Source organism: Bifidobacterium sp. LH_389 (genome assembly GCF_056357235.1).
The window spans coordinates 1-57671 of record NZ_JBKEVR010000007.1; the positions used below are offsets into that span (position 1 = coordinate 1).

A 57671-nucleotide genomic window follows, 5' to 3' on the forward strand; every position below is an offset into this window, starting at 1 on the left:
AACCGGAAGACGACGAAACCCCGCAAGCCGACAGGGACTAGGATTTCGCGCTCACCCCAAGTGAGGCACCACTCCGGATTACGCGCTCACTTTCAAATGAGGCACCTCGCATCCCGTTTGCCTTTTCGTGAGTCTGAGGCATCCCTGCGGCCGTTCTGCACGCACGACCGGCAAGAACTACATAATTCCCCTAAAAACAGCGTAGTTTCGCCGTTCCTGCCGATCTGCCCCAAGGGTCGTCAGGCCGTTTCCTTCGGCTTGGAATCCGCCGGCTTGGGGTCCGTCGGCTTCGTCTCCGTCGGTTTGGCCTCCGGCAGCTCGATGGTGAACGTGGAGCCCTCGCCCTCGCGCGACCACACCGAAATCGTGCCGCCGCACTCCTGCACGCAGTGCTTGACGATCGAGAGCCCCAGCCCCGTGCCGCCGGTGGCCCGGGAACGCGCCGGATCCACGCGGTAGAAGCGTTCGAAGATGCGGTCGAGCGAATCCGCCGGAATGCCGATGCCCTGATCCACCACGCGGATGGTCACGCGGCCACTGTCCACGCCCACACCCACGCCCACCGCAGTATGCTCCGGCGAATAGCGTATGGCGTTCTCCACGAGGTTCTTCACCGCGGTGGTGAGCGCCTCCTCGTCCACGAAGACGGTCGCGTCCCCGCGCTCGCCCCGCATCGCGGCCTCCGACGCCGTGGAAGCCACGGACCGCCCGTTGAAGGAGATGTTCACGCCGATGTGCTTGTTCGAGGCCTGCACGCTATTCTCCTGCACGGCCTCGCGCACCACCTTGAGCACGGACACGTTGGCCGCGGACAGGTTGAGCACCTGGTTGTTCTGGGCCTTCTGCAGGTCGATCAGACGCTTGACCATCTCGGTGAGCCTCTCCGACTCCTTGCTGATGCGCCCGGAGAAGTAGCGCACCATGTCCGGATCGTCCGCCGCGTCGGTGATGGTCTCCGCCAGCAGGCTGATGGCCCCGGCCGGCGTCTTGAGCTCGTGCGAGACGTTGGTCACGAAGTCGCGGCGCATCTCCTCGAACCGCCGCTGCTCGCTCACGTCCTCGATGAGCACCGCATACAGCTGCTCGGTGATGCGCCCGGCCCGGATGCGCAAGTGCAGCGTATCGCTGGGCGCCTTGTCCCCCGCCTTGATGCCCCGGCCGCTCATCTGCGGATGCGGGCGCACGCCGGCCGGGTAGTTGATGGGGATGTCCACCTCGCGCTGGCTGATCTCGCCGCCCTCGGCAGCCTGCATGATGATGTCCTCCACCTCGCGGGAAGACAGCCACCCGCCCTGCACCACGCCGAGCTGGCGGGCGCCGGGACTGTAGTAGCGGACCATGCCATGCACGTCCGCGATCACCACGGCGCTGGGCATCACCTCGATCAGCCCGCGCTCCGCCTCGCGCACCGGAACGTCGTCGCCGAACAGGGACGATTCGCGCTCCACGCGACGCATCGCCTCGCGACCGCTCTCCTCCTCCAGCATGCGGCCGGTGCGGTACCCCCACATCCACACGCCCACCACGGCCAGCAGTACAAGGACGATCGCCACCGCCAACCGCATTCCGCCGATATCACCCATGCCGTTCGCCTCGATTCCGCGTGCCGTCACAACGTTCTCCCTCGCATCCTACGTCATAGGCGTTCCGGGCCACGCACGCCACGCGCCACGCACGACGCACCGCGCGCCTACAATCGTGCGCGTGAACATTCTGTTTGTCTGCACGGGCAACATCTGCCGCTCCCCCATGGCCGAGCTGCTGTTCCCGCGCTTCATTGCCGACCCTGCCATCACCGTGGCCTCCGCCGGCACGCACGGACTGACCGGCCATCCCATCGCCACGCGTTCCGGTGCCCTGATGCGCCATGACGGCATTGACCCGAGCGCTTTCCGCGCCCGCCGCATCACGGCACAGATCGCGCAGGACGCGGATCTCATCCTATGCTTCGACAAGACGCAGCGGTCGGACATCGTCACCACGGCACCGACCCGCAACCGCCGCACGTTCGTGCTGCCGGATTTCGCCAACGCGTGCACCTACTGCGCCAAGGCCGGCTATGTGCAGGGAGAGACGCCTGCGCAACGGCTCGAATCGGTGATCGCCAACGCGGATCTGGTACGCCCCATGCTGCCGGCCGTCCGGAATGTGGACGACCCGCAAGGCAAGGACATGCCGGCATTCGTCGAGGCACACAACGAGATCGTCGCCGCGTTCAACGCCATTGCCGTCGCCGTCCGCTAACGATCCGGCACTGCGACACGCCGAAAATCGCCCATTTGGGGGGTATCTCAACCAACAGAGGACAAGGCCATTCCCCCTACGGTTTTGCACGGTTTTGCATCCGCCGGTCACGGACAGTTCATATAGGCGTCATCTCGGGGATTTCCCATTGTCATGAAGAGTGGTATGGTTGGTATCGCGTAAGGGGGAAAGGCCTCGCCGAGGGGCGTTGCCCTCACGACTGCCAAAAGGTGAGGGCTGTAACATACCCCCCCCGCATAACTAAGGAGTGAAACCCATGAAGGGACTGAAGAAGAAGATCATGGCGGTTGTCGCCGCCGTGGCCGCGCTGTTTGCTGTCAGCGCTGGCACCACCGCTGCTTTCGCCGAGGACTATGGCGCAGCCACCGTTTCCGGCAACACCGTCACCGTGTCCTACAAGGCCGGTGCTTTTGATCCGTACGAGACCGTGAACGTCACGGTTGACACCGATTATGTGTCCAACGTCGTTCAGATTGCCGACAAGACCTACACGTTCAAGGCCGACGCTCAGGGCGCTCTGAACCTCAAGCTCACGCTCACCCAGAAGGCTCCGGAGAACGGCGGCAAGGTGACCGTCACGGCCAAGGGCGCCAACTCCGGCAAGACCTACAGCACCGCGGCCGAGGTTCCGGCCACCGGCGCTCCGAAGGCTGACGACACCGCCGCTTCCGACGGCTCCGCTCTGGCTCAGACCGGTGCTTCCGTGGCTCCGTACGCGGTTGCCGCGGTTCTGCTGCTCGCCGCCGGCGCCGCTGCCATGGCTGTCCGCAAGCAGAACAGCCGCTGAATCACAGCGCTGATCTGATCCCATAATTCAGGGTTTTGATTTTCAAATCCCGGGAATCGCAAGGTTCCCGGGATTTTTTATGCCCTGTGCCCCGTGCCCTGTCCTCTGCCCGTCGCGCCGCGTCGCTCCGCCTCTTTTTTCGCATGATCGGTCCAACCTACGCCCCGCAAAACATAGGTTGGACCGATCGGTAGAAAAATCGGCCTCAAACGGGCCCGTTTTTCGCATGATCGGTCCAACCTGCAATTTCGAGCGTACAGGTTGGACCGATCATGCGAAATAGAGGCCAACCGACCGCTACCGAATGCACCGGGCATCATACCGCTGAACCATTCAGCAGCACCGCGGACGCCTTTGCTGCCACTCCAGCGAGCTCGGCTGTCTGACATTGCATACCAATCAACGGAGCACATAACACGTTTGCCGAATGACTGCGAATGCCACTATTGCCAACGCTTTCCTTGCCGCATTTCCGCATTCTCTGCACGCATTCTCTGTTGCATTACCGCATTGCAAAACACCATGCATAGCCTGATGCATTTCCGCCGAGAATACTGTTGCAAAAAGGAATGTTATACTTGCGGTGAAAAACATCGATTCGCGTGCATGATTGAAGGAGCATTACCATGGCCGCACTGCTGCAGGGATTCAATGAAATCAGCCTTACCGTTCCGCCGCTGAAGACCGTCATGACCGTCACCGAAACCGCCATTCGTTTCAACAAGGCCACCGCTGAGGCGCTGGATTACCCGGCATACGTGAAGGTGCTCATCAACGAGCGCACCCGCCGCGTAGCCATCACGCCGTGCGAAAAGGGCGACGTGAACGCGGTGAAGTTCAGCCGTCCGGAAGGCAAGCAGACCACGTCCGTGTCCGTCAAGACCCCGATCGTGCTGGAGTCCGTGCTGCGCTATTTCCCGTTAGACAAGGCGCCCGAGGGCGAGGTGGCCTACAAGTCCGTGGAAGGTACCGATTACCCGCGCGAGAAGGCCGTGATCTTCGCCGTGGATGACGCCGTTGCCGGTACCATGAAGCACCGCGGCCGCAGGAAGGCCTCCGCCGGGTCGGATGCCGAAGCCACCACCGAGGCTCAGGAAGACTGATTCGCTACGGTCATTCCGTCGCATACGCGGCCTGATCCATCTGATTGAGCATTGATCGGGTCCGGCACGCTGCAGACCATATGGTTTCGCAGTGCACCGGATCCGATCATTTTCATATGCGTTAGAACTGCTTGAATTCCGGCTCGTCGTGCGTGCCGGTCTCCAGCCAGCGGGCAAGGTCGTCCGGGCCGGAGAACACCGTTTCCACGGCCTGCGCGATCATGAGGTTGATCGTGCTGCCTGCGGTCAGCCCTTCCAGATACCCATACACCGGAATGCCGTGGCCGTATGCGAATCCGATCTCGAACATGGTGCCCGGATCGTCGTCGATGAGGTTGGCGATGACCGCTTTCGAGGCCAGAATGCCTGCGCAGTCGTCCTCGAAGCACTTACGCGGCCCCACCTCGTCGATTTCGCTGACGAACCGAGGCTTGAACAGCTGTTTGTCGTAGCTTTCCAGCACCGCTTCGAGCCGTTCCATGCTGGCAACCTCCCGTTCGTTGAAGAACGGTCCTGCCACGTAATAGTCAACCATGCCGCGCTCCTTTCGCCTGTCACAGCCGTCAATTCCTAGCGTAATACGGCTCCTCGCAGTTGGGTGCGCAAGGGCCGTGCGGCGCCCGAGCGAGCATGGAAAAGCCGCCGTCCCGAACGGTAATCGAACGGGAGCGGCGGCTTTCCTGACTGAACGCTTACGCGCTATGCGATGGGTCGGCTAGCACCAACGCATGGCTCTGGTTCACTGAACCTGGGCGCGAGCGATCTTGCCGGTGAAGGAGTTGGCCTCATCGGCGTCCTTGGCCGGGCCGTTGTTCCAGGAGAACATGGCGCGCAGCTTCGGGCCGACGGTCTCCAGGTGCGGGTGGGAGAACTTCTCCTGCAGCTCCTTGAACTTCGGGGCGCCGGCGGCCTGATCGTCCATGAACTCCTTGGCGAAGGAGCCATCCTGAATGCGCTTGAGCTGGTACTCCATGCGCTTCTTGGTCTCCTCGTTGATCACGGTGCAGGTGTAGTCACCGTACTGGGCGGTGTCGGAGCAGGACCAACGGGCCTTGTTCAGACCGCCTTCGTTGGCCAGATCGACCAGCATCTTGAGCTCGTGGAACACCTCGAAGTAGGCGATCTCCGGCTGGTAGCCGGCCTCGGTGAGGACGTCGAAGCCCATGTCGCACAGGTGGTTGATGCCGCCCATGAGGACGTTCTGCTCGCCGAACAGATCGGTCTCGGTCTCTTCCTTGAACGTAGTCTTGATGGCGCCGGCGCGCAGGGCACCGAGGGCCTTGGCGTAAGCCAGGCACAGCGGCCAGGTCTTGCCATCCGGATCCTGCTCCACGGCCACGACGACCGGGACGCCACGGCCGGCCGCGTACTCACGACGCACGATGTGGCCCGGGCCCTTCGGGGCGACCATGAAAACCGGGTGGTCCTCGGACGGCTTGATGTAGCCGTAGTGGATGTTGAAGCCGTGGGCGAAGGCCAGAGCAGCGCCAGGCTTCAGGTTCGGCTCGACCTCGGCCTTGTAGACCTTGGCCTGATACTGGTCGGGCAGCAGGATCATGACCACGTCGGCTTCGGCGACGGCTTCGCCGACCGGCTTGACCTCGAGGCCCTGCTCCTTGGCGAACTCGACCGACTTGGAGGTCGGGCGCAGACCGACGACCACGTCGACGCCGGAATCGCGCAGGTTCAGCGCATGGGCGTGACCCTGAGAGCCGTAACCGAGGATGGCGACCTTCTTGCCGTCGAACACGGACAGGTCGGCGTCCTTCTCGTACCAGATAGTTGCTGCCATGATTGGCACTCCTTTGAGTTTGTTGGTGAAGTTATAGTTCCTGCGGTTGTTACACACGAGGATTTTGTCCTGCAAACCGTGATCAATCTAACACGAAACACCCTTGTAACAATTGGGCCGTTTCACTAAATGGGCGCGGCCGGGAAAACGTCTCGATGGGTGGACGGCTCTGCGGGGCTGGCCGGCCAGGCAGCCCGATTGACTGGACAGACCGGGCGGACGGTCAACCAACGGATCAGACCGTCCGGCCTCCTGACTTGACAAACTTTCGGGGACATTTCCGCCCTGACCGTTAAAATTCCGCCATCCGACCGGGAAATCCCCCGGAAAGTTTGTCAAAAGGAATAGACCAGACCGGGAGACGACCACCCCAATAGCCGCCCGAGCATGAAACTGTCCGTCCGGACATAAAAAGGGGCGGGCCGGACGGACACACGTTCCATCCGACACGCCCCGGGCGGGCCTACCTTACGGCAAGGCTCAGTCGCGACGGCGACGGGCCAGCGTCAGCACCGCACCGCATGCAGCGGCGATCAGCGCCAACGCGGCCACACCGGCCACGGCCACACCGGTCTGCGGCGTCGCGGCAGCCTGCTTCTTGCCGGAGTCCGTGGTCTTGCCGGCATCCGACTTCTGGTCGACCTTCTGGTCGTCGTTGACAGCAGCGCCGTCCTGACCGGGCTTGCCGTCCTGACCGTTGGCACCCGGCTGACCGTCCTGGCCATTCTGCCCCGGCTCACCCGGCTTGCCGTCCTGACCCGGCTGACCCGGCTCACCGGGCTGACCGGGCTGCGGCGTCACCGGCTTGGCCTTCACGGTGACTGTGCGCTTCGCAGTCGCCACGTTGCCGGCCTTGTCAGACACCGTGTAGACCAGCTCGTAGGGACCGGCCTTCGCGGTATCCACGGAGCCCGTCACCTTGATCGCAGCCGTCACGTCACCGTCCACGTCATCCGTGGCGGTCACCCCGGCCAGCGGGTCGAACTTGGCACCGAACTCCACCGTCACGTCAGCCACACCGGCAAACACAGGAGCGGTCTTATCCGTGGGCTGCGGGGTCACCGGCTTGGCCTTCACGGTGACCGTGCGCTTCGCGGTCGCCGTATTGCCGGCCTTGTCGGACACCGTATAGGTCAGCGTGTAGGAACCGGCCTTCGCAGTATCCACCGTGCCGGACACCTTGATCGCAGCCGTCACGTCGCCGTCCACGTCATCCTTGGCCGAAACACCGACCAACGGATCGAACGCGGCACCGAAGTCCACCGTCACGTCAGCCACGCCGGAGAGCACCGGAGCCGTCTTGTCCGGCGCGGGCGGGGTCACCGGCTCGGCCTTGACGAGCGCCTCGCGGGCGACGGTCAGTGCGGTGAGCGCGCCGTCCACCTGGGCTTGGGTGGCGTCGGCATTCGCGGCAACCGTCTTGGCGGCAGACAGCGCCTCCGTGAACGGCTTCCAGGAGGCGGCCGTGTAGTCCGACTCCTTGAGCGTCTCGGCGTCCGCGATGGCCGCGTTCAGGGCAGTCTTGTCCACGGGCTGCGGAGTCACCGGCTTGGCCTTCACGGTGACCGTGCGCTTCGCGGTCGCCACGTTACCCGCGGCATCCGCCACCGTGTACGTCAGCTCGTACGCGTCGGCCTTGGACGTGTCCACGGCACCGGCAACCTTGATCGCAGCCGTCACGTCACCGTCCACGTCATCCGTAGCGGTCACCCCGGCCAACGGATCGAACGCGGCACCGAAGTCCACCGTCACGTCGGCCACGCCGGCAAACACCGGAGCGACCTTGTCAGCCTTCACCAGCGCCTCACGCGCGGCAGCCAGCTTCGCAAGCGCAGCATCCACCTGAGTCTGCGTGGCACCGGCATCGTTCAGCACATCCTTGGCGGCCGTCAACGCCGCGGCAAACGCAGCCCACGACTCAGCCGTGTAGTCGCTCTCCACCAAGGCGGAAGCCTCATCGACCGCATCCTGCAGGGCGGCGACGTCCGCACGCACGCGGCTGGCCCACACCAGCGCAAGGCGCGCGTTCCACCCGTCGGAACCGTTGGTGCCAAAGGTCACGTCAAGCACGGTACCGTCGGCTGGGATGGTGACCGTCTGCGTGAGGTAGCCGGGCACGCCGTTGGCGGAGCCGGACAGCCGTACAGCCGCTTCCTTGCCGTCGATCGTGTACGTCGTGTAGTACGCGGTGTTGCCGCCGGCGCGCGGGGCGTTGACGGTACCGATACGGTACTCGCCCTTGTCCAGCGTCAGATGGTAGGTGATGTAGCCTTGCTGCGCATCGTACTGAATGCCACGGTACGAGGACTGCCAGTCGTTGGCGTCACCGGTCGCATCCTGGCCGGAGCCACCGGAGTAACCCCACGTGGCGGAAGCAGCGGAGCCGTCCCACTTCTGGTCGGCCACGGCGTTGAGCAGGGTCTCGCCAGCCGCAGCCTTCACGGCCTGATAGTCGGCGCCATCGGACGTGTTGGCGCCCGCGTCGATCCAATACACGGTGTCGGCGGGAACCGTCTGCACGGTGGCGCTGACCGGCTGCCCGCCCTCGAGCGTACCGAGAACGGTCAGGCGCTCGGATACATCGGCCTTGGCGGCAAACTGACGCAGGGAAGCCGCAGACCAGGTCACCTTGACGTCCTCGCCGTTCACCTTCACGGTGGCCGGCAGCGCGTCGCCCGCCTTGACGGCGCCGAGCGAACCGACGTTGACCGTCTGCTTGGCCACGGTGAGCCAGCTGAGGATCGGGTCGGCGGCGGAATCGGCAGCACGGGTTACGGAGAACGTAACGGTTTGCGGCTCGCTGATCGTGAACGATACGGAACCGGTGGTGTCCTTCTGCTGCTTGGCGTCGGTGATCGTCACCTTATCGCCCTCGCCGATGGTCTTCCCGGACGCGTCCGCCACGGTCAGATTCACCGTGCGCTTGGACGTGTACTGCGCCCACCAATCCTTGAATCCGGCGTCGATGGTGTAGGAGCCGGCCGCCAGCGGCAGACGGTAGGAGATGGTCGGACCGTTGTTGTTGGTGTACAGACCGCTGTCGTCCTTGTCGGAGCCGTTGCGTACCACGATGTTCTCGTTCATGTAGCCCCACTGGTCGCCCGCAGGGGACGCCTGATCGGGAGCGGCATTCTTCAGTCCGGCCACGGCGGCCTTCACGGCGGCATACTCGGAGGCGGAGGCCTCGTCCTTGGCACCGGAGTCGATGAAGTACGTCAGTCCGGCGGCGATCACCTGCACGGTCACGGCATAGCGCACGCCGTCCACCTTGAACATGAGTTGCAGCGTATCGCCGGCAGCCGCGGAGGCGACCTGATCCTCGGCGCCGTCGGCCCATGTCACGGCGACGTCCTTGCCGTCCACTTTCAGCGTGGCGGGCAGGAGCGAGCCGTGCTCGAGCACCAGCGAACCGTAGTCCTTCGGCGCCACGTATAGGGAAGCGTCGAACGGATTCCAGGAAGCGCGGCCTTCGATGCGCAGCGGAGCAGACTCGTTGCCGGTCATTTCGATCGGCAGCCACACGTACTTGGAATCACCGAGCTTACTGGCGTTCCAGCGGTCGCCCATGTACACGATGCGGTTCTCGTCGAGGGCCAGCATGTAGGTGGGCTGGGAATCCCAGCCGTTCCAAGAGCTATCGCCGACGAACGGGTTGCCCATCGGCTGCCAAGTTTCCGCCTGAAGCATGCTCTTGGCGCGGTAGTAGGTCACCGGGGTGGAATTCCAGCCGTTGGTGCCGGAGGTGACCATGTAGTACCAGCCGTCGTGGTAGAACATGGCCGGCGCCTCACGGGAGTTCTCGGTGAGCACGCGGCCGCGCCACACGCCGGAGTCGAGCGGCTGCGCACCGGTCTTGATGGGGCCGGTGTAGTCGGCGTTGAGCAGCGAGATGTACATCTTCGCGTTCTGCTCGGAGGAGTACACCGCGTAGGCGTCTTCCACGCCATCCTTGTTGACGTCATGACCCTTGTCCACCCACACGGTCATGTCGCGGGACATGCCGGAGTCGCGCACGGCGATGCCGTTCGGGCGCTCCTCGGGAACGTAGGTGTTCAGACGCGTGGAGTTGACCATCTTGAAGGGGCCGAACGGCGTGCTGGCGACGGCGAAGCCGATCTGCGCACGCGAGTAGCGGGAACCGCGGTTCGAGTTGGTCTTGTCGTATTCCGTGCAGTCCACGGTACCGGTGGCCGCGCAGCCTTCGATCCACGCGTTGCGCGGTTCGTTGGTCTCCAGGGTGCCGTCGGAATGGAAGGCGATCACGAACTGCTGGGTGTGCGCGTTGTAGATCATCTTCGGGCGTTCCACCACGCTGTACGGACCGTAGAGGAATTCAAAGCCGACCCTCAGGGCATCCTCGTCGTAGGTTTCGGCCACGCCGTCAACCTTGCCGTCCTTCCACGTGTTCACGTACGGCTTGATGAACGTGCGGGACTGTTCGGCCTCGGCTTCCACGCCCTCCGCTTTGGCTTCCTCCGGCGTGAGGTTGGCGAGGCGCTTGAGCTCGGCGAGGTTCTCCTCGCTCACCACGGCGAACCGGGGCTGAGACACTTCACCCGAGTCGCCGTAGTGCTTCACGGTGCCGTCCGCGTCGGTGATGGTGTCCTTGGTGTACGTCTTGCCGTTGAAGTCCGTGTAGGACTCCTTCGTGCCCGGAGCTCCGATGGTGATGACCTTATGGGGCAGCACGTTGTGGGAGGTGACGACCGTACCCATGTTGTGCCAGTTCACCAGATCAGTGGACCAGTAGCCGTTGATGCCGGGCTTGCCGCTCAGGGCCTTGTTCTCGCCGTAGAACAGGTAGATGTCGTCCTGGGTGTCGCCATCGCCGTTTACGTCATAGTTAAAATCGGCTTCGTGTACCAGATTGGCGGATCCGCCGTGCGCCTGAAGGGTTTCACCTGCGGTGTCCTTCCAGAGTGTGCCGGGCGCAATCGAGACGTCCTGCACGACGGGCGTTCCGTCGTTCGCCGGCACATCGGCCGCCTGTGCCGTCCCGCTGACCGCGAACGGCGAGAACATGGCCACCGCGGTAGCCATGACCGCGAATCGCCTCATGCGTCCGGCGTTGAGACCGGCACCATCGCCTGTGCCTAGGCGGGATTGCTGAGGACCGCTTCGTTCCCTCATATTTCCTCGTTTCACTACCTTGTGTTTCCTATCGGACGTTTCGACATCAAGTGAACCAACCATTAAAACCGTCGTTGATGTGGGTATATGCAGTGGGATTTTTCTTGCTTGCCTTAACGTTTCGATCGAGCGCGACAGTTCGTTGTCGCTCTCGGTTCATACTTTACCTTCGAGCAACTTCAAACGCAAATGATCAGTTTTGATCATGAGTTGCGCAACTAGACCGAATCTTGCCGCCCGTCTTGGCAAACTTTCGAAGGTATTTCCGTCCCGATCGTTGAAATTCCGCCAGTCGCCCGGGAAATACCCCGGAAAGTTTGTCGGAATGGGTAGGCCCCGGTCCACCCCACGGTCTGCCCCCATCGACCATTCCGGGCATAAAAACAGGCGGCCCGGGCAGAAATTCTGCTCGGACCGCCCTAGGGAGGAGGGGCAAGCCTTACCTCATACGGCCTTCGTGCTCCGCCATCGGGAACCCGAGTCGGCCGTGCGGTCTGCGCGAACCTCGGGGATTCGCGCGACCACAGTTATACGGACCTTACGGTCAGTCGCGGCGGCGACGGGCCAGCGTCAGCACCACACCGCATGCAGCGGCGATGAGCGCCAGAGCGGCCACACCGGCCACGGCGGTACCCGTGGAGGCCAGACCCGACTGCTTCTTGCCGGACTGCTTGTCAGCGGTCTTGCCGGCGTCGGAGGCCTTGTCGCCGGACTGATCAGACTGGTTGTCCTTGCCGGTGGTGTCGACCGTCTCGTCGCCGTTCACGGTGTTGCCACCGTTGTTGCCCTCGCCCTTGTCGGTGTCGTTCTGGTCACCGTTGCCGGGCTCGGTCGGCACGTTGGTCTCGGGCTTGGCGAGCGCGCCGTAGGCCTGGAAGAGGGCCTTGCCGGCATCCGCGATCTGCTGCTGGGTCGCGTTGGCGTCGGCCAGCACGGCCTTCGCGGCGGCCAGAGCCTCGGCGAACGCCTTCCAGGAGTCGGCGGTGTAGTCCTTCTCCTGAGCGGCGGCGGCCGAGTCGACCAGGGCCTGCAGCAGGGTCTTGTCGGCCGGGGCGGGCTCCGGCGTGGCGGCGGGCTTGGTGAGCCCGGCGACCGCGTCGAACAGCGCGGACACGGCGTCCGTGACGTCCTGCTGGGTGGCCTTGTCGTTGGCCAGCACAGCCTTGGCTGCGGTCAGAGCCTCGGCGAACGGCTTCCACGAGTCGGCGGTGTAGTCCTTCTCGCTGAGCTTCGCGGCGGCATCGACCACGGCCTTGAGCGCGGTCTTGTCCACGGTGCTCGGAGTCGGCTCCGGTTCCGGCTTCGGCGCGGGCTCACCCTTGACCGGGGCCAGCGCGGCCTGCGCCTCGACGAGAGCCTTCACGGCGTTGTCCACATCGGCCTGGGTCGGAGCGGCGGCACGGGTCTTCGCGTCGGCGCCGTTGAAGGCTTCGGCGCGGGCGAGCACGTCCTTGGCAACCGTCAGCGCCTCGGAGAACGGCTTCCACGACTCGGCCGTGTAGTCCTTCTCGTCGGCCTTGGAGGCGCTCTCCACGGCGGCCTTGAGGCCGTCGATCTTGAGCAGCTTCACCAGCGCGGCCTGCGCCTTGACCAGCGCGGCAGCGGCGGCGTTCACGGTGGCCTGATCGGCGTCGGCGGGCACGGCCTTGGCGGCGGCCAGAGCCTCGGCGAACGGCTTCCAGGAGGCGGCGGTGTAGTCGGCCTCGGCGAGCTTGCCGGCGGCGGCCACGGCGGCGTCAAGCACCGTGCGGTCGGCCGGTTCCGGTTCCGGAGCGGGCTTGACCGTCAGACCGGCCTGTGCCTTGACCAGCGCCTCGAGGGCGGCGTTCACATCGTCCTGCGTGGCGGAATCGTCCGCGGCAACCTTCTCGGCGGCATCCAGCGCCTCGGAGAACGCCTTGGCGGAATCCTCGGTGTAGGCGGACAGGTCCACGCCCTTGGCGGCGGCGATCACCTTGTTGAGCGAGGTCTTGTCCACAGGGGTGGACTCCGGCTCGGGCGTCACGGGCACCAGATCATTCTGCGCCTTGACCAGTGCGGTCGCGGCGGCATCGACGGCGTCCTGCGTGGCGGAATCGTCCGCGGCAACCTTCTGGGCGGCAGCCAGCGCCTTGACGAACGGCTTCCACGACTCGGGCGTGTAGTCCTTCTCGTTGAGCTTGGCGGCACCCTCGATCACCGCGTTGAGCACGGCCTTGTTGACGGTCGGCGCGGGCTTCTCGGCCTTGACCAGCGCGGCGGCGGCTTCGAGCAGCTTAGCCGCGGCGTCGTTCACCTCTTCCTGGGTGGCATCCTCGTTGGCAAGGACGTCCTGCGCGGCGGCAAGCGCCGTAGCGAACACAGCCCAGGATTCCGGCGTGTAGTCGGCCTCTTCGTACTGCTCCGCGACAGCCACGGCGGCCTTTAGGGTCGTCGTGTCGGCAACCTGCTTGGCGGCCACGGCCACCCAGCTGATCACCGGCTTCTGACCACCGGCGCCATCGTTGGTCACCACGTATTCCACGGTGGCGGCCTTGTCGAGTTTGAAGGTCAGCGACTCGGTCAGCGGCGTGTTGGAGCCGGAGAGCGGAACGGAACCCTTGACGAGTTCCTTGTCCCCAACGTTCACCGTCTGGTACATGTTTCGAGACTGGTTCCACCATTCGGCGAAGCCGCCGGTGAGGGTGTACGTGCCGGCCTCGAGCGGCAGACGGTAGATCAGCTTGGTGCTGTCCTGATACAGGCCCGTGGAGTACTTGTCGTTGATGTCGGTGTTGGACTTGACCTTCATCTGATCGGCGACGTAGCCCCACTTGTCGGCAGCGTCGGACACCTGATCCACCTTGTCGTTGCGCAGGCCCGGAACGGCGTTCTTCACCGCAAGGTACTGCGGGGAGTCGGTGCCGTTGGTGCCGGAATCGATGTAGTAGGTCAGGCCGGCGGGAATCGGCTCAACGGTGGCGGTCACGGTCTGCGCCTTGCCGTTCACGGTGGCCTGGCCGGCGAGGGTCAGGGTCTTGTACGGCTCGGCGGCGGCGAACGCGGCCACGGCATCGGTGTTCCAGGTGACCGGAACGTCGGCGCCGTCGTAGGAGACGGTCTTCGGCAGCGAATCGCCGGTGGTAACCGCAACAACACCGAGGTTGGTCGGCTGCTTCTCCACGGCGAGCCACGAGATCACCGGATCCTTGCCGCCGTTGGACAGCACGCTGAACGTCACGGTGGCGTCGGCCTTAAGCGTGAAGGCCACGGTGCCGTCGGCGGTCTTGCCCGCAGTGCCGATGCTGGCGATCTGGGAGCCGTCAACGGTCTTGGTCTCACCGTCTTCGGTCCAGGAAGCCTGCAGCTTCATCGGACGGTTCTCGCCGCTCCACCACTCGGTGAATCCGGCAACGAGGTTGTAGGATCCGGCTTCGAGCGGCAGCGTGTACGTGAGGGTCTTGCCGTTCTGGTACAGACCGGTCGCGTACTTGTTGTTGAGGTCGGCTCCGCCCTTCACCACGGCGTTGGCGCCGTAGCCCCAGTCGCCGGCCTTCTGGTCGGCCGCCTGATTGCGCAGGCCCGGGATCGCGGCCTTCACCGCGGCGTATTCGGGCGAGGTCTGGTCGCCGGTCACGCCGGAGTCGATGAAGTACTCGATGTTGAGCGAGGGCAGCACTTCCACGGTGGCAGAAACGCGGTAGCGGTAGGTGCCGTCGATCTTGTCGTCGGTCACGCCGGTGATGGTTGCCTGAGTGTAGGCGCCCGCATTGGCCACGGCTTCGGCGGCACCCTCATCCCACGTGATCGCAGCGTCCTTGCCGTCGACCTTCACGGTCTTCGGCAGCTCGCCGCCCTTGGCCACGGCGGCGGTCAGGCCGATCTGCTTGATCTCGGGGCTGATGTACTTGTCCACTAGGTTCTTGCGAGCGTCGGTCAGACGGGCGAGCAGCGCAGCGGCGCCTTCGGCGTCCAGACCGTACGCGGCGGGGTCAGCCACGGCATCCTTGGCGACGGCAAGGCTGGCCTGGAACACGGCCCACGTGTCCGGGTTCCAATCGTCCGCATTGAGGTCGGCGTAGGAGGCGATCGCCTCGGAAAGCGCCTTGGTATCCACCTTCGCGGCGTCGTTGGCGGTGGCCTTGACCACGCCCACGGCGTCGATGGCGATCGCGTCGTCGGTGGCGGTCTCGAAGGTCACCGTGTGCTTGCCGTTCTCCAGACCGCGCAGCGAGTACGTGGTCGGCTTGCCGTTGTCGGAGGCGATGGTCGCGGCGTTCGCGGCGATCTGCGTGCCGTCCACGGTCACGTTGAGCTTGGCCTTGCCGTTGTTCGCGCCGAGCAGGTCAATGCCCGTGCCGGTGAACGTGTAGGTCAGGGTCGCGCCCTTGGCGGTGGAGTTGGAGACGGAACGCTTGTAGATGTACATGCCCTGGCCGTTGAGGTGCTGCCACTTCTCGTTGTAGGCGAGCAGCGCCGTGGCGTTGTCCTCCCAGCTGCGCTGGTGCATGTTGTCGAGCAGATCCGTGTAGTACGGGGTGGCGCCGTCGATGCGCTCCACCTTCAGGTTGTCGAACTGAACGAAGTCGAAGCTGGAGCCGAGCTGGATGCGGCCGTTGAGCTGCGGCTGGGGATCGGTGTAGGTGGCCACTTCCTCGCCATTGATGTACGCGGTGGTGACGCTGCCCAGCATCTGGACGGCGATGTTGTTCCACTGGTTCGCGCCGGTCTTGAAGTTCTCGGCCTTGCCCGACTGGAGCACCGTACCGAAGCGCATGAGGTCCCACGAGCCGTCGGGCTTGACGCGCAGCTGAGACGCGGAATCGTTCTTGCCGTTGGAGCTGTTGCCCCACTGGTGGGCGCCCACCGTCACGTTGCCGGTGCCGGCCTCAAACAGCACATCCGTGGACACCTTGTAGTTGGCCCAGCGGTAGTCGCCGATCGTGGTGACCGGATCACCGCCGTTCCAGGCTCCGCCGTTCCACGGGCCGTTGTACATGCCCGGACCCACCTGCTGACGCACCACGTGGTTGCCGTCGGCGGTCTTGACGACCTCGAAGGCGCCGTTGGTGTCGTTGGTGTAGCGCGGGGTCGCGCCGGTGTCGCCGCCGCGGGACTTGAGGTAGTCCTCGGTGACCGTCTTGCCGGTCTTCGGATCGTAGGATTCGACGGTCTTGTTCGTGTACTCGAAGTCATCCGCGTACAGCAGTCCGTTGGAGGTGTCGCCGTTCTTGTCGCCGGAGTCGTCGGTGTCGAGCACGGCGTAGTCGTTGCCTTCCACGTACTCCTTGTTGGTCGGTACCTGGGAGCCCTTGCCGTCGCGCGCGGTCAGGGTACCGTCGGCGCCCTTCTCGGCGTTGTCCAGCGTGGTGGCGGTCACGATGCTCCACGGCTTGACCTGGAACTCGTAGTAGCCGTCGGCGCCGGGCTGGAGCTCGGCGAACGGCTTGACGTAGTTGGCGTTGTAGACCTGGCCCGCGTCCGCGGCGCGGGTCTCCCACAGCTCCATGGTCGCGTCGGCGCCGAGGTTGAGGTCCTGGGCCTTGATGCGGTACGTCTTGACGTACTGGGAGTCGTTGACGATCACCGTGGAGAAGTCGGACTTGTCCGGGGCGGCCAGCGTCATGTAGCTGGTGGCGCCGCCGCGGGAGGAGTTCCACGAGCTGCCACGTCCCGGCGGGTTGCCGTCGGTGATGTCGCTGCGGGACGCCTGCGGGATGCCGCGCCAGATGTCCGCGTTGTTGTTCGCGGTGTCGTAGCCGGTCTTCGCGAAGCGGGAGACCTGCTCGAGCACGGCGAGCGCGCCGTCCCAGTTGATGGCGCCGCTCCACGGGTCATGCATGGTGATGACTTCCTTGGAGGAGTACTGGAAGCCGTCGTAGAACGCGGAGATGGCCGGCTGGTAGACGAAGTTGGTGCGGCGGGAGCTATTGAAGCCCTTCACGTACGTGTTCGCCATTTCCAGGGCGGAGTTGATGCCGCCGATGCCGGTGCCGGACGTGCCGTTGTTCTGGCCGTTGTTGGTACCGTTGCCCTCGCCGGAACCGAGGTTCATGGTGTTGTTCGGGCGGTCGGCGGTTACGGAGAACGTGGCCTGAGCCTCGGAGTTCCAGATCTCCTTGTCGTACTGGTCGGCCAAGGTCTTGAAGTTGTTGCCCTGATCGGCGGTGTTGTAGTGGTAGCCGGCGATGTCCACCGCGTTGCGCAGGGCTTCGTCCTTGAGCATGTCGTCGCCGAAGGAGCCGGTGCTCACCTCGTCGGAGATGACGGTGCGGATCTTGTGGAAGAGCTCCTTTTCGGTGTCGCTGCTCCACGCGGGCACGTTCTTGCCGTCAAGGTCCTTGACCGTTCCGGCGCCGATGAAGCCCGTCTCGTCGGTCTTCACGCGGTTGGCGAAGTCCTTGGTCCACTCGAGGTTCGGACTCGACTCGTTGATGTGCGGGTTGACGGAGTCGACCATGTAGCCGTACTGGCGGTAGACGGCCAGGATGGTGTTCTTGTACCAGTGGTAGACGTCGTCGTTGCTGCGCACCCAGGCGGGGGAACGCCAGCGCAGGATGCTCACCTTGATGTTCGGGTTGACCTTCAGGGCGTCGGCGGCCAGCTGGAAGCCGGGCTCGTGCGCCACGTTCGGGTACTCGTCCGCGGAACGCATGGTGGCGGCGTTAGGACCGGTGGAGGTGTTCTGGTCGTTGCCCATCTCGACCTTGACGGTGTTCATGATCGGGTTGTCCCCGCCGAACAGCACGTTGATCATCTGCCAGTAGGCTTCCGGGTTCTGCGACTTGTAGTCCATCAGCAGCGAGCTGGTGGAGTTGGCGCTCAGCACGCCGAAACCCTTGAAGCTCAGGCCGTTGGGCTTGTCCTTGGCGGCATCCACGTCAGCGCCGTTGACCACGACGTCGATCGGATCCTCCGGAGCCGCGTAGGCTGCGGTGCCGGAGACGACGAACGGCGCGAACATGGCCATGGCGGCCACTGCTACGGTTGCCTTCTTCGACAGCGATCGGGCGAATCCGCCTCCGCTGCGTTTACGGAAGGAGTCTGGTTGTGTACTCATGTACCCTCCCTATTCCACTACTTTGTGTTTCCTGTTTCCCTGCATCGTCGCCGATGCGTTTGCATTGACCTACGAGACCAACCATGGAATCGTCTGTCAATACCCACAATATATGCCATGAACACAAGCGCGCGCAAATGATCAGAAACGATCGCACTGTGCCGAAAGTCTGTGTTGCCGTGCATTGCCGATCGCATTGCGGCCAAGCAGAATGCCTGAAACGCTATAGAACTCCGTTGCCTACGCATTGCCGCTGTGCGACACGCCATCCACAGGCGCGGGTCATACTCCCCCGTTCCGGCAGCGATGCCCCCATACCGCCGCGGCCGTCCTCCCCTAATCGTCAGCCACCGAACGCTACCATCCAATAGCAGTCGCACAGCCACAATCGCATGATCGGTCCAACCTGCACCCTCTCAGCCGCAGGTTGGACCGATCATGCGATTTCTGACCCCAAAAAGGGTCGTTTTTTCGCGCGATCGGTCCAACCTGCGATTCAAGGCCCGCAGCTTGGACCGATCATGCGAAACGGACGTCCGACGAAGGCCCCGCGCCAAGGTCAGCCACCCGCATACCGCGCCGAAATCCGCTCAATCCTCACGCGGTCACCAGCCTCGCGCGCGATCACCAGTCTCACGCGGCCGCCAACCTCACTGCAGCCGCATCACCACAGGTCGGCGGCACGCCCCTGCAGACGCAGCACGGCTTCGAGCAGGAAGTAGTCGGCGTAGATGATCGGCACGTGGATGCGGCCGTCGTGGTACTTGTCGGAGCACAGCTGCACCACGCCGTCGCGTTCCGGGTCGAAGTCGCACGCCTTGTCCGCCACGGCCTTCAGGATCACCATCGCCCACTGGCGGTAGAACGCGCGCTCGGCGTCCGGCACCAGCTCGGCAAGCTCGATCAGCCCGTCGGCGGCCACGCAGGAGGCGATCGCGTCGAACACCTTCGGCTCGGCCGGCTGGCGGAAGTCCACGAGCGCGATGCCGCCGGTCAGCGCCACCTGCGAGCAGAAGTAGTGCGCGATCCGCTTGGCCGCGTCGAGGTAGCGCTCGTCTCCGGTGTGGCGGTAGGCGCGCGCGAAGCCGAACACGCCCCACGCCTGACCGCGGCTCCAGCTGGAACCGGCCTCGTAGCCCTGCCCGGCCGGAGCCTCCTCGAACTCGCCGGTGGCAGGGTCGAAGCACACGATGTGGTTGCACGAGCCGTCCGAACGCACCACGTTGGCCAGCATGGTGTCCGCATGCAGGCGCGCCACCTCGGCGAAGCGCGGGTCGCCGGTCTCGTCCGTGGCCCAGAACAGCAGCGGGATGTTCATCATGGAATCCACGATCGCCCATCCCTCACGCCCGGGCTCGTTCCATGCGCGGATGAACCGGCCGATCGGGTTGAAGCGACCGGCCAGCACCGTGGCCACGTGCAGGCCGCGCACGCGCGAGGCCTCGTTGCGGGTGAGCCGCCAGTCGGCCACGGCTGACAGCAGCCACAGGAAGCCCACGTCATGGTCCAGCTTCTCGTAGGCGGCGATCACGCCGTCCAGCGTGGTCTCCTCGATGGTGCGGGCGGGCGTCATGTAGCTCGGGTCGCCCGTGGCGTGGAACATCTGCCACAGAATGCCCGGCCAGAATCCGTTCGTCCACCAGCCGGGGAATGTTTCCGCCATGTTTTCCTCATAGCGGCCGTCCACGGCGATGTACGGGATGCGCGTGCCGACCCGTTCGCGTTCCGCGGCGAACTTGGCCTCCAGTTTGCTGGCGGTGACGGCGGCCCACTGCGCGTCTTCGGAGGTGAGCTGATCGCTGATGGATGCGCCCATGTCGAAACCTTTCTCACAACGTTGTCGATGGCTGTGCGACGAGCCGATCAGACGAATCGATCAATGGATACGCCCATTATGCAGCAGACCATCACTAACACACGGCACCGGGCCGGCAGCGCACAGCCCGATCAGACCCGATCAGGCCCGATCGAACGCACCGCGTACGCTGACCGTGAACGCCGCGGACACGGCCGCGAGCACGGCGGACGCGGCGAACAGCCACGCGTACGATCCGGTCGCGTCCAACACCGCCCAAGCCACGAGCGCACCGAGCACCACGCTCAGCGTGGCGGCCAGATTGAGCGTGCCCAGCATGCGGCCGGCGTCCCGCGGATCGGGCAGTACGGCGGCCACGAGCTCCTGACCCACCGCGTTGAACAGGCCGAGACCGAATCCGGCGAATCCGGCGAACAGCAGCAGACCCAGCGCAGTACCGGGCAGCGCGATCGGCAGCAGGGCGCCCACGGCTACGCATGCCACGCCGGCGAGCGACGGCCCCCATGCGCCGAACCGGTCGGCGATCGGCCCGGACGCCCACGCGGCCAGCAGGGACACGGCCAGCGTCACCAAGCCCATCCAGGCGACCAGCATCGCGGCGTCGAGGTTGCCTGCATCCCCCGCGGAAGGCGCGGAGAACACGCCGTACTTGGCCACGAAGAACGCGACTACGCTCACGCTTCCCACAGCGGACATGAGGAACAGGCGGGACCAGAACACGCGGCGGAAGCCCGGCACCTTGCCCTTGAGGCTCAGCGATGCGAACGCGTCGTCCATGCTGTTGCTCGGCAGGCGCATCTCCAGACTGGACTTCTCGCGCGGCCACACGATCACGGCCACGATTCCGGCGAGCGCCAGGGACGCGGCGCCCCACGTGAGTCCCTGATGGATTCGGCCCACGAACAGCGCACCCGCGAAGCCGCCGAGCATCTGCGCCACGGCGAGCCCGGTGCCGTACCAGGCGTCCGCGCTCGGGCGGAACTTGTCCGGCACGCGGTCGGCCATCACGCTGACGAACGGGCCGATCAGCATGCCGTAGCACGCCTGCGTCACGCACCACAGGATCACCACGAGCCGGGGCAGGATCGCGGCCCCGCCGAGCGAGGCGACCGCCCACATGGCCAGCCCGGTGATCAGCCCGCCGGCCACGATCCACAGGGTGCGACGGCCGAACTTGGAATGCGTGCCGTCGGAGGTGGAGGCGAACATGGTCTGCGAGCAGAAGGCGATGATCGCTCCGAGCGCGTTGAGCAGGCACAATGCGGGCACTGCGGACGCGGCGCCGCCGAAGCGGTCGAGCCATGCAGGCAGCAGCGTGCCGGTGGCGGCGGCCCACGGCACCGAGCACAGGAGTGCGCCGGCAACGAAGCCAAGCTTGAGGCGCAGCACCTCACCCTTGGAGGGGCGCGTACCGTCGGCGGCCACGACCGGGTCGCGCATGTCCAGATACGCGGAATCCGGGTCGGGCATGGCTGCGTCGATGGTGGCGGCGGCCACGGCGGGCGTCACCTCGGTGGCCATGCGGGTGGACTGCAAGCCGGACTGCGTGACGGACGCCTCCGCCTTGTTCTGCGGCAGGCGGATGCTCAGGCGCGCGATGGCAGCCTTGTCCGCGGCAGACAGCACCTTGTCCGGGTCCGGACGGTCGTCGATGCCGGGGCGCACGTACACGTCCCCGGGCATGACGAACTTGCGCGGGGCGGGCTGCTGCGGCTGCTTCGATTCACTCATGGCGGTTCCTCTCTATCTCGCGGTGAATAAACACTGTGTTTCTCTTCCGCGCACCAGCCTAGAAACCGATTCCGACACCACTCGCCGACCATCATTGGCCGGACTGGGCAAATCCGCTGCCACGGCCCCTCCAGTTCGTCCGGACCGCAGACCTGTTTTCCGCTAGCTCCTGTCGTAGGGCAAAAGCGTTTCAGATCGGTGGTGACAATGTGCCCACGCTGTGCCCACTGCGTGCCCACACTGTCGCCAGTCATGCAAAACGCTTTCTCGCCGGTCGCACACCTGCCGAACGGTCCCCGGGCCCACATGCTGCCGGAAACGAGGCGAGGCCCCGGCACCGACCGTCGCACGCAGCGCGGCAACGCATGCATGCGGGACGGTCGGCCACCGGGGCCTCGCGGGAGAAGGGAAGTTACAAGGGTTACAGGGTTACGAGGCTACTTCACGTTCTTGATGCGCATGATCAGGAACGCGGCCACGAGCACCAGCACGATGGCGACCGGGAAGATCCACATGTAGTTCTGGCCGGAGATCACCACCACGATGGAGCCAAGCAGCGAACCGAGCACCGTGCACAGCGTGTTCGCCAGATTCAGGATGCCCAGATCCTTGCCGGCCTCGTCCGGGTTCGGCAGGACGGACACGTTGAGCGCCTGATCGATCGCGTTGTACACGCCGTAGCCGAAGCCGGCGATCGCGGCGAACAGGTACATGCCCCACGCGTTCGGGATGAGCCACGGCATGAGCACGCCCACTGCGTACAGGCAGCTGGCGATGGCGACCGGCACCTTGCGCATGCCGATCCGGTCCGTCAGCGGACCGGCGATCAGCGCGGCGACCAGCGACACCACGAGCGTGATGGTGGCCATGACGGCGATGATGTTCGCGGCCTCGTCGGCCAGCGCCTGCTCCTTGAGTCCGGAGCCTGCGAGCGTGTAGTACTTGACGATGTACAGCTGGTACATGACGATCATGTTGTAGCCGGCCATCATCATGGTGCGGCCGAACAGCGCGTAGTAGAAGTCCGGGGCGTTGCGCGGCGGGCGGAAGCTCATGAGCAGCATCCTGGCGCTGAACGGCTCGCGCGGCAGGTCCACGCTGGACTTCTCGCGCGGCCACACGATCACGGTCACCAGGCCGATGAACCCGAAGATGCACGCGGCCATGATGAAACCGGTGGACAGGCCGGCGGCCTTGATCACCTGCGCGCCCACGAGGGAGCCGAGGGTCTGGCCGCACGCGATGCCGGCGCCGTAGAAACCGGAGACCGTACCGCGGACCTTGTCCGGCACGCGGTCGGACATGGTGGCGACGAACGGGGCGAGCATCACGTTGTAGCCGAGCTGCATGCCGCACCAGGCCACCATGATCACGGCGTGCGAGTGCGTGGCGCCGAGCAACAGCGCGCACAGGCCGGTCACCACGCCGCCGGCGATGATCCACGGGGTGCGGCGGCCGAAGCGCGAGCGCGTCAGGTCGGAGAACGTGCCGAAGATCACGTTGGCGAGCAGGGCCACCACGGATCCGGCGGCGTTCAGGGCGCCGATCATGGCATCGCGCGAGGAGGGGTCGATCTGGTCGAGCAGCTCGGGCAGGATCAGCGAGCTCAGCGCCACCCACGGGATGGCGCAGGCCACGGCGGACAGCGTGAAGCCGACGCCGAGGCGGATGATCTCCGTCTTGGTGGGGCGATGGCCGTCCGCGGAGACCATCGGGTCGCGCATGTCGTTGAACGCGGAGTTGAGGTCCGGCGCGGCGGCGTCCACGCTGGCGACGGCGGTGGCGAGGTTCGCGGCGTTGGCCTGCGCGTCCGCCACGGACGTTTCGGTCAGGCTCCCCTCGATGTTCTTGGTGTTGCCCGGTTGCATGGCCAAACGCTCCACGGCCTCCTTCTGTTCGGGGGTCAGTGCCTTGTCGAGGTCCGGACGGTCGTCGATGCCCGGACGGACGAACTTGTCGTTGTCTTCACTCATCGGTGTGCTCCTTGTGCGTTGCTGCGGTCCGGTTCAGGCGGCCACGACGGGCGGTTCGGCCAGCAGGTCGCGGGTCTCGTGCTCGCCGGCGGCGTCGGTCCACGTCAGGGATGCGACCGGGGCGGCGTTGTCCGTGCCCATGCCGGCGGACGGCTCGAACGTGAGCTCGGCGGCGGTGCCCGTGGCGGCGTTCTTCCAGCGCAGCACGATCGCCTTGTCTCCGTCCGTCAGCTCGTAGGAGAACTCGCCGTCGAATGCATCCAGCTCGTTGCGGAACTTCGCCAGGGCATTCAGGGCCTTGACCACCGGACGGGCCAGGTTCTCGTCCACCTCCGCGGTGGAGTAGTAGTGGCGGTTGATGTCGCGGCCGTTGTTGGTGCGGCGCAGCAGGTCCATGTCGTTCGAGCCGGCGAGCGCACCCACGTAGTAGACCTGCGGCACGCCGGGCAGGAAGAACTGCACGGCACGGGCGGCCAGATAGTGCTGGTCGTTGCGGCCGAGGGCCGAATAGTACGTGGAGTTGACCTGGTAGAGGTCCAGGTTGCTGGCGGCGGCGCCGGTGGCGGCCTGGGACTCGCCGTTGGTGTTGGCGTGGATGGTCTTGACCAGGTTGTCCACGTCCTCGTCGGGGATGAGGCCCTTGAGGCTGCGGTCCAGCTGGTCGGAGCCGATGTCGATCACGCCGATGCCGTCGTGCGTGTCCAGCACGGTGACGGCGTTGTTCGGGCGGATGCGCGTCCACTCGGCGAGCGGCTTCACGTCCCCGGAGAACACGGAGTGCAGCAGCAGCGGAGGCAGCGCGAAGTCGTACACGCGGTCCACCTTGGAGGCGATCTCCACCTGCTTCTTGTAGTACGAGTGCACCTCGATGAGGATTTCGAGCCCGCGCTTGACGCCCTCCTCCCTCAGGCGGGAGATGAGCTTGAAGGTCTTGGGCGTCATGAAGCAGCTGGTACCGGCCTCCTTGGCGCCGTAGCCCACCGCGTCGAGGCGGATGTAGCTCACGTGGCTGGCGGCCATCTGGTCGAAGATGGACATGAGGTACTCCCAGCCCTTGTCCGAATCGGTGTCGATGTCCACCTGCTGCGGGGTGAAGCTCACCCACACCAGACGGGTCTTGCCGGCGAACTTGTAGTGCGTGAACGGCAGGCCCGGGCGCGGGCGGTAGATGCCGGCGAGGTCCTCCTCGGTGGCGCCGTCGGGGAACACGGAGCTCATGGTGAGGAACATCGGATAGTATTCGGATTCCTCGCCGCGGGCCAGCACGTCCTGGAACTGCTTGGACTGCCAGCTCATGTGGTTCACGATCGCGTCGACCATGATGTCGTGCGTGCGGCTGAGCTCGGCCACGTCGTCCCAGGAGCCGAGGCGGGAGTCCACCTTGGTGTGGTCGATCGGGTCGAAGCCGGCGTCCGCGCCGTCGAACGGGGTGAAGAACGGCAGGATGTGGACGCCGTCGTACACGCCGTCGAAGCGGGTGCGCAGGATGTCGGTCATGGATTTGAGGGTGCCGTCGCCCAAACGGTCGGCGTAGGTGATGAGCTGCACCTTGTTCTTCATGGCATCTCCTTCGTTGGTGATGGGTATGCGGTTGATGTGGAAGTCTGGCTGGTTGAGTTGTGGCCCGGCAGGCGGTGTCGCGCCTGTGTCGAACCGGTTCGATGACGCGTACGGTCTTGACGCCCTCCGCCTCGGCGGCTTCGGGCCGGACCCCAGTGCTGCGATCTATTGATGATTGTCACACCGTTGTGTATCGAACCGGTTCGATAATACCGCTCGCAAACACTCCCTCGCAACTCGCCATCCCTCGGCGTGTCGCACCCCTCCCGGCGTACCCAACGCCGGCGACGCCGCTCGCAAACACACAGGCTTCAAACACACCCCGCAGCCCGTAGTCCGCCCGTCCCGTCACCCGATCACAACCAACAACGGCGGCGATCCGAGGCACAAGCAACTCCCCTGTGTCTCACCACCATCTTCCCCACTTATGGATGCGACTTGAGACACAAACAGCCCCTCCCGTGTCGCGAATCGCCACCGTTCCCACAGCGAGCAGTCGGAACGAGCCGCGCCGCGCCGCACAGCGCCCGCGGTCACGCCCGTCCGGTGAGCGTCAGGAACACCAGCAGCACGTTCAGCGCAATGATGAGCACCGCTACCGCAATGAAGATCACATGCTTCACGGCACCGTCCACGTACTGCCCCATGAGCTTGCGGTCATGCGTGTAGCGCATGAGCGGGATGATGGCGAACGGGATGCCGATCGACAGGATCACCTGCCCCACCACCAGGGCCATGGTCGGGTTCGGCGCAAACCACAGCACCACGAGCGCCGGCACCAGCGTCACCACGCGGCACGCCCACATCGGCGCCTTGATATGCAGCAGTCCGCGCATGATCTCCGAGCCGGCGTACGTGCCCACGGACGTGGAGCTCAGCGAGGAGGCCAGCAGCCCGATCGAGAAGATCACGCCGATCGTGGGCCCCAGCACCGTCACGATCGCCCGCTGCGCACCCTCGATGGAATCGGTGCCCTGCATGCCGTACAGGCTGTTCGCGGCGATGAGCAGCAGCGAGAGGTTCACCGTGCCGGCGAGCAGCAGCGCCCACACCACGTCGATCTTGGAGCCGCGCAGCAGCTGGCGCACGCTCGGCTTCTGCTGGCCGCCCGCGTAATGGTCGTTGACCAGCGTGGAATGCAGGTAGATGGCGTGCGGCATCACGGTCGCACCCAGCATGGAGGAGGCCATGAGCACCGAGTCCGTGCCGCTGAACCGGGGCGTCAGCCCGCCCAGCACGGCACCGGCGGACGGCGGGTCGATCACGAGCCCGGCTATGAACCCGAACGTGATGACGAGCAGCAGCGAGATGACGATCTTCTCGAACACGCGCTGCGTGCGTCCGCCTTCGAACAGCAGCATCACCGTGGACACCGCGCCGATCACGCATCCGCCCACGAACAACGGCAGGTCGAACAGCAGGTTCAGCGCAATGGCCCCGCCGATCACCTCCGCCAGATCGGTGGAGATGGCGATCACCTCCGCCTGCATGAAGAACATGAACCGCCCGGCGTCGCTCATCCGCTCGCCCAGAATCTGCGGCAGCGACTTGCCGGTCACGATGCCCAGTTTGGCGGACTGGTACTGGATGAGCACGCTCATGGCGTTGGCGAGCACCAGCACCCACACCAGCAGGAACCCGTAGCGCGCGCCGGACGTGATGTTCGCCGCCACGTTGCCCGGATCCACGTAGGCCACGGCCGCCACGAACGCCGGACCCAGAATGCTGGCCAGCGCGTGCCCTTTGCTCTTTCTGGCCTTGTCGGCCTCCTGCGCGTGACGTCGCTCCACTTCGATCTCCGAGGCGCTGCCCTCCACGCCCACGTCCACGCCCAGCTGGGGGAACTGCGCGGTTTCCGTGTTGTTGTTGCCCATGCCTCCGGCGGTCCTATCGACGCCGCCGTTAGTCGTCCGTTCGCCCGGCTCGCTCACCGTGTTCTCGCTCACCGCGTCCCTCTTCGTCGTGCTCTCGTCATGCGTCATGCCGATACCGCTCGCTTCCTTCCGATCCGCAACCGTTGTACCGCACCGGGGAGCCATGCGTGTAACGGCGCGTCACCGCGCGGGCACGCCCTGCCCGGGGCATCCGTGCAGTACGCCCTTCATCGCGCGTTTCTCCTCGCTCGTCACGCTCAGCCCGTACTTCGCCTTGACGCCGATCTGCCGCGCCACGTACGGGCACTGGTACGCCTTGTTGCTCGGCAGCCAGTAGGCGGCGGACGCGTTGCCCTTGTCCTCGTTGGCCGGGCCGTCCACGGCGAGCAGGTTGTACGTGTCGTTGCCGAACCGGTAGCGCGTGGCCGTGTCCCACGTGCTTGCGCCGGACTGCCACGCGTTCTCGAGCGCCACCACATGGTCGATCTGCACGGCCGTGCTGGTCTTGACGCCGCGCGTGAAGTCGATCACCTTCCCGGTATACGGATCGTTGAGCACGCCGGTCTTCACCTTGCAGCCGCCCGGCTTGGTGTAGGTCACATCCGTCATGTCGCGTGCGAGCACCGCCTCACGCACGTCGCAGCCGTCGCCGTCGTCGTCGGTCTTGCGGAATCCAAAGGCATCCCTGTCGTAGCGCGAGGCCGGTTTCGGATCGTCCACAACGGCAAGCGTGTCCAGCGTGGCGGCCGCATCTCCGGTGGCCGTGTATTCGCCGGTGATCTCGCCGATGCCGGGGTTGATGCGCGGCAGCAGCACGCCGACCGTCACGCCCGCGATCACCGCCGCCACGACGAGGATCAGCACGCGTTCAAGCGGCGAGGACCCCCACGGGGCACGGCGGTAGCGCACGCCGCGGGAGCGAATCCCGCGGAACCCGGACCGGCGACCGTATCGTCTCCGTCCCATGTCAGAAGACGAGTCCCGTCACGCGTAGGAGAAGGTCATCGGGTCGTGGCCCATGCGCCCGTCGCCGTCCAGCGCGTCGATCGCCGCATGCTCCTCGGTGGTGAGCGCAAAGCCGAACAGGTCGATGTTCTCCTTCTGGCGGCCGGCGTGCACGGACTTGGGGATGACGATCGTCCCGTTCTCGATGTGCCAGCGCAGGATCGCCTGCGCGGGGCTCACGCCGTGGGCTGCCGCGATGCGTTCGACCGTCCCGTCCCCGGCCGCGAGATCCTTGCCGCGCGCCATGGGCGAGTAGGCTTCCACGGCAATGCCATGCTCCTTGCAGTAGGCGACCGTTTCGCGCTGCTGCCAAGTGGGGTGGATCTCCAGCTGGTCCACGGCCGGCCATTCGCCGGTTTCCTCGTGCAGCCGTTCCAGATGCTTGGGCAGGAAGTTGCACACGCCGAGCGTGCGGATGCGCCCCTCTTCGCGCAGACGCACCATGGCCTTCCAGCTCACGCCGCTGCGCCAGTCGAACGGGGTGGGCCAGTGGATCATGTACATGTCCACGTAGTCGAGCCTGAGCAGACCCAGCTGGCGGTCGAATGCCTTGAGCGTGGAGTCGTAGCCCTGTTCGGAGTCGCGCAGCTTGGTCGTCATCCACAGGCTCCTGCGCGCCTCACCCTGCGTGAACCCGGCGGCTTCGAGTGCACGGCCTACGCCGCCCTCGTTGTTGTAGCCGGCCGCGCCGTCGATGTGGCGGTAGCCAGCCGCGAGCGCCGATTCGACGACCGGCGTCACGCCGTCATCATCGATGCGCAGCACGCCCAATCCCACCTGCGGGATGCGGTTGCCGTCCGACAGTTCGATCATCGGCACCGGGGCCGCCGCCTTGTCCAATTCGCTCATTACGGTTATTCCTCTCCTCGTGGTCCTTCGCGGTTCCATGCGCCGCGTGCGATGCACCGCGCAGCGCCGCACCACGCCAATCGTTCAGCGGTAGTCGACGTCCCACGTGATGTGGCGCTCATGCTTCATGAAGCACCATGCGGACACGCGGTCGGCGTCCGCGTCTCCCATGAGCGCGCGCACGGCGAGCACGGTCTGCGCGCCGAAGGGCAGCGCGTTGAAATGCTCGTACGCATTCCACCCGTCCACGGCCGTCACGCGGGAGTCGTGGTCGTCGGTGTACCCATATCCCGCGGCGTTGGACCAGCCGAAGAAGCACAGGCCCCACGCGTCGTGCTCGTCGAGCTCCTTCTCGAAGGCATTCGCGGCGGCGATGTCCTCGTCGTTCGCCCCGTATGCGCGCGAACGGGCGTCTGCCCTGTCCCGCCAGTCGGCGGGGACGGACTGCGGTCGGGAAAACGTGCGGGGCAGGGCATCCTCGGCCACGATGCGCATCGGGGTTCCGCCGGTCACGCCGGAAAGCAGCAAGCCCAGCGTACGGGCGGGCGCATTCGGCGGAATGTTCGCCAGCGCATCTGACAGACGATCGTTCATGGTGGTCCCCTTTGGTTCCCGGTTCGCGCAGTGCGCGGTTCTGCGTGCGATTATAGTCGGGCCACGGTCCGGTCATGGCAGACGGGTGCCGCTGGGATTCCGTCGCGGCATTCGCCGAGACGCTCCAATGCCGCACCGCACCCTAATGCAATGTTTCGCCGGGGCAGCCGTTCGCTTCGAGAGGCGATGCAACTCCGTCCGGGAGCTGTCTTCTCCGATGCGACGCGCGGAGGACACGGGAACGAGTTTTACGGCGTTTCGACGCTTCGGTGTATTTATCGGTCTCCTGTACGAGGCTATCTCACTTCCGGGGGTATATTTCCGCTCCCGCGGACACCTATCTGCGTTCGTGGGGTACCTGCGCGGGCGCACCGCCGGTATAAACGCGCATGTGCCCTTGCAATTCCAAGGATCGCAACGGTTCATTCCCCGCCGATACCGGTCGTCGGGCACCCCACGAACGCAGATAGCTTCGTGCAAGTCCCCTAATCTGCCCCACGCTACGCAGTTATCCGCCAGCCGTTCAGGCTACGTAGTCCCGACCGCCCCCTTCCGAACACGCCGCGCCGCCCGCCGGGACCGAGCGACTCGCATACCACAAAAATTCCTCAAAAACAAGTAGTGACTTTTGCCTCCCATTGCCGTAAGGTGCGGTTCCAGCATGTCCTTTCCGCATCACCGCCGACCGGACAGATTCCTACCGTGAAGGAGCCGCAACCCATGACCACCGCGTCCAACGATCGCCCCGACAGCAAGCTCAACACCCGCGACTACATCTACATCGGCGTGTACACGGTGCTGTACTTCGTGCTCATCTGCGTGGCCGCCATGATCGCAAACCTCATTCCCGGAGGCCAGCTGTTCATGGGGCTCGCGTGCGGCATCCTCGGCGGCGTGCCATACATGCTCGTACTCATGAAGTCCCGCCATTTCGGCGCAGTCACCATCGTGGGCATCCTGCTGGCGCTCATCATGGGCGTCATCCACGGCAATTGGTACACGATCGTGACCGCCGTGGTTTCCGGTGTGGCGGCAGATCTCATCGCCCGCGCAGGCGGCTACCGCAAGCTCACGCTCAACGTGCTGTCCGCAGGCGTGTTCAACCTGTGGAACCTGGGCCTGTTCCTGCCGTTCTACATCGGCCGCAACGAGTATCTCGCCGCGCAGGCCGCCAAGAAGGGCGCCGAATGGTCGCAGAACATGGCCAACCTGTTCCCCGAGTGGATGCTGCCGGTGATCATCCTCATGGGCGTGGTGGGCGGCCTGGCTGGCGCGTGGATCGCCAAGCTGCTCATGCGCAAGCACTTCCAGCGCGCCGGTCTGGTCTGATTGCACAAGACGGTCCATCTTGAATTTTTCCGTCACCGGCTACCGCGGCATTCTGCGGCTTGACCCGCGCACCAAGATCCTGTTCACGCTCACCGTGGGCGCGTTCTGCCTGACCATGCTCGGCGGTTCGAGCGTCACGGCCACCGTGATCCGTAGCGCGCTGACGGTTGCGTCGTTCGCGCTGCTCGCCGTGAGCGGCCGTCCCAAGGCGGCGCTGGTGTTTCTGGCGTGGCTGGCCGTGGCCTATGCGGCGGCCGAGTGGCTGCTTCCCCACGTGGGCGGATTCCTCGGCTGGTTCATCTATGCGTCGCTGGGCATGGCCACGCAGACGCTGCCCAGCGCGGTGGCCTCCTATTGGCTGCTGTTCACCACCACGGCGGGAGAGCTCATCGCCGCGCTGCAGCGCGCCCGCGTGCCGCAGGCCGTGACTATCCCGTTGGCCGTCATGTTCCGGTTCTTTCCCACGGTGACGGGCGAGGCGCGGCAGATCAACGACGCGATGCGCATGCGCGGCGTGCATCTGGGCGGCGGCAAGGCGGCGGACATGTTCGAATACCGGGTGGTGCCGATGGTCACGAATTCGGTGAAGATCGCGGACGAGCTCAGTCAGGCGGCCCTGACGCGCGGGCTCGGCGCGTCGCCCACACGCACCAGCATTGCGCGCATCGGCTTCGGATGGGCCGACTGCCTGATCGCCGCCGGGTGCGCGGCCTGCTTCGCAGCGCTGGTCCTCCGCGGATTCGGGGTGCTGGCATGATCCGCTTCGACGATGTGAGTTTCGAATACGCCGGGGGCACGCACACCGGCATCCACGGATTGAGCGGTGAGATCCCGGACGGGCAGACGCTACTGCTGTGCGGCGATTCGGGGTGCGGCAAGACCACCCTCACCCGCCTGATCAACGGACTCGCCCCGCACTACTTCGACGGCACGCTCACCGGACGCGTGACCGTGGAGGGGCTGGACACCGCGACCGCCCCGGGCGGGTTGACCGCCATCGCCCGGCATGTGGGGTCGGTGTTCCAGAATCCCAAGAGCCAGTTCTTCACGTTGGACGTGACCGGCGAGCTGGCATTCGCCTGCGAAAACTTCCGGATGCCGCCCGATCGGATCCGCGAGCGCATTGCTTCCGTGGCGGCCGACTTCCATATGGAGGATCTGTTGGGCCGGCCCATCACCGATCTGTCCGGCGGGCAGAAGCAGAAGGTGGCGTGCGCGTCGGTGTCCACGGCGGGTCCGGACGTGCTGGTGCTGGACGAACCGAGCAGCAATCTCGACGCGCGGGCCATCGGTGACCTGCGCGCGATCATCGCCCTGTGGAAGTCGCAGGGCAAGACCGTGGTGATTGCCGAGCACCGGCTGTACTGGCTCGACGGGCTCATCGACCGCGTCTGGTATTTGCGCGACGGCCGGCTCGAACGGGACATGACGGGCGCCGAGCTGCATGATCTGTCCGACGGGGAACGCCGTAGCCTTGGCCTGCGCCCGGTGCGCGCCGAGCAGATTGCCGAGGGGATCGCCCATGGGGCAGAGGTCGCAGCGGTCGCCCAGGCCGCACCGGATGCCCCGGTTGCGCCGGCTGCGGATCCGGCGGGCTCAGCCACGGCATCCTCCAGTTACGTCGTCGATCGTTTCTCCTACACCTATCGGCGCGCCAAGCAACCCACGCTGGACGTGCCCCACGCCCTGCTGCCAGCCGGGCGGGTGACTGCGGTCGTCGGCTTCAACGGGGCCGGCAAGTCCACGTTCGTGCGCTGTCTGCAAGGCCTCGACCGCCGCTGCAAGGGCGATCTGGTGCCGCCCTCCCCGGATGCCCCGGATGGCGGCGTTCCCGCGAAGCCGCTCGACCGCAAGGCCCGTCTCGGCGCATGCTTCACCGTATTGCAGGACGTGAACTGCGAGCTGTTCACCGAATCGGTGCTGGACGAGGTGCTGCTCGCCATGCCCGACGCCGATGACTCCGGCTCCGAATCCGAGCGCGAGGACCGCGCCAGAACGATTCTTGCCGGACTGGACCTTGCTGAGGTGACCGACCGCCATCCGCTGTCCCTGTCCGGCGGGCAGAAGCAGCGGGTCGCCATCGCAGCCGCGTTGGCGTCCGACCGGAGGATCATCATCTTCGACGAGCCGACCAGCGGCCTTGACATGCGGCACATGCGCGAGGTGGCGGACTTGCTGCGAGGTCTTGCCGCCGCCGGGCGCACGGTGGTCGTGGTCACGCACGATCCCGAATTCGCGCTGGCGGCCGCGGACAGCGTACTCGCCATTGACGGCGGTCGCGTCACGGGCTCCTATCCGCTTGACGCCGCAGGAGCGCGTCGCCTCGCAGATTTCCTCACCGCCACGGTCCAGTGAATCCTCGGCTTGTCGGAGGCTGCAAGCCAAGGATTCCGAACACGGCGTGGGCTAAATTCCCCGGGCGTGTTTTGTAGGTTTTCACAATGCCGCCGCCCGCCGGTTCCCCCTACGCTGGGAGATTGGATAAGTAGACCATGGCCTCGTGGACCGTGGCTCAACGGATCGAAGGATGACAGGCATGTTGCAGGAATACACCACTCCGGGCGAGTCGATCGTCGTGCGCGATGACGAGTCGCTGTTCTCTCTGCTCACCGAGCGCATCGCGCGCACCGGCGAGGACACGGTGATCGCCAGCCGCAAGACGGGTCCGGGCAGCTGGGCCACGGTGACGAGCGGCGAATTTCTGGAGCTGGTGCGTGCCGCCGCCAAGGGGTTCATGGCGTTCGGCATCGGCAAGGGCGACGCGGTGACGATCTTCTCCCCCACGCGTTGGGAGTGGGGCGTGCTGGATTTCGCGCTGGCGGCGATCGGCGCGGTGAGCGTGCCGATCTACGACACCGATTCCGCCCAGCAGGCCAAGCGCATCCTCATCGATTCGGATGTGAAGCTCGCCATTGCGGACAACGAGACGCGCTTCCACCGTCTGTACACGGTGATGGATGACTGCCCGTCGCTGCGCCGCATCCTCATGCTGGACAACAACGCTATGGGCGCGCTGCAGGGATTGGGCGCGTCGATCACGGACGAGGAGCTGGACGCTCGCATCGCCGCGGTGCGGGCGGACGACCTGGCGACCATCGTGTACACGTCCGGTTCGACCGGCGATCCGAAGGGCGCGGAGCTGACGCATCGCAACTTCCTGTCCATCGTGCGGGCCGCCACCGAATGCCTGCATGAAATGGTTGCGGACGATCACCCGCGTCTGCTGCTGTTCCTGCCGTTGGCGCATTGCTTCGCCCGGTTCATTCAGTACGTGTCCATCGGCAGCGACGACGGCGTGGTCGGCTACCTGCCGGACACGCACTCCCTGCTGCCGGATCTGCGCTCCTTCCAGCCGACGTACCTGCTGGGCGTGCCGCGTGTGTTCGAGAAGGTGTACAACGCCGCCTCCCGCAAGGCCGGCAATGGTGTGAAGGGCCGCCTGTTCCTCAAGGCTGCCGAGGCCGCACGCGACTGGTCTCGCACCGAGCAGTCCGGCGAAAAGCCCACCGCCCGGCAGATCAGCGAGCACGCCATGTACGAGGCGCTGGTCTACCGCACGGTGCGCAGCGCCCTCGGCCCGAAGATCCGCTACGTGGCGTGCGGCGGCGCGCCCCTGTCCGAGGATCTGGCGCATTTCTTCAACGGCATCGGCCTGCCGATGATTCAGGGCTACGGCATGACGGAAACCGCCGCTCCGTTCGCCGCCACCCGCGTAAGCGACAACGTGATCGGCACGGTGGGCCAGCCCGCGCCCGGCTCCTCGGTCCGTCTGGCCGAGGACGGCGAACTGGAGGTCAAGGGACCGAATGTGTTCCGCGGCTACCACAACCTGCCCGCCAAGACGGCCGAGGCGTTCACGGCCGATGGCTGGCTGCGGACCGGCGACCTTGCCACGATCGACGACGAAGGCCGCATTGCGATCACCGGCCGTAAGAAGGACATCATCATCACGGCCGGCGGCAAGAACGTGTCCCCCATCCCGCTCGAGGAGGAGATCGGTAAATGCCCGATCGTGGAGCATGCCGTGGTGGTGGGTGACGCCCGCCCGTTCGTGGGCGCACTGGTCACGCTCGACCCGGAGGGGCTTGCCGCCTGGTTGCCCACCCGGCGTCTGCCCGCGGACATGCCGATTGCCGAGGCCGCCCAGAACGACGAGGTGCGCGCCGAGATTCAGACCTACGTGGACAAGGCCAACGCCACGGTGTCCCGCGCCGAGTCGGTGCGCAAGTTCGTGGTGCTGGACGAGCAGTTCACGCAAGCCAACCGCTGCCTCACCCCGTCGCTCAAGGTGGTGCGCCCTGCCGTCAACCGCGTGTTTGCGGACGTGATCGACAAGGACCTCTACGCCGGCAAGCACTGACCGTACCGGCCTGCACCGGCACGAACCCGAGTTATGCGCGCCGGACTCGTGCCGGTGCAGCGTTCAGCCGAGTCGCCGTTCCAGCTCCGCAACGCGTTGCTCCAGCTCGTCGATGCGCGCCCGGCACCGCAGCAGTACGGCTTCCACCGAGTAGCGGTGGCATACGCTGTACGACGTATACGGCGCCGGTGTGGGTGTGAACGTCCGACGCCGTTCCGCCAGCACCGTTACCGCGGCATCCGCATCCTCGCCCGCGGCACGGTCTCCGCTGCCGCTTGAGCCGCCGGATCCGTAAGCGTACGCGTATTCCGTGGCGTGCCCGTACGAGGCAGTCGTGGCGTACGGGGCATACGCGGCGTGTCCGATCGCACTGTGGGACTCACTCTGCGTCCCAAATGCCGCCGGGTCTTCAGGCTCCGCCGTGCCCGCGTCTTCGGGTTCGTCGTCCGCCTCGCTGTAGAACACGCTGACCGTTGCATCTCGCCCGTCAGCGTTGCTCACGCCGCTTATGCCGCTCGGCCCGCTCACGCCGCCCGGCTCGTCCGACATTGCCGTACCCTCCGGCGCCGGCATCACGACGGCTTTCACCGTGGACGATGCGGCTTCGCATGCCTCGACATGCCGCCGGACCTCGGCTTTCCTCCCTCGTGGCCACCGGGACGGGTCAGGCCGTCCTGCAGCCATGCCATGGGCATCGCACCCATCGCCGTCGTCCGGGTCTGCTTCATCCTGCAGCCAGCGTTCGGCGCAACGGGCTATGCGCTTCTTGCCGATGATCTGCGGTCCCAGTCCTGCCGCCTCGAATATGGCGTTCGGTGATTCGCCGGCCCGCACTCGTCTGCGGAATTCGTTGCGGAACGTATTGGTGTAGTAGATGCGCGAGGGCGATACCAGCTTGACGGCCGGGATGCGTCGCAACAGCATCATCTGTTCCTCGTCGAATACGGTGGTCATGGTGTTCTCCTTGTCGATAGGTGCAGTCGAGGTTTCGCGGACCGTCTTCCGTGTCCGGTTCCGGTTCGCCGAACCCCGTCCCTGCCGTGTCCATGGCGGCTATGCGTACGCCGTCTGCTGTTCCGTGTGATCGTCCGTGTGATGGTGGTTCCGATCGCTATTCCGATCGCGGCAATCGCGCCGACGCCCGTCACGACTGTCCATGCGTCGAACCGCCACGGACCGGAACCGGCGTCCGCAGTGTTCTGTCGCAGGTCTTCCCCGGGTGTTGCCGCGACCCGTTCCCCGGTGACCAGCAGCCGGTGCGTGTTGATGCCGTACGGCGTGCAGGTCACCAGCGTCACCAGATCACGGCCATGTTCGATGCCGAGCACGGAAGCCTCCCGGGGCAGCACGACGCGCGTCCGGATCACCCGATAGGTGAGCGTGCGGTGCAGCACAGTGACCGTGAACCGATCGCCCGGGGCCAGCTCGTCCAATCGGGTGAACAGTTCGGCCGACGGCAGTCCTCGATGCCCGGTCAGGATGGCGTGCGTGTCCGTACCGCCCACGGGGAGGGACGAGCGTCGCAGATGCCCGGCCCCCTTGGCGAGCGCGGTTTCGCCGGTACCGTGGTAGATGGGCAGTCGCAGGCCGATGCGCGGCACGGTCACGTAGCCCATTACGCCGTCGGCACCGAGGTCCAGCGTTGCCTCATATATGTTGTCGGCAGGCACTTCCCCGGCGGCGAACGCCCGGTTGTACCGGTCGGCGGCGTCCTGCTCGCGACGCATCGCAACGTCGTCCAGCTGTGAGACGGCAGCACGGTACCCGGTGATGGCCGTAGCGTGTGTGCGCTCCGCCAGCAGGTTCGCCGCCATCGGGTACAGGCATACGGCCAGACCGGTGACGATGAGCAGCGCGGCGATGGCAACGGCGCCGGTATGGCGTTTCGGCCGAACGCTGCGCCTGCGTGCCGCATGTCGCGCCGCCATCATCGCCTCCCTGCCGTTGGGTTCGGGCTATGCTCTGCGCCGTCCGACGTGCGGTGCAACCAGCACGAGACCGCCGGCGATGAGCACGATGCCAACCGCGCTGAGTACCACAGTGCCGATGCCGCCCGTGCTGGGCAGTCCGCCTTTGAAGTTGGCGATGCTGCCGAATGCGTAACCGGGTGCGTCGGTTTCCTGTCCGATCACGTTGCCGGTGTATTCGCCTAGACTGTCCTCGGTTTTGCCGGTGTCCGTAATGGTGAAGGAGATCGGCACGGTATTGAGCACGTATCCGTCCGGAGCCTCGGTCTCGCGCAAGGCGTACTTGCCCTGGTCCAGCCCGGCTATGCCGAGCTGTCCGAGGCTGGCGTCTTCGGTGGACACGCGCAACGGCACGTCAGGATTCCCGGTTTCGCCCGCTTCGGGCAACCGGTACCTGCCGCGTGCCTCGTCCACGGCGATCACCGGCATAGCGTTGCCGTCGGCGTCGAGCAGACTGAATGCGGCTCCGGAGAGCGGCTGGTTGCCAGACCCGGTTTTCAGGATGCGCAGGCCGTAGGTATAAACGGTCACGTCGTCACGTTCAGTGCGGTGGTCGTTCTGGGCGTACGGGTTGGAGGAGTACTGGAGCACGACCTCGTTGCCGTTGCCTTCCGGCCCGATGACGGCCTTCGCATTCACGGTTGCGGAGTACCGTACGTGAATGCGCCGGTAGCCAGCTGCCTTGGCGTGGCGCGAACCGCTCAGATCGATGAGGAAGGTGACCTCGTTGCCGTCCAGGTCCTTGGCGCCGTCCACGGTGAGCGCATAGTCCGTGCCGGCCGTGAGCGTCGTTTCCTTCGCGTCGGCGGCCACGCCGCTGACGGTGATCGAACCGGTGTCGAGGTCGAGCCCCGGGTCCATCGCATCTGCGATCACGAACCGTTTGTTGACGGCCTTGGCGGGAAAAACCGGTACGTCGGCGCGCAGGTCGAAGGTCACGCGCTCTCCTACGCCGACGGAATCGGAGCCTGTGCCGTGCGCGTCCTTGCCGGTCACATGCCCGGGGACGGTTTCGTTCACGGACTTGTCCACGCCGGGGCGAGCTCGCTTCGAGGCAATGGTCACGGGGTCGATGTGCCATCCGGCGTCATGGAAGGCGGGAGCCACGTTGGCCATCACCGCCCGGTACACGTACGCCCCGCCGGTGGCGTGAATCACGTATCCGCCCATGGGCAGGTCAAATCGCGCGGAAACGCTGCCGTCCTGTGCGGGCTGTTTGCTGTTGGTGCCGGTAATGGCGGCCGCAGGCGTAACCTTATCGGTCGCGATCGCACCGGATACGGCGTCGGTGAAGGTGGAGATCTCCGTGGCGTTCCCGGGGTCCGCCACCGGGTCGGGCGTCAGGTCCGCGTATCGGTCGGTGACGGTTCCCTGTTCTCCGATGTACTGCGGGTAGTGTTCGGTCATCCAGTCCCGGATACTTGGCGTCCAGGTGTATTGAGGGTTTGCCGGGCGGTCGACGGCATGGTCGTAGTGCACGTCCAGAATCCGGTATGCGGTGGCGGTCGCCTCGGGTTCGATGTTGCTGACCGTGACCGTTCCGGTGTCTGTTGGGCTGATGGCCCCGGCGGGGAGCGCCGTGACTCCGATCGCGACCATGAGTCCGATCGCCGCGGTGATGACGCCGACGATGGCGCCTCTGCGTGTGGTGGTATGCGTATGCGTGGCCATGATGGTCTCCTTCTCACGACTGGTATGGCGTTGCCCGGGCATGATGCCCGGCTGTATGGGTATGGATGGTTGCTGCGCGAGCCGGCCGTCCCACGACTTCGTGGCAATCCCCCTGACGGCCGTTGCGCGGGATGGTTCAGTGTTTTCCGGGCCTCCTTGCGGTAATGATCAATGCGGTGATGCCAGCCAGAAGCAGTGTGCCTCCGGCCGTCACGGGTATGAGGATGCCTGTGCCTCCGGTGAGCGGCAGTTCCTCGGCCGGATGCTCCCTGTTGGTGAAGGAGATGGCGTCTGCCGTGACCGTAACGGCTCCCTGCAGGCTGGTGCCGGATGCCGCCGTTGTGCCGTTCACGAGCACCGTCGCGGTCAGACCGTACGTGGTTCCGGGCTGCGATGCGTCCTCTCGCTCGTGCACCCGAACTTCCAGCGTGTGCACCGTCCGGTCGTATTCGATGTTCGGTTCGCTGCCGGGCAGCTCGCGCACGCGGTAGCGGAAGACCGCCGTGCCATCGCCGCCTTTCGCCTTCCGGTAGACGTCCCACGTGATTCGCGGCAGACGCCATTGGGCCCGTCCTTCCGCATCGACCTTGGATGTGGTGCCGCCTTCGGGCTCAGGCGCTCCGTTCTGCGGTTCCAGCACCATGGCGAATCGACCGGATTCGATCGGCAGTTCGCCCTGATCCGAAAGGAAATGCTTGCGCGCCTGAACGGTCACGTCGATGGGGTTCGCCGGGTCTGCCTGCGTGTGGTGGTCGCCGTCGTACCGGTTGAAGGCCAGGCTGGCGTCGTCGTGGTAGACGACGGTAGTGTGCACGGCGTAGTAGTCGTCCGCCTTGGCCATGCCACCCGCCTCGATGATGCCGTTGATCTGACGCTGCGCTTTGGCCATGGCCTCCAGCCGTCCGCCCGTGTGCACCGTGGCCGCGTCCGTTCGGCCGCCCACGGTGACGCTGCTGCTGGAGACGAGCGGACGCCATGCCTCGTTGATGCCGTCCAGCCCGAGGGTCACCGGATTGCCGCCATTGCGGATGAACGCGTCCGCGCCATCGTAGTCCGCCGCCCGTCTGGCTGTGGACGCTGCGGAACCGTCCTTGGCGTGCAGGGTCATGGCTTCGCCGGACCGCGTGTAGTCGATGGCGAAATCTTCCTTGCTGGATACCGGTTTGGTCGCCGCGGAAGTCCATCGGTCGGCCGCGGCGGTGACTGCGTCCTTGGTGACGACGGCTCGGTCGCCTTCGCCGCCGGAGACGTTCGCGTCCACCTTGCCGGCGTTGGCCTTCACGGTGACGGGTACCGGATTCGCGCTCAGCCGGTAGCCGTCCGGAGCCTTGACCTCCACGAGTTCGTACCGCACGCCCTTTTCGCTGGCAGGCAGGTCACGCGCAACGAACGTGCCGTCGCTGCCCGTCGTCAGGCGGAGCACCCCTTTGCCATCCGCCCGGTCCGTTGTGGCGAGCATGCCGGAGTCGTCATACAGGGCGGCATGGTCCGAACCCTTGACGTACCGACCGTCCGCGGTCCTCAGCACGTATTCGGCGCCTGCGAGGCCCTGCTGCGGATTGGAGGCGCTGGTCTTGCGGAAGGAGAAGTCGCCGAGCACCGTGACGGATGCCGTGTGCTTGACCGTGCTGAGGAAGTTCACGTCCAGACCGTAGAAGTATGTGAGCGAGACCGCGTCCATGGCGCCGTTGCGATCGGTGTGGCGCACCGCATAGGTGTACTGGGCCATGGTCATAATAGCGCCTTCCTTGGCGTCGCCGTCGAAGCCTGTGACCGTCCATGCCGCATCGTCCGGCTCGGACACCGAGGAACCGACGGTGCGGTTGAAGCTGCGATCGCCGGTGCCGAACTTGGTGCGGTTCAGAATGGGCCGCAGTGGGAATGGCGCGGTGCCGTCGCCCTCGAGCGCCTTGACTGCGGCGGCATCGTCGGCAAGCTGATAGACGCCGGCCTCCACGCGGACGGTTTTCGGACGGTCCGCACCGGAGCGCACGTAGGTGACGCCGGCGTGGTGGTAGTACTCCTGATTGGGGTTGATTGCAGCATCTCGAGTAGTGGGGAAATTCCTCTCATACATCGAAGTTGGGAAAATATGAAAAACATTATCAGCTACAACTAAGTTCGGTATCTGCGTCCCCACCGGCACCCCCGGCATCGCCAACGCCTCCAGCCCGAGTCCGCGCGCGTTGATCTCGTACACGCCGCTCAGGTACTGCACGCCGTTGAGCAGCCGGATGGGCTTGAGCCCGCTCTGCCGGTAGGCCTTGCCCAGATCCCATGCGGGCCAGCCCATGTCACTGGTCACACCGTCGCCCTTCACGGCCGCCAGCACGTCCTTGCTGCTGCGCGAAGCAAGGTTCTGCCCGGCGAATTCACGCCGCACCTCGCGGTCCATCAGCGTGCGCAGGGTCGCATCCGGCACCATCGCGCGCATGTCCGCGTCCCATGTGGCGGGCAATGCCACGGATCCGCCGTCCACGGTGAGCATTGCGGCATCCGCCTGATCGGCAAGGCCTACGCCCGCCGTCAAAACGACGGCCACCGCGGCGAAGATCGCCATGCGCAGCGCGCACGCCCGGGCCAGATCCTTCAGCGGATCGCCGCATGCGCGCAGCAGGGAGCGAAGAACACCAGGGATACCGCCCGCACCGGGCATTTCACCGGTCTCGCCGCCCCCACCGGCTGCGTCCGCGCCGTGAGCCCGGTCCGCACCGGATTCAACCGGCGTCACGGAAACCGTAGGCGCGTGGGGTGATTGATCGAATGGTATTTGGGCAAGCTCGTATGAGCCATGGATAGCCGTAGGCATGGTACTCCCCTTCTGCGTCATCGCCTTGTTCGGAACCCCTGGCTATCCCTCAACGCCGGAATTCGTTGTACGACCATCAATACCCGCCGCAGCCGACACCGACGGCCGCCGCCGCGCACATAACGGGGCATGGCCGCAACGGCCTCGCACTGAGCATCGGCCTCGCACCGGCGTTCCGGGCCCCGTCGCCCGTTCCCCGTTGCAACACGCCGACGACCGCCACCGGTCACCGCCCCGACCCCGGCCACCCCCGACCGACATATAGCATCCCCGATCGGTCCAACCTATGCCACCGTTGACGCAGATTGGACCGATCGCGCGAAAAAACGGCCGTTTTCGGGGCCGAAAATCACATGATCGGTCCAACCTGCGAATATGAGCCCGCAGGTTGGACCGATCATGCACAAGTAGCCACGCCCGCTATCGGCAGCGCCCGCCGTTACGCCTTCGCCGGCACGAACGCTTCGAAAATGAACCGGTCGAAATACGGCTCTGATTCCCCGAGTTCGGCGGACGAGCGCACGGTCCAGGACACCGTCGCGGCACCCAGCGCACGCGCCAGACGCACCTGCGGGGCATCTCCGCCGTGCCAGTCGTAGGCGATGAAATCGGGCCTGCTCAACCAGTCGAAGCCCAGCATGCCGGCCATCCACTCGGTCACGGCCTTCCTGTCCGTGCCGAAGGCCGCAGTGTCCGCCAGCTGCCCGCGGTTGACCTCGGGACGGTTCTGCCGGTACCAGTTCACCGCGCCCGGGTGGAACGATTCGATGACGTACGGCCCGTCGTAGGCGTCCAGCAGCGCGGCGCCCTTCTCCATGAGTTCGTCGTCACGGGAGGACCACTCGTAGTCGTCGAACTTGTATTCCACGATCAGCGGCGCCCGCCCGGCCACCACCTTGAGCACGTCGGAGAACAGCGGCACGTGCTGGTAGTAGCCGTCCGGCACGGTTGCGGCGGCCGCGTCGAGCGGCTTGGCCTCCGCATCACCGGGCTTGGCGGGGGCGGGGAACAGCGGAATGGCCGTTAGCTCCTCGTAGGTCAGGTCGGCCACGCGCCGCGGGTCTCCGGCCACGCGCTCCAGATCGGCATCGTGGACCACCACCACCTGACCGTCGGCGGTGAGCTGCAGATCGAGTTCTATGCCGTAGCCGGCCTCGCAAGCCGCGGCGAACGAGGCGAGCGAATTCTCCGGGGCGATCGGCCCTGCGAAATCGTTGCTGCCATAGCCGGCCTTGACGGCCATCCGGCGCGCCAACGCCACGTAGTCGCCGCTTTCCTGCTCGTAGCCGGCCACCAGCCCGGAGCCGGCGTCATGCAGGCCACGATGGGCGTACGGCACGTCCGCAATGCCCGGCACGCCATGCCGGTTCCTGTCGAATCCCGGCCGCGGCGCCACCGCCAGCACACCGGCACCGGCGGCCAGAGCGCCCGCCGCCAGCAGTTTCCTGCCCAATCCCATGTCGGCCTCCCTCAAAGGCTTGGTGCGGAGGCCCGAGCCACCGCAATCACAGCATCAAACCTAGCACCCCGGTCGCCGCACCCGCCAACGGCAGGACCACGGACCGGGAACGCACGCCGTCGCACAGCACCCCGTGGCACACACCCAGCCGGTCGAGCCGCACCGGTCTATGAGTCCGCACCGCGCGGCACCACGGTGGCCACGTCGAGCACCTTTGCATCCTGCCGGCGAGACAGCCAGTTGGCGAACCGCGAAATGGCCAGATTCACCAGAATGTAAATGGCCGCAATCACCAAGTACACCGGGATGAGGCTGGAGAAGTTGGCGATGAGCACCTTCGCATTGACCATGAGCTCCGGGTAGGTGACCACGTAGCCGAACGACGTGTCCTTGACCACCACCACGAGCTGCGTGACCAGCGTGGGCGTGACGATGCGGAACATCTGGGGCATGATCACATACCGGAAGTTCTGCCAGTAGCTCAGCCCCAGCGAGACGCCGGCCTCCTTCTGCCCCTCCGGCACGGCGGCCACGCCCGCGCGGTACACCTCCGCCAGCACGGCGGATGCATATGCGGACACGGGAATCACCACCATCCAGTAGGTGCTGATCTTCCATCCCATCTGCGCGGGCACCAGGAACATGGCGTAGATGAACAGCAGCGTGGGCGTGCCGCGGAAGAACTCGATGACCGCAGTGGCCACCCAACGCACGGGCGCCCAGCGCGAGATGCGGCCCAGCATGAGCACGAGACCGGCGAACACGGCGATCACGCCGGCACCGAGCGCCGCCCGCAACGTGCCCACCAGACCCATGCCGATGAACTCCCACACGTTGAGCTGGCCGAAGAAATACCAATACCGAGAGTCCAGCTGCCCCTTGATGTAGAACCGGTAGACGATCCATGCCACGAGTGCGGCCAACGCCAACGCGGACAGCACGGTGCCGATGAGGATGCGACGGCGCGCGCGGGGGCCGGTGGCCTCGAACAGCGCGGCCTCGGTGGGGGTCATCGCCATATCGCAAGCCTCCTTTCGAGCCTGCGGCCCAGAAATGCGATGAGGAGGCCCGTGAACACGTACATGAGCGCGGCCACGAAGAACGTGGTGACGCCCAGCGCCTCCTTGTTGTTGATCTCCGCTACCAGACCGGTGAGCTCCTTGTGCGCGATGGGCACCAACGAGCCCACGGAGGAGCTGATCACCACGGAGATGCACAGCGTGACCATGGGCTGGACCACCGCGCGCAACGCCTGCGGCAGTACGATCGACGTGACGATCTGCGTGAATCCCAGGCCCAGCGAACGGGCGGCCTGAATCTGCCCGGCGTCTATGGTGTTGATGCCGGTGCGCAGGTTCTCGCAGGCGAACGACGACGCCACAAGCACCAGCGCGAGGATGGCGCTCGGCTCATAGTCCACCACCAGTCCCAGATCCGGCAGCGCGTACACGATGAACACGAGCAGGCAGAGGACCGGCATATTGCGGAACACCTCCACGTACACGGTCACGGCGGCGCGCAGGGGCGCGATGGGACTCACCCGGGCCACGGTGAGCAGCAACGCCACCAGAAATCCGCCTACGAACCCGATGGCGGCGATGCGCAGCGACACCAGATACGCGTCCACGAACGACTGGCCATAGGTGGTCACCAGATAGGTGAAGTCATGGATCATCGCGTGCACCTCCTTTCACGGCTTTCCATGCCATATATACGGCCAAAGGCTCCCCTCAAGCGCCGGACGCGGCACGGGGGAGCCAGACGTTGATCACCGGACCGCAGTCACGGTTCGGTTCACTGCTCGATCGACGGCGGGGTGGGTACGGTGGTCACACCGGTGCGGTCGCCGATGGTGACCTTCCACAGCTTGGCCCAGGTGCCGTCGTCCTCGATCTTCTTGAGCCACGCGTTCACGAACGCGGCGGCGTCGGAGTCCTTGGGCAGGCCGATACCGTACGGATCCTTGCTGCCGAAGGGCTCGCCCACGATCTTGAAGTCGTTCGGGGACTTGACGAGGGTGCCGAGCTGCAGGGTCTGGTCCACCACGTAGGCGTCCACACGGCCCTGACGCAAGGCCTGGGTGGCCTCGGCATCGGTCTGGAACTCCTGAACGGTAGCCTGCGGAGCCACCTCGGCCACGATCTGCGGACCGGTGGAACCGCCCTGGACGGCCACCTTCTTGCCGGCGAGCGAATCGACGCCGGTGATGTCGTTGTTGCTCTTGGCAACCAGAATGGCCTGCTGGGACACGTAGTACGGACCGGCGAAGGAGATCTTCTCCTTGCGCTTGTCGTTGATGGTGTAGGTGGCGAACACGCTGTTCACGGTGCCGTTCTGCAGCACGGACTCACGGGTGGAGGAATCCACCACGGTCAGCTCGGTCTTCGCGTCGCCGAGGATGTAGCGGGCGAGCAGCTGGCTCAGGCCGGCATCGAAGCCGCGCACCTTGTTGTCGGTGGTGGACTGCAGCGAGAACAGCTGGGACGTCTTGGTGCCGCCCACCTTGAGCACGCCGGCCTGCTTGACGGCCTTGGCCCAGGCGTTGGCCTCGACGGTGGCATCGTCCGCGACGGCGCCCGCGTTGATGATCGCGTCGTAGTCGGACACGTTGAGATCGGTGCTTGAGGCGGACGAGCTCGACGCGGAGCCGTTCGCCGAGCCGGACGCCGAGTTGGCGGCGGTGGGCGCCTCGCCGCAGCCGGCAGCGAACAGCAGGCCGGCGGTGACGGCGAGCGCTGCGGCCTTGCGCAGCAGCGAAGTCTTGATTGTGGTCATGATCATTCCTCTCTTGACGGGTCTGCCCCGGGTGGCTGCGGCATACCCGCATCCCCCGTCGGTCGACCGTTGTGACTTCACCATAGCGAAGGAATGCGGCCCGCATGTCACGATCGCGTGAATTTCGCCCTGAGAGGCTATCGCAATTTCTTATAGCGCGTTGCCTGAGCCTTACCGTCGCTTGGGTTTACCGCCGCTTGGCCTTGCGGCCCTTGAAGTAGATGTCGAACACGATCCACGCAGACAGCACGAAGGCGACCACGTAGCCCATGAAGCCCACGATCGGGATGCCGAACACCACGGGCTTGATGCCCGCGTAGTACACGATCGACGAGCCGACAAACAGGCCGACCACGATGAGCGCCATGGTGACGCGGTTGACCATGTCGCTCAGCAGACGCATGGGTTCGTCGCCGCCCACGAGCTCGGCGTTGACGCGCAGCTGACCGCGGGTGAGCATGCGTGTGGCCACCTTGGCCTCCCCCATGGCCGCAAGCAGCCCGTGCAGCGCCTTCACGCCCTCCACGCCCAGCGTCCGGGCCTCGTCCCTGGCCATGTCCCGCTTGGATTTGGAGGCGGCGATGTGCGCGGAGATGATCTCGATCATGTTGACATCCGGAATGAACTCGTCGAGCAGGCCTTCGAGCGTGACGAGCGCGCGGCCCACCGTGGTCACTGAGCTCGGCACCTCGATGTGGTGGCGTGCGGCGAGCTGGGTGAGCGAGTTGAGGAACAGGGCGATGTCCAGGTCCTTGAGGTCGATGGTGCCGAATTCCTTGACGATCACGTCCAGATCCGCCAACAGGGCCGGATAGTCCTCCGAGTCGGCCTCGCCGCCCGCGAAGCGCAGCAGGCCGTCCGCGAGCGCGGGGGAATCCTGCTTGGCGACGGCGAAGATCATCTCCTGAAGCGCGGAACGGGTCTTGGCGTTGAGCCGGCCGGTCATGCCCAGATCGATGAGCACGATCTTGCCGCCGGACACCATGATGTTGCCGGGGTGCGGGTCGGCATGGAAGAAGCCGTCGTCAAGGATCTGCGTGGCGTAGTTGTCCACGAGCTTGGTGCCGATCTCCTTGAGGTCGTACCCGGCGGCGATGAGCTGACGCGGGTGCGAGACGGAGATGCCGTGCACGTATTCCATTACCACCACATGCTGCGTGCACAGGCGCATGTAGGGCTTCGGGCAGTCCATGTAACGGTACGGGCGGCAGAATTCCTTGAAGTCCCTCAGGTTGCGGGCCTCCACCAGGAAGTCGGTCTCCGCCTCGAAGGTCTCCCAGAGTTCCTCGACCACGCCCTGCAGGTCCACCACCTGGGCGGCGTGCATGAACCGGGTGGCGTATTTGGCGGCCGAACGCATGATGTCCACGTCCTGAGCCATGATCTCGCGCACGCCGGGGCGCTGCACCTTGACGGCCACGTCCTCGCCGGTGACGAGCGTGGCGCGATGCACCTGCGCGAGCGACGCGGAGCCGAGCGGCGTGGGATCGATGTGGGAGAAGACCTCCCCGACGGGCCGGCCGTATTCGTGTTCGAGCGTGGAGAGCACGGTGGCATAGGGCATCGGATCGGCGTCCGCGCGCAGCTTGGACAGCTCGTCGCAGAACGACTGCGGCAGCATTTCGGAGCGCATGGACAGAATCTGCCCCACCTTGACGAACGTGGGGCCGAGCGCCTCGAACATGAGACGCATCTTGACGGGGGTGAGCCCGTGGAACACATCGAACCGGGAGCAGATCTTCCAGATCTGGCGGATGCGCTTGAGCCGGCCACGGCGGGTCAGGTGGTAGCGCGAGGAGAAGTCGTTGCGCCGGCCGCCGAAGAATTCCAGGGTCTGCGGCGAGCGCGGATCGTATTCGCGGACGAGGTCGTCATCGGCCGCATCATCGCCGGCGTGGCGACCGCGAGCGTCGCGCAGCGGGTCGTCCGGCATGCGGACATCTCCGTCGCCATCCGCTTTCGGGTACGGCAAAGCCCCGCCGGTCGTGTCCGCAGGCGGCTGATGCTGCTGCGGCTGCGACGGTTCGGCGGGGGTCGCTGGGTCCGTGGATTCGTGGGGTAAGCTCACGCCTTGGGCTGGTCCTCGTCGGTATCAGGCTCGGCGTCGGCGGCATCCGAGGCCGACTGCTCAGCGGCGGCCGGCTGTTCGGTGACCGGCGTTGCAGCAGCCTTGTCGGCCGCTTCCTTGATGGAATGCTTGAGCTCGGTGTTGAGCGCCTTGCCCTGTTCGACGGTCAGTTCGCCCTTCTTGACGAGATCGTCCACGATCTCGCTGCCCTTCTCGTACGTGGTGGCCAGAGCGCCGACGCCGGCCAGAAACACCTTGCGCAGGCCTTCGCCCAAATCAAATGCAGCCATGATACGCCTCCTTGTGTTGGATGGACACTTCCCACATTACCCGCAAATTTGTGAGATTGCGCATTCTGGAGCGCCTTTTCACCGCGCAGCATGCGCAACATCACAAATTTGCGACTGTGCACATGTGCATAAGTCATCGTGCGACACGCCGTAGCACCACAACCGGGGGGCACGTTCGCGCACAGGGGCCAGACCGGCATGCGGGCAAGGACTGCGTGGACGTAGCGTACTGGCATGAGACGCAACCCGAAACTGGAACAGGCGCTGAATGACGCCGAACGCGAACGCCGATGCTTGCGCACCTCGGATCGCAACCTGCAGCGTGCTCTGGCACAACGCCACCGCGCCGGTGAGCTGCTGCGCATCATGCCCGGACTCTACGTGCGTCCCTCGCACTGGGGCTCGCTGGGCAACAGGGAACGGATCATGCACGTGCTGCGCGCGGAATGCGCCGCCCATCCCGACTGGGTGCTGGCCGGTGTCAGTGCGGCGACGGTATGGGGACTGACGGAAAGCACCTTCCTCAACCGCAAGGTGCACTGGGCCAAGGATTTCACGCATGCCTCAGCCGACCGGGGTCACTATGCGTTCCATGCGATGCACAAGGACGAGACGCAGAAAGTCATCGTTGACGGGTTGCCGGTAACCTCCATTCACCGGACCATGTTCGATTGCGCCCGATGTCTGCCGCTGCCCGATGCCCTAGCCATTCTCGAGGCAGCCCTGAGACTTGGCAGAACCGTCAAGGCACGGTTCGAATCCTATCTGGCGGGAAAACGCGGCTGCAAGGGCATCCGATCGGCGCTGATCGCCACCCGGCACGCCAATGGCCTGAGCGAGAACGGCGGCGAAGCCATTTCGCTGGGCTATCTCATTCAATGGGGCTACGAGCCGCCGCAGCAGCAGGTGTGGTGGACGGATCCGGTTACCGGGCAGCGACGCCGTGTGGATTTCCTCTGGTTCCGAGCCGACGGACGGCCGATCATCGGTGAACTGGACGGACGCGGCAAATACGTGGATCCCGCCATGACCGGCGGCAGGGACATCGAGTCCGTCGTCATCGAGGAAAAGGATCGGGAAAGCAACCTCGCCTTGGATGGAAGGGCCATCTTCGTGCGGTGGACGTTCAATCAACTCATCCGGCATCCCGAACTCGTGCGCCGCAAGCTCGATCTCGCGGGTGTACCCAAGACCCGCAAAATCGCAAATTTGTGAGATTGCGCATCCTGGAGCGCCTTTTCACCGCGCAGCATGCGCAACATCACAAATTTGCGAGAGTGCACCTCGCCTCAGCGCGGGCGGGCGGAGGCCACGGCACGGGCGCGGGAGGCGATCTCGTTCAGACGGGCGAGTTCGGCACGTTCCGCCTCGTCGCCGAGGTCCCGGAACGTGCCGTAGCGGCGTTCCACGGCCGTGCGGATCAGGAAGTCGGAGACGGCGGGGTTCTTGGGCAGCAGGGAGCCGTGCATGTAGGTGCCGATCACATGGTTCACGCGCGCGCCTTCGGTGTGGTCCTCGCCGTTGTTGCCGCAGCCGTCCCGGTCCACGCGGCCGAGCGGCTGCACGCCCTCGCGCAGGAAGGTCTGGCCGGAGTGGTTCTCGTAGCCGATCACGTCGCCGAACTCGTCCGAATGCTCCGTCAGGTTGCCAATCATGCGCACGTTCTGCCCGACAGTGTACGCACCGATCACGCCGATGCCGTCCAGCCGGTCGCCGTCCACGGTTTCGAAGTACTCGCCGAACAGCTGGTACATGCCGCAGATCATGAGCATGGGCACGCCGTCCGCCGCCAAGGACCGCAGCAGGTCCGCACGGCGGAACAGGTCGTCGATGATCTTGCGCTGGCCGGTGTCCTGTCCGCCGCCTCCGAGGATCAGGTCGACGTGTTCCGGCCAGTCGTCGCCCTGATCGTAGGCGTGGATGCGCGGCTCGTAGCCGTACAGTTCGAGCCGGCGACGCACGGTGAGCACATTGCCGGAGTCGCCGTAGATGTTCATGTCCCGTGGGTACAGGGACACCACGTCGATTGAGAGGGTATCGGGCATCTTCCGTCTCCTTCCTGTTGCCCTGTGGGGTTCCGGCGCTCAGCGGCCCACGCCGGCGTCCGCCACGTGGGCGATCTTCGCGAGCGAGGCGCGCACGTGGAGCATGGCGGTGTACGTGCAGTAGATGTGCTTCGGCACTCCGGGGTTCGCAGCGACGAACGCATGCAGCGCGGCATCGACGTCCGTATCCGTGTGGGCCACCGGCACCCGGTCGTAGCCGAGGCGCAGGGCCATGTCCCAGGCGCGCACGCCGGACACCGCCGCCACGCCGGTTACGCGCAGGCTGGTGAAGTCCACGTCCCACAGCCAGCTCATGTCCCGGCCGTCGGCGTATTCGTCGTTGATGACGATCATGGTGTCCGCACCGGCGGGCGGGAAGCTGGCGAGCGAGAGGCGAAAGCCCATCGGGTTCTTGACGAGCAGCAGTTCGACGGGGCTGCCGTTCACGTCAATCACCTCGCCTCGGCCGAATGCGGGGGTGACGTGGCTGACCGCGGCGAGCAGTTCGTCGGTGCTCGGTCTGCGGGACGAGCCGGCGAGCACGGCGCGAACCACGGCGAGCGCAGCCGCCGCGTTGTACAGGTTGTACACGCCTTCGAGCCTGACCACGGTGGTGTGTTCGGTGCCGTCCATGAGGAACGTCGCCTCGTGGTCGCCCACGCGGGTGAGGGTTACGTCCGGCGCGGTTCCGGCACACGCGGCGGGCATGATCTGCGGCCCGCCATCCGCCGTTGCACCCGCAGCCGGCGCACCCACGACCGACGCACCCACGGTCGAAACGCCCTCCGTGGCAACGGTGGTGGCCATGTCGTCGTCGGACGGGAAGCGGGGCTTGAGTTCGTCCGACAGGCCGAAGTAGCGCACCGCCGTGCCCTTGGGCGCCAGCGCAGCGAGCGCACGGATGCGCGGATCCTCGCGGTTGAGCACCACCGTGCCGGTCGTCGCCGCGGCCACGTGGCCAAGCAGACGGGCGGTGTTATCGATCTCGCCGAACCGGTCGAGCTGGTCGCGCATCACGTTGAGCAGCAGGGCGTAACGCGGGCGCACCTGACGCACGAAGTGCACGGCGTACGCCTCGTCGAGCTCCAGCACGGCGATGTCCGCGTCGAGGCGCCCGCCGGCCGTGGTCGCCGTAAGCAAGGCGGAGACCACGCCGCGCGTGAAGTTCGATCCGGTCGGGTTGGTGAACACCCTGAAGCCCAGTTCGGTCAGGATGGAGGCCACCATGCGCGTGGTGGTGGTCTTGCCGTTGGTGCCGGAGACGAGCACCACCCCGTAGGGCAGCTGCGCAAGCGTGCGCGCCAGGAACCCGGGGTCGATGTCCTCCACCACCTTGCCGGGCAGCGCCGAGCCGCCGTGACGGGTCAGCCGGGCCAGCGAGCGCACGATGCGTCCGACGGTCGGCGTGGCGAACGAGTACCACGGCCTGCGGGGCACTGTCACCGTGTTCTTTCCCATGTCACACCCCCTGATTCGCGTTGTAGTCCTGGGGCATGTCCTTGAACTTCGACGTGGCGCCCAGGAACGCCAGATGGAAGGTTTCGGTCGGGCCGTTGCGGTGCTTGGCCATGATGATGTCGGCCTCGCCGGGGCGGTCCTCCTTGTCGTAGAAGTCGGGGCGGTGGACCAGGAACACCACGTCGGCGTCCTGCTCGATAGAGCCGGATTCGCGCAGGTCGGACAGCTGCGGCTTCTTGTCGTTGCGCATCTCGGGGCCTCGGTTGAGCTGGGAGAGGGCCACGACCGGCACTTCGAGCTCCTTGGCGAGGAGCTTCAGCGCGCGGGAGAACTCGGAGACCTCCTGCTGGCGGGATTCCACCTGCTTGCCGGAGCTCATGAGCTGCAGGTAGTCGATCACCACGAGCTTCAGGTCGTTGGTCTGCTTGAGCCGGCGGCATTTGGCGCGGATCTCCATGAGGCTCATGTTGGGGCTGTCGTCGATGAACAGCGGGGCGTCGTTGAGCTTGCCCCAGAACTGGTTGAGCGTGTTCCAGCGTTCGGGGGTGATGTCGTCCGCGCGGCGCAGTGCCGCGAGGGGGATGTTCGTTTCGGCGGAGATGATGCGCTGGGCGAGTTCCACCTTGCTCATCTCGAGGCTGAACACGATGGCCGTCATGCCGTGGTGCAGCGCGGCTGCGCGGGCGAAGTCGATGCCGAGCGTGGACTTGCCCATGGCGGGACGCCCGGCGACGACGATCATCTGTCCGGGCTGCAGGCCCTGGGTCAGGTCGTCGATGTCGCGGAATCCGGTGGGCACGCCGCGTTCCACCTCACCGTTCTGCAGCTTGTCAAGCTGGTCGAGGGCGTCGTGGACCACCGGCCCGATGGCCGTGTAGTCCTGACGCACCTTGCCCACGGACATCTCGTAGACCTCGGACTGGGCGAGGTTGACCACATCCTCCGCCTGCGAGCCTTCGGCGGTGTAGCCGAGCTGGGCGATCTTGGTGCCGGCGGCGATCACGTTGCGCAGGATGGCCCGCTGGTGCACGATTTCCGCGTAGTACGTGGCGTTCGCGGCGGTGGGCACGGCGTTGATGAGGCTGTGCAGGTAGTCGGCGCCGCCCACCTTGTCGAGGTCGCCGCTCTTGAGCAGCGCGTTGGCCACGAGCACCGCGTCCACCGGCTGGCTCTGGGAGAACAGGTCGATGATCGCCTCGTAGATGGTCTGATGCTTGGGCTGGTAGAAGTCGGAGACGTCGATCATCTGCGAGACCTCGCCGATCGCGTCCTTGCTCATGAGCATGCCGCCGAGCACGGCCATTTCCGCGTCGTCGTCATGCGGGGGGATGCGGTCGAAGACCACGCCGCCCTGGGCGCCGTCCGAGCGACCGGCGTTCCAAGAAGTTCCATCTGCCATACCCATGAGTATAGAAGCAGGGCGTATCGGGCATGTTCTGGGGCCGCCGGAGCGCAGAAACTCACATATGCCGTGTGCGATTCGCCCGCAAGATCCCGCGCGACACGCGATGCAGCGTCTGTGGATGAAAAAATGAGTTATCCACACTTCGGGGATATCTCGGTGGATATCACCGCGCGTTATCCACATTGTGGGGATAATCTAGTGTACAAGCTGGGGATATCGAGAACGCAGGCGCAACGGAAATTTGCCATTAGGTAAACAACGTGCTACGGGAACGTCATAAACGCAAAAGCTACGCAGTCCACCGCGGAGCCACGTGGACAACGAACGCCCGACCCGTCCCACCGGCCCGCCGCAGTTGCTACAGTAACGGCCGTGAGCACGCAACAGACGCAGGAACGCAACGGAACGCCACGCCAAGCCGGAACGGGCGCCCCCATGGCACCCATGGCGAACGCCGGCGGCGCGCGCACCCCCGAAGGCCGCACCGCAATGAACGGCGACGGGCGGCGCATCCTCGCCCTCGCCCTGCCCACGTTCGGCCAGCTCATCGCCGAACCGACCTTCATCCTCATCGACACGGCCATCGTCGGCCATATCTCCGACTCGGCGCTGGCGGGCCTGTCCATCGGCTCCACCATCATCCTCACCGCCGTGGGGCTGTGCGTCTTCCTCGCCTACTCCACCACCGCCCAGGTGGCGCACCTGCTGGGGGCGGGCCGGCGGCGCGAAGGCATGCAGGCCGGCGTGGACGGTCTGTGGCTGGCGCTCGGCATCGGCATCGCACTCGGCATCGCACTGTTCGCGGCGGCCGAGCCCCTGTGCCGCGCGCTCGGCGGACAGGGCGACGTGCTCGTTCAGGCCGTCGCCTACACCCGCGCGATCGTGCTCGGTGCGCCCGGCATGCTGCTCGTCTACGCGGCCAACGGCATCTTCCGCGGCGTGCAGAAGGTGCGCATCACGCTCATCGCGGCGGTGAGCGGCGCGGTGCTCAACACGCTGCTCGAGGTGCTGTTCGTGCTCGTGTTCCGCTGGGGCATCGCCGGCTCTGGCGCCGCCACGCTGATCGCACAGTGGTACATGGGTCTGTTCCTCGCCGTACCGGCTGTCCTGTGGGCCCGCGCGGACGGGGCGAGCCTTGCGCCACGGCTGTCCGGCATTGCACAGGCGGGGAGCGACGGCCTGCCGCTGTTCATCCGCACACTGGCCATCCGCGCTGCCATGGTGGTCACGGTGGCGAGCGCGGCGCGCATGGGCACGGACGTGCTGGCGGGCTTTCAGGCCGTCAACTCCTCGTGGAACTTCGCCATGAACATGCTGGATTCGGTGGGCATAGCCGGCCAGACGCTGGTCGGTACGGCATTGGGTGCAGGCGCCGTGGCGCAGGCCCGCCGGCTCACGAGGGCGACCGGGCGCGCGGGGCTGGTCACCGGCGTGGCGATCGGCCTCGGCTTCGCATTCGTAGGGCTGTTCGCCGGGCGCCTCTTCTCCCCCAGCCCCGCCATCCAACTGCTGGTGGCGGCCGGCATGGTCACCATGGGCGTGTTCTTCCCGCTGCAGGGGTGGATGATGGCGCTCGACGGCATTCTCATCGGCGCGCGCGACTACCGGTATCTGGCCGTCACCTGCACGCTGACGGCCGTGGCCTACATCGCGCTCGTGCTCGCGTTGGCGGACTGGCTCACACCCCTGCTGCCGGGCGAAACGGCCTGCACGGTGGCCCTGTGGACGCTGTTCAACGTGGTGCTCATGGGCGGGCGCGGTCTCGCCAACGGTCTGCGCGTGCGTGGCGACCGCTGGATGCGTTAGCCGCGCAGCGCCTCGCGTGCGGCGGCATACATCTGGCCCACGATCGCGGCCCGCCACTTGCTCCATCCGTACCGCTTGGTGATCGCCTCGCCGGGCGTGGCGCCAAGCGAGGAACCGTCTGCCCGCGTCAGGTCGAACAGCATGTCCAGCAGGATGGGGTCACCGCTCACCGCGGCCGCCAGCTCCCGTCCCACGGCCGGGTCGTTCGGGTCGCGTCCGGTGGCGTATTCGGACAGCGTCAGGTGCTCGCGCACCAGCAGCGTGGCCCATTGCACGATGTCCGCCGAATATCCCATGCGCCTCAGGATGTACGGCACGTGCCGCGCCCCTTCGGCCGCATGGTCCGTAACCCCCGGCCGCTTGCCCAGATCGTGCAGGATGCCGGCCAGCAGCAGGGCCGCGTAACGGTCGTCGTCGTAGCGTCCGCCGCTCGGCGTTTCCCGTCCGAGCCGGGAGACCGCCTCCACCATGTGCCGGTCCACCGTGTAGCGGTGCGCGGCCGAAGCGGAGGGCCGGTTGCGGATGCCCAGCCATTCGGGCATCCAGCGGCCGGGAAGGTTCACATAGTCGAGCTCCTCCCACACGCCCATGAGCGCCGGGCCGGTAGCGAGCAACCGAATGAACAGCGAACGGGCCTCGTCGTCCCACACCGAGTCGCGGATCGGACAGCGCTTGAGGTTGAGCAGCGTGGTCGGATTGATCTCCAGCCCGAACTCCCCGGCGGCCACTCCTGCGCGCAGCGCCAGATTCGCGTCCGCGGACGGGTCGGTGTTCGGTGCAAGCACGATCTCCCCCTCATGGCGGGCCAGCCCCGGCGCAATCACGTCGAACTGCGGGGCCTCGCGCTTGCCGCCGGCGCGCGGCTGGAACATCTGGAAGAAGGCGAACCGCGGCTTTTCGTGCACCAGCGAATGCTCGGCGCGCGAGGCAGTGGAGTCGAGGGCGAAGGAGATGCGTCTGCCGAGCCCGGCGAGCGCGGTCTGCAGGTCGTCGATGGCCTTGGCGTCGCGTTCGGCCTGCGGATACGTCGGATCGGCAAGGCCCATCATGGCGGCCACCTGCGGCTGGTAGGGAGCGAGCAACAGGTTCGTGTCCTTGCGCGCCGCCAGATGGATGCAGTCGCGCACGTCGAGCAGCCGTTCCACGGCGTCGTCGTAGGCGCCGTGCGGCCGGTCGGCCAGCCAGGATGCGGCGAGCGCGGAGACCAGAACCGAGTCGCGCAGACCACCGCGCGCCTCCTTGATGTCCGGCTGGTTGATGTACGCCATTCGGCCGAACTCGTCGAGCCGGGATTTGGCGGAGTCGAGCAGCTCGGGCAGTCGTTTGCGCGCGGCCTTGCGCCAACGCGTGAGAATGGAATCGGCGGTTTCCTCAATGAGCCCGGTGTCCCCGGCGATCGGGCGCACGTCGAGCCAGCCCATGGCGGCGGGCAGGTCGGAGTCGGTCACGGCCTCGCATTGGGTGCGCGTGCGGATCGAGTGGTCGAGGTCAAGCCCGGAATCCCACAGCGGGTACCACAGCTTGTTGGCGAGCATGGTGAGCTGCTCGTCGTTGAGGGCGTGTGAATCGTAGATGACCACCAGATCGAGGTCGGAGCTGGGCCCCACCTGCCCTCGGGCGAGCGAGCCGACCGCCGCCAACCCTATGCCGCCGTCCGGCACGGCGAACGGCACCGCGTCGAGCGCCTCCGCCCAGAGCTTCCTCAGACAGCCGACGGCCAGTTCGGTGCGCGCCTTGCGCTTGGCCGCCCCATTGCGGTAGACGCCATCGCCGTCGGGCCGGCTCATGTCCATGAATCGTTGCTTCAAACCGTCGACCGCACTGCCCACGGCATTCCCTTTCCCTGTCCTTGCAAACGTGCCGGTTAACGAGGAAATCCCCGCGCACGAGAGCCTCGCACGCGGGGATTCCTGTCTCATTTGCTCCATCCCGGTCGGCACGGCGGTCGGGTCCGGGATGGGCGTCTTGCGTCAGATCGCCGCGGAACCGGTCTCTCCGGTGCGCACGCGGGTCACCGAGTCAAGCGGGGCGACCCAGATCTTGCCATCGCCGATGGTGCCGGTGCCGGCCGCCTTGGCGATCACGCCGACCAGCGTCTCGGCGTCGGCGTCGTCGGACAGCACCTCGACGCGGATCTTCGGGATCAGATCGACGGTGTATTCGGCGCCGCGGTAGACCTCGGTGTGGCCGCGCTGACGGCCGTAGCCGTTGGCCTCGGACACGGTCAGGCCGTGCACGCCGGCGGCCGCGAGGGCCTCCTTGACGTCGTCGAGCTTATGGGGCTGGATGATAGCGGTAATGAGCTTCATCTCACTTCACCTCCTTGAGGACGGAGCTGGCGGTGCCAGCGAAATCATACGCACGCTCACCCTGATCGGCCAGATCGATGCCGCCGACCTCCTGAGCTTCGGTGACGCGCCAGCCGAGGGTCTTCTCCAGGGCGAACGCGATGATCGCGGTGATCACGCCGGAGTAGAGGATGGCGCACAGGGCGATCACGATCTGCACGAGCAGCTGCTTGAAGTCGCCGCCCGCGAACAGGCCGGTGTCCTGAGCGAAGAAGCCGATGAGCACGGTGCCGGTCAGGCCGCCGACGCCGTGGACGCCGACGACGTCGAGGGAGTCATCGTAGCCGAGCTTGAACTTCAGGCCGCAGGCGAAGCAGCACAGCACGCCGGCGATCGCGCCGAGCACCATGGCCCACAGCGGGGAGACCACATCGGCGGCCGGGG

38 protein-coding genes (1 of these 38 running past the window's edge) are annotated in these 57671 nt (G+C 65.8%); 9 read left to right on the plus strand and 29 right to left on the minus strand.

The features are described 5' to 3' along the window. Positions 1-239: 239 nt before the first annotated feature. Positions 240-1565 carry a sensor histidine kinase gene (locus tag AC1AZA_RS07950; RefSeq protein WP_476514192.1) on the minus strand — a complete coding sequence of 442 codons (1326 nt, stop codon included), beginning with the start codon at positions 1563-1565 and terminating at the stop codon, positions 240-242. A gap of 139 nt (positions 1566-1704) precedes the next feature. On the opposite strand from AC1AZA_RS07950, the gene AC1AZA_RS07955 reads away from it, so the two are divergent. The 3 genes from AC1AZA_RS07955 (at position 1705) to AC1AZA_RS07965 (ending at position 4155) form a co-directional block, all read left to right on the plus strand. Continuing rightward, positions 1705-2244: an arsenate reductase/protein-tyrosine-phosphatase family protein gene (locus AC1AZA_RS07955; RefSeq protein WP_476514129.1), complete on the plus strand. Its 540-nt coding sequence runs from the start codon at positions 1705-1707 to the stop codon at positions 2242-2244. A 277-nt stretch (positions 2245-2521) separates the two neighbouring features. Next, positions 2522-3052, plus strand: a complete 531-nt coding sequence (locus AC1AZA_RS07960; protein ID WP_476514130.1) for a hypothetical protein — start codon at positions 2522-2524, stop codon at positions 3050-3052. A 626-nt stretch (positions 3053-3678) separates the two neighbouring features. Further along, on the plus strand, positions 3679-4155 hold the full coding sequence (locus AC1AZA_RS07965; protein WP_476514131.1) for a hypothetical protein: 477 nt from the start codon (positions 3679-3681) through the stop codon (positions 4153-4155). A 121-nt stretch (positions 4156-4276) separates the two neighbouring features. Here AC1AZA_RS07965 and AC1AZA_RS07970 read toward each other — a convergent pair whose 3' ends face one another. From AC1AZA_RS07970 to AC1AZA_RS08025, 12 genes are all read right to left on the minus strand, one after another. Then, complete coding sequence (locus AC1AZA_RS07970; RefSeq protein ID WP_476514132.1) at positions 4277-4690, minus strand: nucleoside 2-deoxyribosyltransferase; 414 nt, start codon at positions 4688-4690, stop codon at positions 4277-4279. A 204-nt stretch (positions 4691-4894) separates the two neighbouring features. Continuing rightward, positions 4895-5947, minus strand: a complete 1053-nt coding sequence (gene ilvC / locus AC1AZA_RS07975; RefSeq protein WP_476514133.1) for a ketol-acid reductoisomerase — start codon at positions 5945-5947, stop codon at positions 4895-4897. A gap of 480 nt (positions 5948-6427) precedes the next feature. Beyond that, on the minus strand, positions 6428-10987 hold the full coding sequence (locus tag AC1AZA_RS07980; RefSeq protein ID WP_476514134.1) for an immunoglobulin-like domain-containing protein: 4560 nt from the start codon (positions 10985-10987) through the stop codon (positions 6428-6430). Positions 10988-11621: 634 nt separating this feature from the next. After that, complete coding sequence (locus tag AC1AZA_RS07985; RefSeq protein WP_476514135.1) at positions 11622-18095, minus strand: 3-keto-alpha-glucoside-1,2-lyase-like domain-containing protein; 6474 nt, start codon at positions 18093-18095, stop codon at positions 11622-11624. A gap of 664 nt (positions 18096-18759) precedes the next feature. Further along, on the minus strand, positions 18760-19911 hold the full coding sequence (locus AC1AZA_RS07990) for a glycoside hydrolase family 88 protein (protein WP_476514136.1): 1152 nt from the start codon (positions 19909-19911) through the stop codon (positions 18760-18762). Positions 19912-20052: 141 nt separating this feature from the next. Continuing rightward, entirely contained in the window at positions 20053-21642 is a 1590-nt protein-coding gene (locus AC1AZA_RS07995; RefSeq protein ID WP_476514137.1) for an MFS transporter, read from the minus strand. Positions 21643-22079: 437 nt separating this feature from the next. Further along, a complete protein-coding gene (locus AC1AZA_RS08000; RefSeq protein WP_476514138.1) occupies positions 22080-23615 on the minus strand; it encodes an MFS transporter in 1536 nt (511 codons plus the stop codon). A 33-nt stretch (positions 23616-23648) separates the two neighbouring features. After that, positions 23649-25175 (minus strand): sucrose phosphorylase, encoded by a 1527-nt coding sequence (gtfA, locus tag AC1AZA_RS08005; protein WP_476514139.1) that lies wholly within the window; start codon positions 25173-25175, stop codon positions 23649-23651. A gap of 533 nt (positions 25176-25708) precedes the next feature. Continuing rightward, positions 25709-27049 (minus strand): Nramp family divalent metal transporter, encoded by a 1341-nt coding sequence (locus AC1AZA_RS08010; RefSeq protein ID WP_476514193.1) that lies wholly within the window; start codon positions 27047-27049, stop codon positions 25709-25711. Between the two features lie 180 nt (positions 27050-27229). Then, complete coding sequence (locus AC1AZA_RS08015; protein WP_476514140.1) at positions 27230-28015, minus strand: HNH endonuclease family protein; 786 nt, start codon at positions 28013-28015, stop codon at positions 27230-27232. A gap of 18 nt (positions 28016-28033) precedes the next feature. Next, complete coding sequence (locus tag AC1AZA_RS08020) at positions 28034-28903, minus strand: aldo/keto reductase (RefSeq protein WP_476514141.1); 870 nt, start codon at positions 28901-28903, stop codon at positions 28034-28036. A gap of 84 nt (positions 28904-28987) precedes the next feature. Next, complete coding sequence (locus AC1AZA_RS08025; protein WP_476514142.1) at positions 28988-29497, minus strand: hypothetical protein; 510 nt, start codon at positions 29495-29497, stop codon at positions 28988-28990. Positions 29498-30217: 720 nt separating this feature from the next. Here AC1AZA_RS08025 and AC1AZA_RS08030 point away from each other — a divergent pair. The 4 genes from AC1AZA_RS08030 to AC1AZA_RS08045 all read left to right on the plus strand — a co-directional run bounded on the left by AC1AZA_RS08030 (position 30218) and on the right by AC1AZA_RS08045 (position 35186). Then, positions 30218-30826, plus strand: coding sequence for an MptD family putative ECF transporter S component (locus AC1AZA_RS08030; protein WP_476514143.1), 609 nt, complete (start codon positions 30218-30220; stop codon positions 30824-30826). A gap of 19 nt (positions 30827-30845) precedes the next feature. Continuing rightward, the gene (locus AC1AZA_RS08035; RefSeq protein ID WP_476514144.1) at positions 30846-31583 is read left to right on the plus strand and encodes an energy-coupling factor transporter transmembrane component T; all 738 of its coding nucleotides are present in this window, start codon (positions 30846-30848) and stop codon (positions 31581-31583) included. A gap of 14 nt (positions 31584-31597) precedes the next feature. Continuing rightward, positions 31598-33181, plus strand: coding sequence for an ABC transporter ATP-binding protein (locus AC1AZA_RS08040; RefSeq protein WP_476514145.1), 1584 nt, complete (start codon positions 31598-31600; stop codon positions 33179-33181). 181 nt (positions 33182-33362) lie between these two features. Further along, entirely contained in the window at positions 33363-35186 is a 1824-nt protein-coding gene (locus AC1AZA_RS08045) for an AMP-dependent synthetase/ligase (RefSeq protein WP_476514146.1), read from the plus strand. A gap of 63 nt (positions 35187-35249) precedes the next feature. Here AC1AZA_RS08045 and AC1AZA_RS08050 read toward each other — a convergent pair whose 3' ends face one another. The 10 genes from AC1AZA_RS08050 to AC1AZA_RS08095 all read right to left on the minus strand — a co-directional run bounded on the left by AC1AZA_RS08050 (position 35250) and on the right by AC1AZA_RS08095 (position 48225). Further along, positions 35250-36140, minus strand: coding sequence for an HTH domain-containing protein (locus tag AC1AZA_RS08050; protein WP_476514147.1), 891 nt, complete (start codon positions 36138-36140; stop codon positions 35250-35252). Continuing rightward, complete coding sequence (locus AC1AZA_RS08055; protein ID WP_476514148.1) at positions 36137-37114, minus strand: class C sortase; 978 nt, start codon at positions 37112-37114, stop codon at positions 36137-36139. The genes AC1AZA_RS08050 and AC1AZA_RS08055 overlap by 4 nt, the downstream gene beginning before the upstream one ends. A 27-nt stretch (positions 37115-37141) precedes the next feature. Beyond that, the gene (locus tag AC1AZA_RS08060; protein ID WP_476514149.1) at positions 37142-38824 is read right to left on the minus strand and encodes a SpaH/EbpB family LPXTG-anchored major pilin; all 1683 of its coding nucleotides are present in this window, start codon (positions 38822-38824) and stop codon (positions 37142-37144) included. Between the two features lie 136 nt (positions 38825-38960). Continuing rightward, a complete protein-coding gene (locus AC1AZA_RS08065; RefSeq protein WP_476514150.1) occupies positions 38961-41555 on the minus strand; it encodes a SpaA isopeptide-forming pilin-related protein in 2595 nt (864 codons plus the stop codon). 517 nt (positions 41556-42072) lie between these two features. Beyond that, positions 42073-43092, minus strand: a complete 1020-nt coding sequence (locus AC1AZA_RS08070; protein WP_476514151.1) for a glycerophosphodiester phosphodiesterase family protein — start codon at positions 43090-43092, stop codon at positions 42073-42075. A gap of 167 nt (positions 43093-43259) precedes the next feature. Beyond that, positions 43260-44111, minus strand: coding sequence for an amino acid ABC transporter permease (locus tag AC1AZA_RS08075; protein ID WP_476514152.1), 852 nt, complete (start codon positions 44109-44111; stop codon positions 43260-43262). After that, entirely contained in the window at positions 44102-44767 is a 666-nt protein-coding gene (locus AC1AZA_RS08080; protein WP_476514153.1) for an amino acid ABC transporter permease, read from the minus strand. Before AC1AZA_RS08080 ends, AC1AZA_RS08075 begins: the two co-directional genes overlap by 10 nt. A 119-nt stretch (positions 44768-44886) precedes the next feature. After that, a complete protein-coding gene (locus AC1AZA_RS08085) occupies positions 44887-45867 on the minus strand; it encodes a glutamate ABC transporter substrate-binding protein (protein WP_476514154.1) in 981 nt (326 codons plus the stop codon). Positions 45868-46054: 187 nt separating this feature from the next. Continuing rightward, a complete protein-coding gene (locus AC1AZA_RS08090; RefSeq protein ID WP_476514155.1) occupies positions 46055-47800 on the minus strand; it encodes an ABC1 kinase family protein in 1746 nt (581 codons plus the stop codon). A 131-nt stretch (positions 47801-47931) separates the two neighbouring features. Next, positions 47932-48225, minus strand: a complete 294-nt coding sequence (locus AC1AZA_RS08095) for a phasin family protein (RefSeq protein WP_476514156.1) — start codon at positions 48223-48225, stop codon at positions 47932-47934. 234 nt (positions 48226-48459) lie between these two features. Here AC1AZA_RS08095 and AC1AZA_RS08100 point away from each other — a divergent pair, with 234 nt between their 5' ends. Continuing rightward, positions 48460-49440: a hypothetical protein gene (locus AC1AZA_RS08100; RefSeq protein ID WP_476514157.1), complete on the plus strand. Its 981-nt coding sequence runs from the start codon at positions 48460-48462 to the stop codon at positions 49438-49440. 74 nt (positions 49441-49514) lie between these two features. Here AC1AZA_RS08100 and AC1AZA_RS08105 read toward each other — a convergent pair whose 3' ends face one another. Genes AC1AZA_RS08105 through dnaB form a run of 3 tightly spaced genes read right to left on the minus strand, consistent with a single transcriptional unit; the run spans position 49515 to position 53127 of the window. Beyond that, on the minus strand, positions 49515-50270 hold the full coding sequence (locus AC1AZA_RS08105; RefSeq protein ID WP_476514158.1) for a type 1 glutamine amidotransferase: 756 nt from the start codon (positions 50268-50270) through the stop codon (positions 49515-49517). 39 nt (positions 50271-50309) lie between these two features. Next, the gene (locus AC1AZA_RS08110; protein WP_476514159.1) at positions 50310-51728 is read right to left on the minus strand and encodes a MurT ligase domain-containing protein; all 1419 of its coding nucleotides are present in this window, start codon (positions 51726-51728) and stop codon (positions 50310-50312) included. Position 51729: 1 nt separating this feature from the next. Continuing rightward, positions 51730-53127, minus strand: coding sequence for a replicative DNA helicase (gene dnaB / locus AC1AZA_RS08115; protein ID WP_476514160.1), 1398 nt, complete (start codon positions 53125-53127; stop codon positions 51730-51732). 450 nt (positions 53128-53577) lie between these two features. Here dnaB and AC1AZA_RS08120 point away from each other — a divergent pair, with 450 nt between their 5' ends. Beyond that, complete coding sequence (locus AC1AZA_RS08120) at positions 53578-54939, plus strand: MATE family efflux transporter (RefSeq protein WP_476514194.1); 1362 nt, start codon at positions 53578-53580, stop codon at positions 54937-54939. Here the strand turns inward: AC1AZA_RS08120 and AC1AZA_RS08125 are convergent. The 3 genes from AC1AZA_RS08125 to AC1AZA_RS08135 form a co-directional block, all read right to left on the minus strand. Continuing rightward, the gene (locus AC1AZA_RS08125) at positions 54936-56768 is read right to left on the minus strand and encodes a [protein-PII] uridylyltransferase family protein (protein WP_476514161.1); all 1833 of its coding nucleotides are present in this window, start codon (positions 56766-56768) and stop codon (positions 54936-54938) included. The genes AC1AZA_RS08120 and AC1AZA_RS08125 overlap by 4 nt on opposite strands. A 141-nt stretch (positions 56769-56909) precedes the next feature. Further along, positions 56910-57248, minus strand: a complete 339-nt coding sequence (locus tag AC1AZA_RS08130; protein ID WP_150354424.1) for a P-II family nitrogen regulator — start codon at positions 57246-57248, stop codon at positions 56910-56912. 1 nt (position 57249) lies between these two features. Further along, a protein-coding gene (locus AC1AZA_RS08135; protein WP_476514162.1) for an ammonium transporter crosses the window boundary here: on the minus strand, positions 57250-57671 show its final stretch. Its footprint extends 910 nt past the window's final position; only the last 422 of its 1332 coding nucleotides appear in the window; its start codon lies beyond the right edge, outside the window; it ends in the stop codon at positions 57250-57252.

Coding starts and splice junctions, on each gene's coding strand:
- AC1AZA_RS08080 (WP_476514153.1), bottom strand. CDS start 44,767: ATGATCCATGACTTCACCTATCTGGTGACCACCTATGGCCAGTCGTTC.
- AC1AZA_RS07970 (WP_476514132.1), bottom strand. CDS start 4,690: ATGGTTGACTATTACGTGGCAGGACCGTTCTTCAACGAACGGGAGGTT.
- dnaB (WP_476514160.1), bottom strand. CDS start 53,127: ATGGCAGATGGAACTTCTTGGAACGCCGGTCGCTCGGACGGCGCCCAG.
- AC1AZA_RS08015 (WP_476514140.1), bottom strand. CDS start 28,015: ATGGGACGGAGACGATACGGTCGCCGGTCCGGGTTCCGCGGGATTCGC.
- AC1AZA_RS08025 (WP_476514142.1), bottom strand. CDS start 29,497: ATGAACGATCGTCTGTCAGATGCGCTGGCGAACATTCCGCCGAATGCG.
- AC1AZA_RS07990 (WP_476514136.1), bottom strand. CDS start 19,911: ATGGGCGCATCCATCAGCGATCAGCTCACCTCCGAAGACGCGCAGTGG.
- AC1AZA_RS08075 (WP_476514152.1), bottom strand. CDS start 44,111: ATGGCGATGACCCCCACCGAGGCCGCGCTGTTCGAGGCCACCGGCCCC.
- AC1AZA_RS08090 (WP_476514155.1), bottom strand. CDS start 47,800: ATGCCGGACGACCCGCTGCGCGACGCTCGCGGTCGCCACGCCGGCGAT.
- AC1AZA_RS08060 (WP_476514149.1), bottom strand. CDS start 38,824: ATGGCCACGCATACGCATACCACCACACGCAGAGGCGCCATCGTCGGC.
- AC1AZA_RS07980 (WP_476514134.1), bottom strand. CDS start 10,987: ATGGCTACCGCGGTGGCCATGTTCTCGCCGTTCGCGGTCAGCGGGACG.
- AC1AZA_RS07950 (WP_476514192.1), bottom strand. CDS start 1,565: ATGCGGTTGGCGGTGGCGATCGTCCTTGTACTGCTGGCCGTGGTGGGC.
- AC1AZA_RS08055 (WP_476514148.1), bottom strand. CDS start 37,114: ATGGCGGCGCGACATGCGGCACGCAGGCGCAGCGTTCGGCCGAAACGC.
- AC1AZA_RS08095 (WP_476514156.1), bottom strand. CDS start 48,225: ATGGCTGCATTTGATTTGGGCGAAGGCCTGCGCAAGGTGTTTCTGGCC.
- AC1AZA_RS07995 (WP_476514137.1), bottom strand. CDS start 21,642: ATGAGTGAATCGAAGCAGCCGCAGCAGCCCGCCCCGCGCAAGTTCGTC.
- AC1AZA_RS07985 (WP_476514135.1), bottom strand. CDS start 18,095: ATGAGTACACAACCAGACTCCTTCCGTAAACGCAGCGGAGGCGGATTC.
- ilvC (WP_476514133.1), bottom strand. CDS start 5,947: ATGGCAGCAACTATCTGGTACGAGAAGGACGCCGACCTGTCCGTGTTC.
- AC1AZA_RS08085 (WP_476514154.1), bottom strand. CDS start 45,867: ATGACCACAATCAAGACTTCGCTGCTGCGCAAGGCCGCAGCGCTCGCC.
- AC1AZA_RS08070 (WP_476514151.1), bottom strand. CDS start 43,092: ATGGGATTGGGCAGGAAACTGCTGGCGGCGGGCGCTCTGGCCGCCGGT.
- AC1AZA_RS07960 (WP_476514130.1), top strand. CDS start 2,522: ATGAAGGGACTGAAGAAGAAGATCATGGCGGTTGTCGCCGCCGTGGCC.
- AC1AZA_RS08110 (WP_476514159.1), bottom strand. CDS start 51,728: ATGGGAAAGAACACGGTGACAGTGCCCCGCAGGCCGTGGTACTCGTTC.
- gtfA (WP_476514139.1), bottom strand. CDS start 25,175: ATGAAGAACAAGGTGCAGCTCATCACCTACGCCGACCGTTTGGGCGAC.
- AC1AZA_RS08130 (WP_150354424.1), bottom strand. CDS start 57,248: ATGAAGCTCATTACCGCTATCATCCAGCCCCATAAGCTCGACGACGTC.
- AC1AZA_RS07965 (WP_476514131.1), top strand. CDS start 3,679: ATGGCCGCACTGCTGCAGGGATTCAATGAAATCAGCCTTACCGTTCCG.
- AC1AZA_RS08120 (WP_476514194.1), top strand. CDS start 53,578: ATGGCGAACGCCGGCGGCGCGCGCACCCCCGAAGGCCGCACCGCAATG.
- AC1AZA_RS08105 (WP_476514158.1), bottom strand. CDS start 50,270: ATGCCCGATACCCTCTCAATCGACGTGGTGTCCCTGTACCCACGGGAC.
- AC1AZA_RS08000 (WP_476514138.1), bottom strand. CDS start 23,615: ATGAGTGAAGACAACGACAAGTTCGTCCGTCCGGGCATCGACGACCGT.
- AC1AZA_RS08030 (WP_476514143.1), top strand. CDS start 30,218: ATGACCACCGCGTCCAACGATCGCCCCGACAGCAAGCTCAACACCCGC.
- AC1AZA_RS08100 (WP_476514157.1), top strand. CDS start 48,460: ATGAGACGCAACCCGAAACTGGAACAGGCGCTGAATGACGCCGAACGC.
- AC1AZA_RS08020 (WP_476514141.1), bottom strand. CDS start 28,903: ATGAGCGAATTGGACAAGGCGGCGGCCCCGGTGCCGATGATCGAACTG.
- AC1AZA_RS08045 (WP_476514146.1), top strand. CDS start 33,363: ATGTTGCAGGAATACACCACTCCGGGCGAGTCGATCGTCGTGCGCGAT.
- AC1AZA_RS08010 (WP_476514193.1), bottom strand. CDS start 27,049: ATGGGCAACAACAACACGGAAACCGCGCAGTTCCCCCAGCTGGGCGTG.
- AC1AZA_RS08050 (WP_476514147.1), bottom strand. CDS start 36,140: ATGACCACCGTATTCGACGAGGAACAGATGATGCTGTTGCGACGCATC.